Source organism: Streptomyces sp. JH002 (genome assembly GCF_050916115.1).
Taxonomy (GTDB): domain Bacteria; phylum Actinomycetota; class Actinomycetes; order Streptomycetales; family Streptomycetaceae; genus Streptomyces; species Streptomyces xiamenensis.
In genome coordinates, this window is record NZ_CP087989.1 from 631,424 (window position 1) to 687,583 (window position 56,160).

The 56,160-nt window shown below is 72.2% G+C and carries 53 protein-coding genes, 1 pseudogene and 1 riboswitch (2 of these 55 only partly in view); of the genes and pseudogenes, 21 read left to right on the top strand and 33 right to left on the bottom strand.

Features of this window, described 5'->3' with window-relative positions; translation table 11 throughout:
* The 3 genes in view from H7827_RS02540 to H7827_RS02550 are tightly spaced (at most 28 nt apart) and all read right to left on the bottom strand, a layout consistent with a single transcriptional unit that may run on beyond the window.
* On the bottom strand, positions 1–544 hold the 5' portion of the coding sequence (locus H7827_RS02540) for a DUF1707 SHOCT-like domain-containing protein (protein WP_386538112.1). 101 nt of this gene lie to the left of the window's left edge; the window shows 544 of its 645 coding nt (coding positions 1–544); the start codon lies at positions 542–544; its stop codon lies off the left edge, out of view.
* 9 nt (positions 545–553) lie between these two features.
* Positions 554–2,683, bottom strand: a complete 2,130-nt coding sequence (locus H7827_RS02545) for an ABC transporter substrate-binding protein (RefSeq protein ID WP_432742298.1) — start codon at positions 2,681–2,683, stop codon at positions 554–556.
* 28 nt (positions 2,684–2,711) lie between these two features.
* Positions 2,712–3,482: a hypothetical protein gene (locus H7827_RS02550; protein ID WP_432742300.1), complete on the bottom strand. Its 771-nt coding sequence runs from the start codon at positions 3,480–3,482 to the stop codon at positions 2,712–2,714.
* 151 nt (positions 3,483–3,633) lie between these two features.
* On the opposite strand from H7827_RS02550, the gene H7827_RS02555 reads away from it, so the two are divergent.
* Positions 3,634–4,692 (top strand): aminotransferase class V-fold PLP-dependent enzyme, encoded by a 1,059-nt coding sequence (locus tag H7827_RS02555; RefSeq protein ID WP_432742302.1) that lies wholly within the window; start codon positions 3,634–3,636, stop codon positions 4,690–4,692.
* A 294-nt stretch (positions 4,693–4,986) separates the two neighbouring features.
* Here H7827_RS02555 and H7827_RS02560 read toward each other — a convergent pair whose 3' ends face one another.
* On the bottom strand, positions 4,987–5,757 hold the full coding sequence (locus H7827_RS02560) for an endonuclease V (protein ID WP_432742304.1): 771 nt from the start codon (positions 5,755–5,757) through the stop codon (positions 4,987–4,989).
* An 18-nt stretch (positions 5,758–5,775) separates the two neighbouring features.
* Complete coding sequence (locus H7827_RS02565) at positions 5,776–7,245, bottom strand: glycine hydroxymethyltransferase (RefSeq protein WP_432742306.1); 1,470 nt, start codon at positions 7,243–7,245, stop codon at positions 5,776–5,778.
* A 22-nt stretch (positions 7,246–7,267) separates the two neighbouring features.
* Positions 7,268–7,366: riboswitch (ZMP/ZTP riboswitch) on the bottom strand.
* Between the two features lie 82 nt (positions 7,367–7,448).
* On the opposite strand from H7827_RS02565, the gene H7827_RS02570 reads away from it, so the two are divergent.
* Positions 7,449–7,679 (top strand): dodecin, encoded by a 231-nt coding sequence (locus tag H7827_RS02570; protein ID WP_432742308.1) that lies wholly within the window; start codon positions 7,449–7,451, stop codon positions 7,677–7,679.
* 19 nt (positions 7,680–7,698) lie between these two features.
* Here the strand turns inward: H7827_RS02570 and H7827_RS02575 are convergent, their stop codons facing one another.
* From H7827_RS02575 to H7827_RS02610, 8 genes are all read right to left on the bottom strand, one after another.
* Entirely contained in the window at positions 7,699–8,484 is a 786-nt protein-coding gene (locus H7827_RS02575) for an enoyl-CoA hydratase/isomerase family protein (RefSeq protein WP_432742310.1), read from the bottom strand.
* A 20-nt stretch (positions 8,485–8,504) separates the two neighbouring features.
* Positions 8,505–9,770 carry a cytochrome P450 gene (locus H7827_RS02580; protein ID WP_432742312.1) on the bottom strand — a complete coding sequence of 422 codons (1,266 nt, stop codon included), beginning with the start codon at positions 9,768–9,770 and terminating at the stop codon, positions 8,505–8,507.
* 145 nt (positions 9,771–9,915) lie between these two features.
* Positions 9,916–11,292, bottom strand: a complete 1,377-nt coding sequence (locus H7827_RS02585; protein WP_432742314.1) for a cytochrome P450 — start codon at positions 11,290–11,292, stop codon at positions 9,916–9,918.
* An 8-nt stretch (positions 11,293–11,300) separates the two neighbouring features.
* Complete coding sequence (locus tag H7827_RS02590; RefSeq protein WP_432742316.1) at positions 11,301–11,891, bottom strand: GTP-binding protein; 591 nt, start codon at positions 11,889–11,891, stop codon at positions 11,301–11,303.
* On the bottom strand, positions 11,866–12,243 hold the full coding sequence (locus H7827_RS02595; RefSeq protein WP_432742318.1) for a DUF742 domain-containing protein: 378 nt from the start codon (positions 12,241–12,243) through the stop codon (positions 11,866–11,868). The genes H7827_RS02590 and H7827_RS02595 overlap by 26 nt, the downstream gene beginning before the upstream one ends.
* Positions 12,240–12,641, bottom strand: coding sequence for a roadblock/LC7 domain-containing protein (locus H7827_RS02600; RefSeq protein ID WP_030731459.1), 402 nt, complete (start codon positions 12,639–12,641; stop codon positions 12,240–12,242). Before H7827_RS02600 ends, H7827_RS02595 begins: the two co-directional genes overlap by 4 nt.
* Positions 12,638–13,756, bottom strand: coding sequence for an ATP-binding protein (locus tag H7827_RS02605; RefSeq protein WP_386538133.1), 1,119 nt, complete (start codon positions 13,754–13,756; stop codon positions 12,638–12,640). The genes H7827_RS02600 and H7827_RS02605 overlap by 4 nt, the downstream gene beginning before the upstream one ends.
* 452 nt (positions 13,757–14,208) lie before the next feature.
* Positions 14,209–15,126, bottom strand: a complete 918-nt coding sequence (locus tag H7827_RS02610) for a carbohydrate kinase family protein (RefSeq protein WP_432742321.1) — start codon at positions 15,124–15,126, stop codon at positions 14,209–14,211.
* A gap of 204 nt (positions 15,127–15,330) precedes the next feature.
* Here H7827_RS02610 and H7827_RS02615 point away from each other — a divergent pair, with 204 nt between their 5' ends.
* Both H7827_RS02615 and H7827_RS02620 read left to right on the top strand, forming a co-directional pair.
* Positions 15,331–16,131 carry a hypothetical protein gene (locus tag H7827_RS02615; protein ID WP_432742323.1) on the top strand — a complete coding sequence of 267 codons (801 nt, stop codon included), beginning with the start codon at positions 15,331–15,333 and terminating at the stop codon, positions 16,129–16,131.
* Between the two features lie 128 nt (positions 16,132–16,259).
* Positions 16,260–17,192: an alpha/beta fold hydrolase gene (locus H7827_RS02620; RefSeq protein WP_432742325.1), complete on the top strand. Its 933-nt coding sequence runs from the start codon at positions 16,260–16,262 to the stop codon at positions 17,190–17,192.
* An 85-nt stretch (positions 17,193–17,277) separates the two neighbouring features.
* Here H7827_RS02620 and H7827_RS02625 read toward each other — a convergent pair whose 3' ends face one another.
* The 3 genes from H7827_RS02625 to H7827_RS02635 form a co-directional block, all read right to left on the bottom strand.
* Positions 17,278–17,985: a lytic polysaccharide monooxygenase auxiliary activity family 9 protein gene (locus H7827_RS02625; protein ID WP_386538140.1), complete on the bottom strand. Its 708-nt coding sequence runs from the start codon at positions 17,983–17,985 to the stop codon at positions 17,278–17,280.
* Positions 17,986–18,075: 90 nt separating this feature from the next.
* A complete protein-coding gene (locus H7827_RS02630) occupies positions 18,076–19,008 on the bottom strand; it encodes a helix-turn-helix domain-containing protein (protein ID WP_432742327.1) in 933 nt (310 codons plus the stop codon).
* A gap of 113 nt (positions 19,009–19,121) precedes the next feature.
* A complete protein-coding gene (locus H7827_RS02635) occupies positions 19,122–19,367 on the bottom strand; it encodes a DUF397 domain-containing protein (protein ID WP_200362930.1) in 246 nt (81 codons plus the stop codon).
* A 270-nt stretch (positions 19,368–19,637) separates the two neighbouring features.
* Between H7827_RS02635 and H7827_RS02640 the strand changes: the two genes are divergently transcribed.
* The 4 genes from H7827_RS02640 to H7827_RS02655 all read left to right on the top strand — a co-directional run bounded on the left by H7827_RS02640 (position 19,638) and on the right by H7827_RS02655 (position 23,737).
* Positions 19,638–20,360, top strand: coding sequence for an ATP-binding protein (locus H7827_RS02640; RefSeq protein WP_432742329.1), 723 nt, complete (start codon positions 19,638–19,640; stop codon positions 20,358–20,360).
* A 454-nt stretch (positions 20,361–20,814) separates the two neighbouring features.
* Positions 20,815–21,972 (top strand): sensor histidine kinase, encoded by a 1,158-nt coding sequence (locus H7827_RS02645; RefSeq protein WP_432742331.1) that lies wholly within the window; start codon positions 20,815–20,817, stop codon positions 21,970–21,972.
* A complete protein-coding gene (locus H7827_RS02650; RefSeq protein WP_432742333.1) occupies positions 21,960–23,081 on the top strand; it encodes a hypothetical protein in 1,122 nt (373 codons plus the stop codon). Before H7827_RS02645 ends, H7827_RS02650 begins: the two co-directional genes overlap by 13 nt.
* On the top strand, positions 23,042–23,737 hold the full coding sequence (locus H7827_RS02655; protein WP_432742335.1) for a response regulator: 696 nt from the start codon (positions 23,042–23,044) through the stop codon (positions 23,735–23,737). The genes H7827_RS02650 and H7827_RS02655 overlap by 40 nt, the downstream gene beginning before the upstream one ends.
* Before the next feature lie 58 nt (positions 23,738–23,795).
* Here the strand turns inward: H7827_RS02655 and H7827_RS02660 are convergent, their stop codons facing one another.
* The 7 genes from H7827_RS02660 to H7827_RS02690 form a co-directional block, all read right to left on the bottom strand.
* Entirely contained in the window at positions 23,796–24,677 is an 882-nt protein-coding gene (locus H7827_RS02660; RefSeq protein ID WP_432742337.1) for an ABC transporter permease, read from the bottom strand.
* Positions 24,674–25,642, bottom strand: a complete 969-nt coding sequence (locus H7827_RS02665) for an ATP-binding cassette domain-containing protein (RefSeq protein ID WP_386538154.1) — start codon at positions 25,640–25,642, stop codon at positions 24,674–24,676. Before H7827_RS02665 ends, H7827_RS02660 begins: the two co-directional genes overlap by 4 nt.
* Complete coding sequence (locus H7827_RS02670) at positions 25,639–26,058, bottom strand: lasso peptide biosynthesis B2 protein (protein WP_432742340.1); 420 nt, start codon at positions 26,056–26,058, stop codon at positions 25,639–25,641. Before H7827_RS02670 ends, H7827_RS02665 begins: the two co-directional genes overlap by 4 nt.
* Positions 26,055–26,318 (bottom strand): lasso peptide biosynthesis PqqD family chaperone, encoded by a 264-nt coding sequence (locus tag H7827_RS02675; protein WP_386538156.1) that lies wholly within the window; start codon positions 26,316–26,318, stop codon positions 26,055–26,057. Before H7827_RS02675 ends, H7827_RS02670 begins: the two co-directional genes overlap by 4 nt.
* Complete coding sequence (locus tag H7827_RS02680) at positions 26,315–28,153, bottom strand: asparagine synthase-related protein (protein ID WP_432742342.1); 1,839 nt, start codon at positions 28,151–28,153, stop codon at positions 26,315–26,317. The genes H7827_RS02675 and H7827_RS02680 overlap by 4 nt, the downstream gene beginning before the upstream one ends.
* 106 nt (positions 28,154–28,259) lie before the next feature.
* On the bottom strand, positions 28,260–28,370 hold the full coding sequence (locus tag H7827_RS02685) for a lasso RiPP family leader peptide-containing protein (protein WP_234389593.1): 111 nt from the start codon (positions 28,368–28,370) through the stop codon (positions 28,260–28,262).
* Positions 28,371–28,670: 300 nt separating this feature from the next.
* Complete coding sequence (locus tag H7827_RS02690) at positions 28,671–29,201, bottom strand: DUF1203 domain-containing protein (RefSeq protein WP_386538161.1); 531 nt, start codon at positions 29,199–29,201, stop codon at positions 28,671–28,673.
* A gap of 99 nt (positions 29,202–29,300) precedes the next feature.
* Between H7827_RS02690 and H7827_RS02695 the strand changes: the two genes are divergently transcribed.
* Positions 29,301–30,014: a S1 family peptidase gene (locus H7827_RS02695; RefSeq protein WP_432742345.1), complete on the top strand. Its 714-nt coding sequence runs from the start codon at positions 29,301–29,303 to the stop codon at positions 30,012–30,014.
* Between the two features lie 118 nt (positions 30,015–30,132).
* Here the strand turns inward: H7827_RS02695 and H7827_RS02700 are convergent, their stop codons facing one another.
* Entirely contained in the window at positions 30,133–31,011 is an 879-nt protein-coding gene (locus H7827_RS02700; protein ID WP_386538167.1) for a glycoside hydrolase family 19 protein, read from the bottom strand.
* Positions 31,012–31,297: 286 nt separating this feature from the next.
* Here H7827_RS02700 and H7827_RS02705 point away from each other — a divergent pair, with 286 nt between their 5' ends.
* The gene (locus H7827_RS02705; RefSeq protein WP_432742347.1) at positions 31,298–32,095 is read left to right on the top strand and encodes an SGNH/GDSL hydrolase family protein; all 798 of its coding nucleotides are present in this window, start codon (positions 31,298–31,300) and stop codon (positions 32,093–32,095) included.
* A 66-nt stretch (positions 32,096–32,161) separates the two neighbouring features.
* Here the strand turns inward: H7827_RS02705 and H7827_RS02710 are convergent, their stop codons facing one another.
* Positions 32,162–33,895, bottom strand: a complete 1,734-nt coding sequence (locus H7827_RS02710; protein WP_432742349.1) for a cellulase family glycosylhydrolase — start codon at positions 33,893–33,895, stop codon at positions 32,162–32,164.
* Positions 33,896–34,209: 314 nt separating this feature from the next.
* On the opposite strand from H7827_RS02710, the gene H7827_RS02715 reads away from it, so the two are divergent.
* Positions 34,210–35,325, top strand: a complete 1,116-nt coding sequence (locus H7827_RS02715) for a winged helix DNA-binding domain-containing protein (RefSeq protein ID WP_432742351.1) — start codon at positions 34,210–34,212, stop codon at positions 35,323–35,325.
* 120 nt (positions 35,326–35,445) lie between these two features.
* Here the strand turns inward: H7827_RS02715 and H7827_RS02720 are convergent, their stop codons facing one another.
* Positions 35,446–36,387 (bottom strand): ribokinase, encoded by a 942-nt coding sequence (locus H7827_RS02720; RefSeq protein ID WP_432742353.1) that lies wholly within the window; start codon positions 36,385–36,387, stop codon positions 35,446–35,448.
* Positions 36,388–36,694: 307 nt separating this feature from the next.
* Here H7827_RS02720 and H7827_RS02725 point away from each other — a divergent pair, with 307 nt between their 5' ends.
* Entirely contained in the window at positions 36,695–38,032 is a 1,338-nt protein-coding gene (locus tag H7827_RS02725; RefSeq protein ID WP_432747924.1) for an SGNH/GDSL hydrolase family protein, read from the top strand.
* Between the two features lie 71 nt (positions 38,033–38,103).
* On the top strand, positions 38,104–39,291 hold the full coding sequence (locus H7827_RS02730; RefSeq protein WP_432742355.1) for a S8 family peptidase: 1,188 nt from the start codon (positions 38,104–38,106) through the stop codon (positions 39,289–39,291).
* A 62-nt stretch (positions 39,292–39,353) separates the two neighbouring features.
* Here the strand turns inward: H7827_RS02730 and H7827_RS02735 are convergent, their stop codons facing one another.
* From H7827_RS02735 to H7827_RS02755, 5 genes are read right to left on the bottom strand one after another with little or no spacing between them, the layout of a single operon-like run.
* Positions 39,354–40,511 (bottom strand): adenosine deaminase family protein, encoded by a 1,158-nt coding sequence (locus H7827_RS02735; RefSeq protein ID WP_432742357.1) that lies wholly within the window; start codon positions 40,509–40,511, stop codon positions 39,354–39,356.
* Between the two features lie 3 nt (positions 40,512–40,514).
* A complete protein-coding gene (locus H7827_RS02740) occupies positions 40,515–41,600 on the bottom strand; it encodes an ABC transporter substrate-binding protein (protein ID WP_200362964.1) in 1,086 nt (361 codons plus the stop codon).
* Between the two features lie 54 nt (positions 41,601–41,654).
* Positions 41,655–42,683: an ABC transporter ATP-binding protein gene (locus tag H7827_RS02745; RefSeq protein WP_432742359.1), complete on the bottom strand. Its 1,029-nt coding sequence runs from the start codon at positions 42,681–42,683 to the stop codon at positions 41,655–41,657.
* Entirely contained in the window at positions 42,680–43,477 is a 798-nt protein-coding gene (locus H7827_RS02750) for an ABC transporter permease (RefSeq protein WP_030731406.1), read from the bottom strand. Before H7827_RS02750 ends, H7827_RS02745 begins: the two co-directional genes overlap by 4 nt.
* Positions 43,474–44,304 (bottom strand): ABC transporter permease, encoded by an 831-nt coding sequence (locus H7827_RS02755; RefSeq protein ID WP_386541932.1) that lies wholly within the window; start codon positions 44,302–44,304, stop codon positions 43,474–43,476. The genes H7827_RS02750 and H7827_RS02755 overlap by 4 nt, the downstream gene beginning before the upstream one ends.
* 255 nt (positions 44,305–44,559) lie before the next feature.
* Here H7827_RS02755 and H7827_RS02760 point away from each other — a divergent pair, with 255 nt between their 5' ends.
* From H7827_RS02760 to H7827_RS02775, 4 genes are all read left to right on the top strand, one after another.
* A complete protein-coding gene (locus H7827_RS02760; RefSeq protein ID WP_432742362.1) occupies positions 44,560–45,525 on the top strand; it encodes a LacI family DNA-binding transcriptional regulator in 966 nt (321 codons plus the stop codon).
* Positions 45,526–45,623: 98 nt separating this feature from the next.
* On the top strand, positions 45,624–46,127 hold the full coding sequence (locus H7827_RS02765; RefSeq protein ID WP_386541936.1) for a SigE family RNA polymerase sigma factor: 504 nt from the start codon (positions 45,624–45,626) through the stop codon (positions 46,125–46,127).
* 7 nt (positions 46,128–46,134) lie between these two features.
* A complete protein-coding gene (locus H7827_RS02770) occupies positions 46,135–46,533 on the top strand; it encodes a hypothetical protein (protein WP_432742364.1) in 399 nt (132 codons plus the stop codon).
* Positions 46,534–46,800: 267 nt separating this feature from the next.
* Positions 46,801–50,016: a S8 family peptidase gene (locus H7827_RS02775; protein ID WP_432742366.1), complete on the top strand. Its 3,216-nt coding sequence runs from the start codon at positions 46,801–46,803 to the stop codon at positions 50,014–50,016.
* A 111-nt stretch (positions 50,017–50,127) separates the two neighbouring features.
* On the opposite strand, the pseudogene H7827_RS02780 reads toward H7827_RS02775, so the two are convergent.
* Positions 50,128–50,430, bottom strand: a pseudogene (locus H7827_RS02780) (helix-turn-helix transcriptional regulator); the annotation flags it as partial.
* Positions 50,431–50,683: 253 nt separating this feature from the next.
* Between H7827_RS02780 and H7827_RS02785 the strand changes: the two are divergent.
* On the top strand, positions 50,684–51,634 hold the full coding sequence (locus H7827_RS02785; RefSeq protein ID WP_432742368.1) for a TIGR01777 family oxidoreductase: 951 nt from the start codon (positions 50,684–50,686) through the stop codon (positions 51,632–51,634).
* Between the two features lie 49 nt (positions 51,635–51,683).
* On the opposite strand, the gene H7827_RS02790 is transcribed toward H7827_RS02785, so the two are convergent.
* Positions 51,684–53,138 carry a short-chain fatty acyl-CoA regulator family protein gene (locus H7827_RS02790; protein WP_432742370.1) on the bottom strand — a complete coding sequence of 485 codons (1,455 nt, stop codon included), beginning with the start codon at positions 53,136–53,138 and terminating at the stop codon, positions 51,684–51,686.
* Between the two features lie 195 nt (positions 53,139–53,333).
* Between H7827_RS02790 and H7827_RS02795 the strand changes: the two genes are divergently transcribed.
* The 3 genes in view from H7827_RS02795 to H7827_RS02805 are tightly spaced (at most 20 nt apart) and all read left to right on the top strand, a layout consistent with a single transcriptional unit that may run on beyond the window.
* On the top strand, positions 53,334–54,842 hold the full coding sequence (locus H7827_RS02795) for an MmgE/PrpD family protein (RefSeq protein ID WP_432742372.1): 1,509 nt from the start codon (positions 53,334–53,336) through the stop codon (positions 54,840–54,842).
* Positions 54,842–55,747 (top strand): methylisocitrate lyase, encoded by a 906-nt coding sequence (gene prpB, locus H7827_RS02800; protein WP_030731377.1) that lies wholly within the window; start codon positions 54,842–54,844, stop codon positions 55,745–55,747. Before H7827_RS02795 ends, prpB begins: the two co-directional genes overlap by 1 nt.
* 20 nt (positions 55,748–55,767) lie before the next feature.
* On the top strand, positions 55,768–56,160 hold the 5' end (the start) of the coding sequence (locus H7827_RS02805) for a bifunctional 2-methylcitrate synthase/citrate synthase (protein WP_432742374.1). The gene runs 747 nt beyond the window's last position; only the first 393 of its 1,140 coding nucleotides appear in the window; its start codon is at positions 55,768–55,770; its stop codon lies beyond the right edge, outside the window.

Consider the following 56,160-nt stretch of genomic DNA (forward strand, 5'->3'; position numbering starts at 1 on the left):
CGCGCGGTGCGCCCGGGGCGCCGGCCCGGCTGGCGTTGTGGTCGAAGCCGCCCATCAGGCCGAAGCCGCGCACCTCCACCTCGATCTCGGGCGGGACGGTCACCGAGACGCCGCCCATGACGGCGATGGCCCGGACGGTGACCTCGCGCTGCTCGAAGTTCGCCTCGCGCAGGTCGAGGTTGCCGCCGCCCATGAAGGCCAGCGCGCGGAAGCGGCGCGGCATCGTCCAGGCACCGCGCCGGACGAACCCGCCGAGGACGGCGAAGGCGCCCCGGGTGGTGGCGCGGTGGCCGATCCGGGCGGCCCAGCCGGTGGCCGGTGCGGGGACGGAGGTGCCCGCGGACGCCGGGGGGTTCACGCGCTCGGGCAGATCGCGGATCAGCGGCTCCAGCTCCGCGCGGGTCCTGGCCTCGTACACGGCGGTGAGCCGCTCGTCGAACTCCTCCATGACGAGCCGGCCCTCGGCCAGCCCCCGGCGCAGGATCTCGGCGTACTGCTCCCGCTCGGCATCGGAGGCGCGGACCTCGGGCAACTCGCTCGTCATGGCGGAAGCTTACTCATCGGAACCGGTGGTTGGGGCGGCCGCGGGACCCAGGAAACGGAATCGTCCGGCCTCCACCTCGTACTGGTACGCGGCCGGTCCGGTGCCCGCGTAGTCACCCGCCCGGTCGAAGGCCAGCGGGCGGGCGACCCCGTTGTAGGTGAGGATGCGCAGCCGGCGCAGCACATTGGCCCGGTTCAGGCTCTCGCCCTCCTCCAGGGTGCGCTGCATGGCGATGACCACCATGCGGGCCGCGTCGTAGCCCTCGGCGGCGTACGGTTCGGGGTCCTCGCCGAACCGGCGGCGGTGGACGGGGGCGAAGCCGCCGGCCCTGGTGTCGGACGCGGGGTCGGTGTGGCCGGCCACGAACCGCCAGCCCTCCGCCGCCTCCCCCGCGTCGGAGAGGAAGAGGGGGTCCATGGCGGCCTCGCCGGCGATCGCGGTGCCGCTCCAGCCGGCGGCGCGCAGCGCGCGGGCGAGCCGGGCGGCGCCGTCCGGCAGACCGCCGTAGACGACGGCGTCCACGCCCTCGGCGAGCAGTTCGGCCGTGACGGGGGCGAAGTCCTCGGTGCCGGCGGGCAGGACGCGGGGCACCAGCGCGACGCGGGTGCGGTCCACGGCGCCGCTGACGGCCCGGGTGATGAGCCAGCTGTGGGTGTCGGCGGTGCGGTCGTCGACGAGGCCGATGCGGGCGGGCGGGTGCTCCCCGGCGGCCAGACAGCCGGGGATGGCGAGCCCCGTGGTGCCGGTGCCGGGGCGGCCGTGCAGGAGGACGGGGTAGTCGGCGCGGTGGGCGAGGTTGCCGACGGAGAGGCTGAGGACCGGCAGAGCGGCGTCCTGGTAGACGCGGGCGGCGCTGTCGGCCACGGCGTCGCCGGTGGGCCCGATGACCATCAGCACGGCGGGATCGGCGGCCAGTTCGGCCGCGGCGCGGGCGGCGCTCGGCGGGTCGCCGACATCGTCGTGGACGGCGAGTTCCAGCTGGAAGGGCAGGTTGCCGTGCTCGTTCAGCTCTTCCAGGGCCATGGTGATGCCCCGGTACTGGCCCCGGCCGTAGCGGGCCTGCGGGCCGGAGAGATCGACGTGCAGGCCGATGGTCCACCGCGCTCCGGCGGCTCCCGGTGCGCCGGCCCGGCCCTTGGCCCGGCGCACCAGCCACGCCCCGAAGGCGGTGCCCCCGGCGACCACCAGTCCGCCCGCGGCGAGCGCGATCAGCCCCCGCCGGGTGGGCGTTCCGGTGGCCGGCTCCGCCGTGGGCTCGCCACCGGCCGCAGCCGTCCCGGGTTCTGCCGGACCGGCGCCCGGGCGGGGCGCGGGCGGTCCCACGAGCCCGGACCCCACGGCGTCGTACCCCCGGGAGTGCCGCCCCCGCCGCTGGTGCGGTGCCTGCCCGGCCGGGCCTCCGTGCGGGCCGGCGGTGTGCTCCTCCCCCGCCGGCGCATGCTGCGCGCGGGCGGCGATCTCCGCGGTCAGCGCGGGCGGCAGCCAGCCCTCCCCCTGGTTCCCGCCCAGTTCCTCGCTCAGTTCCCGTGCCACCGGACGCAGCGCCGGGTCCGGATCGAGGCATGCCTGGAGGACCTCCAGCAGGCTGCGGGGGACGTCGGCCAGCTCGGCGGGGTCGTCGTACGGGGTCCGGCCGGTCGCCGCGTACACCAGGACCTGGCCCAGGGCGAAGATGTCGGACGCCTCGTCACCCCGCACCACGGGGCCGGCCGTCTCTGTCAGCCGGGGGCCGTCCGCCGCCAGCAGGACCTTGCCCGGGTGCAGCCCGCCGTGCGTCAGTCCGGCCGCGTGCAGGGCGCCGAGCGCGCCCGCCAGCATGCCGCCGAGCCCCCGGACGGACCGGCCGGGCAGCGGCCCGTGGGCCGCCACCGCCAGTGGCAGTGCGGGCCCCGGCTCGTAGGGGTACGCCATCCAGGTGCCGTTCTCGTCCGTGCCGCCGCCCACCACCGGTACCAGGAACGGGTGGTGGACGGCCGGGCCCCGGTAGGGGCGGCGCGGGCGGTGCAGCACCTTGAGGGCCAGCGTCGTACCGCCGACCGAGCGGGCCAGGTAGACCAGGCCCGTGCTGCCCTCCCCCAGCCGTCCCAGCAGACGGCAGCCGCCGATGCGCGGCGGGTCGGACGGTCGAAGCGGCTCCATCGGGCGCGGCCCCTTTCCTGTGTGCGGCTCAGCGCAGCGCGCTTTCCACCCTGGCCAGCATCAGTTCCTGGGCGTCGGTCACGATCCGTTCGACGGCGGCCTCGTCGTACCCCTCGGTGCCCTTGACCGCGAGGGCCACGGTGACCGGGCCGCGCCGGGTGACGACCCACAGGTAGGGGTACGGGCCGCCGTACAGGTCGCTGGTGAACTCGCCGCCCTCGCGGATGAGATCGTCGGCGCGCAGCGGGCTGTCCGTGCCACCCGGGTCGCCCATGGACAGCAGCCCGGTGACGCGTTCGTCGGCGCGCAGCTGCTGTCCCGGGCAGCGCAGTACCTCTTCGAGGATTCCGGCCATCCGCAGGTCCGCGGCGGCCACCGAGTCGTGGACGGTCACCGAGGACATCACCCGCAGCGGGCCCGATTCCGTGGAGCCGGCGGGCAGTTCGCTGTTGCGGGTGAGGTTGGCGAGCACCTCGCCGGGCAGCGGCTCGCGGGTCCAGACGCAGTCCTGGCCGAGCACCGCCATGGTGGCGGGGTCCGCCTCATAGGGGTCCTGGGGCAGATAGCCGGGCCCGTAGTCGTGCGGCTGTGCGGAGACCGCGCGGGCCAGGGCGAGGGCGTCGTCGTGGCCGGTGGGCAGGCGGGCGGGGTCGGGTTCCCAGTCGGAGGGCTCCTCGGTGACCGTGGTGGGGTCGGTGTGCGGTGCGGTGGCCGGGGCCGTGCCGTCGCCGGTGTCCGGGGTGCCGTGGCCGGAGCCGCAGCCGCCCAGCAGGGGGACGATGACCGCCGCCAGTGTCACGGCGCACGGTGCCGTCCTGCGATGCCGCAATCCCTCGCCCTCCCCAGCTCGGCCGATCGGAGCGGCATCACCTTAGCGTTTCCGGGCGGCGACCGGGAGTGGCCGGATCAATGGAGTGGCCCGGGCGGGCCGGCGGCGGGAAACTGTGGCCATGGAGACGACTCTGCGTGCCGAGTACGCGTTGCGGAAGGTCTATCTGGATACGGCGAGCCACGGGGTGCTGCCGGCCCGTACGGTACGCGCGCTGGAGGCGGCGGTCGCGGACATGGCGGACGGCGGGGTCGATCAGATGGCCGGGTTCGCGACGGTGGACGGGGCCCGGGAGGCGTACGCGCGGATCGCGGGCGTCGGGCCGGGGCGGGTGGCGGTCGGCGCGAGCGTGGCGGGGCATGTGGGCACGGTGGCCAGGTCGTTGCCGGCCGGTGCCGAGGTGCTGTGCGCCGAGGACGAGTTCTCCTCGGTGGTCAACCCCTTTGCCGCCCGGGGGGATCTGGTGGTGCGTGAGGTGCCGCTGGAGAAGCTCGCGGAGGCGGTGACGGCGGGGACGGCGCTGGTGGCGGTGAGCGCGGCGCAGTCGATCGACGGACGGCTGGCGGATCTGCGCGCGGTGCGGGAGGCGGCGCGCGGGTACGGGGCGCGGGTCATGGTGGACGTCACGCAGGCGATGGGCTGGATGCCGCTGTCGGCGGCGGATTTCGACTACACGGTGTGCGACACGTACAAGTGGCTGCTCGGTCCGCGCGGGGTGTCCTTCCTGACGATGCCGGCGGACGGCGGCGCTCTCGTGCCGGCCGGGGCCGGCTGGGTGTCGGCGCGCGACCCGTGGGCCACGTGCTACGGGGTGGTGCGGGATCCGGCGCCGGGCGCCCGGCGGTTCGACGACAGTTACGCCCTGCTGCCGGGGATCGGGACGGCCGCCTCGCTGTCCCTGGTGGAGGAGGTGGGGACGGCGGCGATCGCGGCGCACGACGTGGCGCTGGCGCGGCGGTTCCGGGCGGGCCTGGCCACGTTGGGGTACGAGCCGGTGCCGGGTGACGCGCCGATCGTGTCGGTGCCCGGGATCGGGGCGGCGGCCGGGGCCCTGGCGGAGCGGGGCATCCGGGTCTCCGCCCGGGGTGGCCGGCTGCGGGCGTCGTTCCATCTGTACAACACGGACGCGGACGTGGACCGGCTGCTGGAGGCGCTGCCGGCCCCGGGGCGGGCCGGGTGAGCTCCCCCGGCTAGGTCCTGTCCGGGCGATCTTCGAGGATCAGCCCGCGGCGTCAGACGCGGTGCATCGCAAGGCACCGGATCGCAGCTCATACTTGGCCGTATTCGCGCGATGCGGTAACGCAGCGAGGTGCCGTGTATGGCGTCGCGGGCCCGAAGAAGATCGCCCGGACAGGGCCTAGGGCCTGTCTGACACATGGCGCCGGTCAGGCCCGCGTTGTCCGGTGCTGGGGGCACCTCCCGGCCAAAGGCTGGGGGAGCGACGCGGGCCAGGGCGGGATGTGTCGGACAGGACCTAACGCTGGGCGGTGCCCCCGGGGTGCGCGGTGGCGGCCTTCAGCGCCGCCCGGCACAACTGGTCGGCGGCGCGGGTGGTTTCGGGGAGGCGGTAGCGGCGGGCGAGGTTCAGCACGTGCGCGCAGGCGGTGGGCAGGGAGACACGGTGGCCGGTGGAGACGTAGACCGGTTTGACGCCGGGCTGGGTGCGCAGGGCGCGGCCGACCTCCTCGCCGTGGAACGCCCGTTCCGTGCCGCGGGCGCCGGCCGGCCCGTCCGCTTCCTGCGGGCCCTCCGCGTCGTCCACCAGCGGTGACCAGGCGCCGCGTTCGGGGCCCGGCGGCCGGTGGCGGAAGGTGAAGGGGTTCTTGGCGACGCCGATGGTGGGCAGTCCGGTGAGCACCCCGAGGTGGGCGGCGAGGCCGAAGCGGCGGGGGTGGGCGGTGCCGTAGCCGTCGCACACGACCAGGTCGGGCGGGGTGGCCAGGCGGCCCAGGGCGTCCAGCACGGCGGGCAGTTCGCGGTAGGCGAGCAGGCCGGGCCGGTAGGGGAAGGCGACCGGCCCGGTGGCGGTCGCCCGCTCCCGTACCTCCAGCGTCCGCGCGTCCAGGGTGACGGCGGCCGCGGCGACGATGCCGCGCTCGTCGTCGTACGCCACGTCCACCCCGGCGACCGTGGCGGGGGCACCGGGCGCGGGCCCGCTGTCCTCGTGGCTGACGCGCTCGCGCAGCGTCAGCTGACGGGCGATCGCCTCGTCCTCGGTGGCCGGGGTGGTGTGGTGGAGTTGCATCGTCGCTGGTGCCGCGGCTCAGCCGAGGTCGACGTTCGGGTACAGCGGGTGCTTGGCCAGCAGGTCCGCGGAGCGCTCGCGCACCTGCTCGGCGACGCCGTCGGCCAGGGTGTAGGCGGCTTTGGAGGGCTTGCCGTTCTTGGCGGTGCCGGGGGTGGTGGCGGAGAGCACGGTGTGGATCAGTTCGGCGACCTCGTCCATGCCGTCGGTGTCCACGCCGCGGGTGGTGAGGGCGGGGGTGCCGACGCGGATGCCGGAGGTGTACCAGGCGCCGTTGGGGTCGCGCGGGATGGCGTTGCGGTTGGTGACGATGCCGGCGTCCAGCAGCGCGGCCTCGGCCTGACGGCCGGTCAGCCCGTAGCCGGAGACGTCGATGAGCGCCAGGTGATTGTCGGTGCCCCCGGTGACCAGGGCGCCGCCGCGCCGCAGCAGGCCCTCGGCCAGCGCGTCGGCGTTGTCGACGACGCGCTGGGCGTAGTCGCGGAAGGAGGGCTGCCGGGCCTCGGCGAGGGCGACGGCCTTGGCGGCCATGACGTGCGGCAGCGGGCCGCCCAGGACCATGGGGCAGCCGCGGTCGACCTGGTCGGCCAGCGAGTCGTCGCACAGCACCATGCCGCCGCGCGGGCCGCGCAGGGACTTGTGGGTGGTGGTGGTGACGATCTGGGCGTGCGGGACCGGGTCGTAGTCGCCGGTGAGGACCTTGCCGGCGACCAGGCCCGCGAAGTGCGCCATGTCGACCATGAGGGTGGCGCCGACCTCGTCGGCGATCTCGCGCATGGTGGCGAAGTTGACGCGCCGCGGGTAGGCGGAGTAGCCGGCGATGAGAATCAGCGGGCGGAATTCTCGGGCGGCCTCGCGGACGGCGGCGTAGTCCAGCAGGCCGGTGTCCGGGTCGGTGCCGTAGCTGCGCTGCTCGAACATCTTGCCGGAGATATTGGGGCGGAAGCCGTGGGTGAGGTGGCCGCCGGCGTCCAGGGACATGCCGAGCATGCGCTGGTTGCCCAGGTCGCGGCGGAGTTCGGCCCAGTCGGCCTCGGTGAGGTCGTTGACCTGGCGGGCCTGGGCGCGCTCCAGGGCGGGGGCCTCGACGCGGGCGGCGAGGACGGACCAGAAGGCGACGAGGTTGGCGTCGATGCCGGAGTGCGGCTGGACGTAGGCGTGGCGGGCGCCGAAGAGTTCGCGGGCGTGCTCGGCGGCGATCGACTCGACGGTGTCGACGTTCTTGCAGCCGGCGTAGAAGCGGCGGCCGATGGTGCCCTCGGCGTACTTGTCGCTGAACCAGTTGCCCATGGCCAGCAGGGTGGCCGGGGAGGCGTAGTTCTCCGAGGCGATGAGCTTGAGCGAGGAGCGCTGGTCGGCCAGCTCTGCGCCGATGGCGTCCGCGATGCGGGGCTCGACGCCGCGTACCGCGTCGATGGCGGCGCGGAAGGCGGTGGACTCGGTGCTGAGCTCGCCGGTGGGGTCGTTCGGGGTGGGCTGAGCGGTCATACGGGGCCTCCTGGACGGATGTCGCGATGGCCCAGGCGCACGGCTCTCCAGCATCGCGCGACGGCGAAGGCCGCTCCCCGATGGTTGGTCCCATCCCGACGCGCCAGTCACGGCCCGCAGCGAGCCTAGCACTCGCGGATCGGCGTCCGCCGGGGCACGGTGGTAGGGGTGAGAGTGCCCGTCCGTGTTCCAGGGAGGCGGTTATGTCCGGTCACATCTACCGGGTGACGGAGATCGTCGGTTCGTCGCCCGAGGGCCTGGACGCGGCGATCCGCAACGGGATCGGTCGCGCGTCCAGGACCTTGCGCCATCTCGACTGGTTCGAGGTGACCGAGGTACGCGGTCACATCGTCGACGGCGCGATCGAGCACTATCAGGTGGGCCTGAAGGTGGGCTTCCGGATCGACGAGGCCGATACGGACGGGGCGGGATGAGCGCGCCGCACGGCTCCCCTCACAGGTGGTCCGTCTCGCCGCCGTCCGCCTGGGCCCGGCCGGCCGCCAGGGCCCCGGCCAGCAGATCACCGTCCAGCAGGTTGCCGTCGGTGAGTCTGGCCACCGAGGAGTAGGCGCTCAGGATGGCCTTGGTGGTGCGCAGGGCGGCGCCGGGGCGGCGCAGCAGCGGGCGGATCCAGGCGTCGACGACGGCGTCAAGTCCGGCTTCGGGGACGACCTTGTGCAGGACGGACAGTTCGCGGGCGGTGGCGGCGTCGAAGCTCTCACCGGTGAGGATGAGTTCGCGGGTCCTGGCGGCGCCGGACTCGTGGAGCATCCGGGGCAGTGCGCCGCCCCAGGCCACGGGGAGTCCCACGGCGAGTTCGGGCAGGCGGAAGCGGGTGGTGTCGGCGCCGGCGCGCAGATCGCAGAAGACGGTGAGGGCCAGGCCCGCTCCGATGGCCCGGCCGTGTACACGGGCGATGGTGACGGCGCTGGTGGAGGCGAGGGAGTCGCACACCCGACGCGCCTTGCTGCTGAGGGCGCGCATCCCGGCGCCGGTGGGGTCCTGGGCCATGAGCCGGTCGAACTCGGTGCGGTCGGCGCCGACGCAGAAGTCCGGCCCGGCGGCGGAGAGGGTCAGCACCCGTATCTCGGGGTGGTCGTGCGTGAACTCCAGAACGGACAGCAGTTCGTCGAGGACCTCTTCGGTGATGAGGTTCCCGTTGTGGGGGGTGTTGAGGACGACGCTCACCACCGGCCCTTCGCGCTTGACGAGCAGACTGGTGAAATCACTGGACGACATCGGTAAGGGGTTCCTGTTCATCAGCCGGTGGTCACGGGCAGGGCGGTGTAGTGCCGGAAGGCCACGCGGGACTCCCACTGGGGCGGGGAGCTGACGCGCAGCGTGGGGAAGCGGCGGACGACGGCGCTCAGCAGGATCTGCGCCTCCATTCTGGCCAGGCCGGCCCCGATGCAATAGTGGATGCCGCCGCCGAACGCCAGGTGCGACAGGTGGCCGCCCTCGCGGCGGATGTCGAAGGTGTCGGGGTCGTTGGTGCGTGCCGGGTCGTGGTTGGCGGCGGCGATCACCGTGTGGATCAGCTGGTCCTTGGCGATCGGGACGCCCGCCAGGACGGTGTCCTGGGCCGCGTAGCGGGTGGTCACGTGGACCGGGGGGTCGTAGCGGAGGACCTCTTCGACGGCCCGGGGGACCTCGTGCGGGTTCGCCAGCAGCCAGCGGCGCTGATCGGGGTGCTGGTCGAGGGTCCACACGAGGTTGGACAGCAGGGTGGAGGTGGTCTCCAGGGCCGCCCCGACGATGAACATGACCAGCAGATAGACGGCGTGGTCGGCGGCCTCCCGGTCCGGCTCCAGGGTGTCCCAGGTCCTGATCCAGCTGGATATGACGTCGTCTCCCGGATGGTTCCGGCGTTCCTTCACCAAATTGGTGAAATACCTGCGCATTCCCAGCATTCCGACATTTGCCGTCGCCAGCTGACTCGGCGTGGGAAGCAGTTCTTGCGCGTAGATATGTGCGTGGCTCAGGGAGCGCACAAGGTCGTAGTCGGCGCGCGGAATACCGAGCCAGTGGCCCATGGCCGCGATGGTGAATTCCTCACTGACTAGGACGGAGAAGTCGGCTTCCCCTTCCTCCTGTATTCGCGCGGAAAGGTTGTCGAGAAGCTCCTCGGCGGTGCTCTCCAGCCGGCCCCGCAGCTTTTCCAGGGTGTGCCGGTCGAAAATGTTGCCGATGGACCGGCGATTCTTGGTGTGGTCGGGGGGATTGAGCCCTTGGAGAACGCTGCCCAGCTCCGTGGCGGAGGGCGCCCCCCAGCGCCCGTCCGCCCGCCGGGTCCGCCACGCGTCGTCGAGGGCCCGCCAGGACTTGTTGTCACGGAGAATGCGGTCGCACAGCTCATAGGAGGTGATCAACTGCGCACCCCAGGGCGCGGGGACGACCTCTCCCATTTCCCGGATTTCCTTGAATATGGGGTAGGGGTCGGCCTGTCCACGCGCGTTGCGCAGACGGGACAGCAGTGAGACAACAGAGCGTGGATTGATGACCGTGTTGCGCTCGGAAAGTGCCACGAACACTCCAATGAGGTGCACTAATGGGCCGCGTCATTCATGTCGGCCATCTCATCGAGAGATGGCCGACATGATCGCTGACACCATTACCCCCACCCGTGACTATCTACGCATATGTCAGAAGAATAGTCTTCTGTTGCCTGAGTCACACCCGCCACCAGGACAGGAAGGAACTCCACAGACCTCCCTTTGCGCCTGCCTGCTCCGACTGTTTGCGGACGGCGGCGGCCTCCTGCTCGGCGGTGACGCTCTGCCGCTGCCGGCGCACCGGGGTGAAGCGGGTGGGCAGCGTGGCCAGTGCCCGGTGGATGGCGCCCTGACGCCACTGCAGGCTGTCCACGGGGACGGCCAGTTCGATGTCGGGAAGCTGGTTGAGCAGCTTCTCGATGGCACCGACCGCGATCAGCGAGGCGGAGTCCTTGGCCGGGCAGGCGTGCGGCCCGGCGCCCCAGGCGAGGTGCGCCCTGCGGCTGACCACCTGGGAGGTGGACACGGTGGGGTCGGCGTTGGCTCCCGCGAAGCTGATCAGCACCGGGTCGTTCGCGCGCAGTTGCACGCCGCCCAGATCAACGTCGCGCACGGGGAAGTGCGTGGCGTAGTTGGCGATGGGCGGTTCGTTCCACAGCACTTCGGTCAGGGCGTCCTCGACCAACAGACCGCCGCCGCCGATGTCGCCGAAGTAGCGCTCGTCGGAGAGCATGAGCATGAGGCCGGTGGCTATCAGATTCCGCTCGGCCTCGATGCCCGCGCCGAGGGTGACCGCCAGCTGGTGGGCGACCTCCTCGTCGGAGAGCTGCGAGGGGTGCTCGATCATCCAGGAGGTGACGTCGTCGCCCGGGTTCTTGCGCTTCTCAACGGACAGCGCGTAGAGCGTCCGGGACAACACCTCGTTCGCCTCGACGGCGTCCCCGGTGCCGTCGAACATGGTGGTGAAGCCGTGGATCAGGTTGTCACCGATGTCGGGCGGGCAGCCGAAGAACTCGTTGAACACCAGGAAGGTGAGTTCCTTGGCGTACTCGTTGAGCAGGTCGACGCTTCCCCGGTGGCTGAACTGGCTCACCAGGTAGGTGGAGACCTTCTCCACGGTGCGGTTGACCCGGAAGGCGTCCAGTCGCGCGAGGCTGTCGGCCACCGGCGGCCGCAGCCGTACGTGCTGGGCGCCGTCGGCGAACAGTGTGTTGGGCCGGTAGCCCATCAGCGCCATGATCGGGTGATCGGGACTGAGGGTGCCCTCGTTCAGAGCCCGCCAGCGGCGGGAGTCCCGGACGAAGCTGTCGGGGTTCTGCAGGACGTGCAGGGCCGCCGAGTAGTCCGTGACCAAGGTGGCGTCCACACCGGGCGCCACCTCGACGGGACCGGCCGGGCCGTGCTGGCGCAGGTAGTCGTAGAAAGCGTGCGGGTTCTCCGCGAACTCGGGCCCGTACAGGGGCACCCGCTCGGCGCCCTGCTGCTCGCCGCCACCGCCCCCCTGGTGGGCGGGGCAGCCGGGCGGCGGGCTGTCGTATCTGGGCTGGGGTTCCATCGATGCTCCTAGCTGGAACGATTCTGTAGATAACGCACCAGGGCCACCAGCGCGTTGGCCGATGACCTCTCATCACGTGCGTCACAGGTGACGATCGGGGTGTCGGGCAACAGGTCGAGCGCTTCGCGCAGTTCGTCGTCGGCCCGGTCCGGCTGACCGTCGAACCGGTTGATCGCGATGGCGAACGGGATCCCGTACTTCTCGACCAGGTCCATGATCGCGAAGGACTCCTCCAGGCGCTCGGGGTCCACAAGGACCAGCGCGCCCAGGGCACCCCGGCTCATGTCCTCCCACACCTGGACGAAGCGCTGCTGACCGGGCGTACCGAACAAGTACAGGACCAAACGGTCGCTGAGGGTGAGCCGGCCGAAGTCCATGGCCACTGTGGTGGTGGTCTTGCCGTGCACCCCCTTCAGATCGTCGATCTCCGCGCCCGCCTGCGTCATCGTCTCCTCGGTGCGCAGCGGGGGGATTTCGGACAGCGTTCCGATGAATGTCGTCTTGCCTACGGCGAAATGGCCGACCACCAGGATTTTTGCGGCGATCTGCACACTTTCCTGGAGGTGGACGCTGTTACCCGAAGCGTGCCTGGAGTCCATTCAGCACCTCCTGCAGAACCTGGACGTCGGTCAGATGGGCGCGCGGGATCGGGGCACGCATCATGATGCGTCCCTCTTCCGCGAGATCGGACAGCAGAACCTTGATAATGCCGACCGGCAGATCCAGATGACCGGCGATCTCGGCGACCGAAAGATAACCGCCTTCGCACAGCTCCATCACGCTGCGCTTCTCCGGGTCCAGAGGACCCTGCTGCTGGCTTCCCTCGGAGGCCGTAACCAAAGTGATCAACTCAAAGCGATCGCCTTGTGGCAGACCGCGACCATTGGTGATCACATACGGACGCACTAAATCAGCAGCCTCGGCGGGCAGCTCGTCTGGGACATCACTCATGTGGGGATACCGGAATTCTCACGGGGAGGAGTCGACAGCGCCTTGCCGAGCTGATTGACCAGCTGCTGCATCCGGAAGGTGATGTCGGCCATGTCCACCTGGGGAGACGCGGAGACCGCGAGGTAGGCGCCCTCACCGGCCGAGATCAGGAACACGAAGCCGCTGTCGAACTCCACCAGGGTCTGCCGCCAGCGCATCGCGCCGTCACCGCCGAAGCCCGCCACCGTACGGCTGAGCGACTGCATGCCGCTCATCGCCGCCGCGATGGTGTCCGCGTCGTCCTTGGGGACGTCCTTGGAGCGGGCCATCAGCAGACCGTCGGCCGACACCAGCAGGGCGTGACGGGCCTCGGGCACCTCAAGGGCGCTCTCCAGCATCCAAGAGAGATCGTGGTTCACTGCTGCTCGGGTCCTTCCGTGCTGGGAGCGGTGTTACGGCCGGCCTGAGTGCCTCGCTGGAAGGCGCCCATGATCGATGCGGTCTCTTCGCTGGAACGCGCCGGCGTACCGGCGCCGCGCGACTCGGGCGGCACGATGGACATCCCGCGGCGCCTGCGCTTGGGCAGCCCGCCGGCGGTGGTCCCGGTGACCGGGGCCGGCACCTGACCGGGTGCCGGCGCTTCGGTCGCGGGCGTCGTCTCCGGCTCGGGCTCGGGCATGGTGGTAAGCAGCTCCTGGGGCAGAAGGACTACCGCACGCACACCGCCGTAGGGGGACGAGGAGTCCACGGAGACGTTGAACCCGTACCGCGCGGCGAGCACGCCGATGACCGCGAAGCCGAACTGCGGCGGGTTGCCCAGCTCGGTCACCCCGGGCGGGGTGTCCCCGGACAGCAGCCGCGCCGCCCGGTTCTTCTCCTCCTCGTTCATGCCGACGCCCGCGTCATCGATCATCACGATGACGCCCTTGGGCACGGTACGGATGTTGATCTCGATCGTGGTCTCGGGGGACGAGTAGCTCGTCGCGTTGTCCAGCAGCTCGGCCAGGGCCAGGGCCACCGGCTCCACCGCACGGCTGACCACCGCGAAGTTGCTCTGCGAGCGCACCTCCACCCGGGTGTAGTGCCGGATACGGCCCTTGGCGCTGCGCACCACGTCGTAGACGGAGGCAACCGCTCGGGACCGGCCCAGCCACCCGTCGCACAGCACGGCGATGGACTGCGCACGCCGGCCGAACTGCGAGTTCATGTGGTCGATCTCCAGGAGGTCCTGGAGAATGTGCAGGTCTCCGTACTTGTCCTGCACCTTGGAGATGGACAGCTGCTGCTCGTTGGCCAGACCCTGAAGGGTCCGCATGGCGGCCTTCAGAGCGGTCTTGGTGCCCTCCTCGGCACGGCTCTCGGCCTCGGCCACGGCCTCGGCGAAGGAGCCCTCCAGCTCCGCGTGCCGGGTGGCCAGCTCGTCCCTCTCTTCACGTAGCTTTGCTCTCGCTTTTCGGCCGCGATAAATCACGGTGGCGGCGAGAGGGGTTCCGGCAACCAAACCCCAGACCGCTGGATCCTGTAGTGACGTCATGAGATTCTCTTTAAGCTAGACCGCATCTATTCGCTTCCTGGCACAGTTCTTTCACAAAGGAAGAACTGGCTTCACATGTAATCCCCAATTGACCGTAACGCGGGCAGCATCGTCGATGCGGTGCGAGTCGGCCTGCCTGCGGCAGTCTTGGGGATTACCGGCGCTCGGCCGGGCGCACACCGCATAACGGCTGGTCAGGAGGCCGGTTGGAGTCCACCCCTGACGGCAGGAGATGCCCTGCTGACGGCATAACGCTCCTCAGGGATGGCCCGCTCGGCTGATGTGCCTGATTGCCGTTCGCCATACGTGCCCACAGCTCGTTTGGCAAGCGCGGTGATCGTATCATCAGCAACACGGCCGTTGCTTCTCACCAGGCCATCGCACAAGTTTCCCTGACGGTCTTTCAGAAGCCCAATGGTCTCTGCCAATTGGACAACCTTGCCACGCCCCGACTAACGGACGTTGTCCCCGATGGCGGCGGCGAGTTCCGCGGTGGTCGGCGGATTCGCCCCGGTCCTGGTGCAGTTGATCGCAGCCGCCAGCGCACACCGCGTCAGCACCTCGGCGAGCAGGGCGGGTTGACGCGGCACCGCGCCATGGCCGGCGATGGCGTCGAGCAGCGCCGCCTGGAACGTGTCCCCCGCCCCGATGGTGTCCACCACGGAGATCGACGGGGCCTGCGCGTGCACCTCGTTATCGGCGGTCAGCGCCAGCGCACCCTCGGGGCCCAGCGTCACCACCACCAGCTCCGGGCCGAGCGCCAGCAGTTCACGGGCGGCGTCGCGCGCGGAGAGCCCCGGGTACAGCCAGCCGAGATCCTCGTCACTGGCCTTCAGCACGTCCGCCGCCGCGGCCAGTCGCACGCAGGCCGCCCGATAGGCGTCCCGGTCGGGCTGCACGGCGGGCCGCACATTGAGGTCGGCCACCACCGTGGCGCCGGCGGCGCGCTGCTCCCGGCACAGTTCCAGCACCCGGGAGGCACCCGGCTCGAGGACCACCGCCAGCGAACCGGTGTGCAGCACGGCGGTGTCCGCCGGCACCTCGATGCGCCGCGGATCCCAGTCGGCGAGGAAGTCGTAACGGGCACCACCGTGCGCGTCCAGGTAGGCCAGCGCCACCATCGTCCGCTCGGAGTCGGCCGGCGCGCGGCGCACCTCCACGCCTATGCCGTCCAGATGCTCGCGCACCAGCGCCCCGGGAACGTCGTCGCCCCAGGCGGTGATCAGGGTGACCGGGCGGTCCAGCCGGTGCAGGCCGACCGCCACGTTCGCCGGGCTGCCGCCGGGAACCGCCTTCAGCTCCCGTTCGCCGGCCCGCCACAGCAGATCGACCAGTACCTCACCGACGACGGTCACCCGGCCCGCGTTCATGCGCTCGCTCCCTCCGCACCGGACAGCCGGTACATCACACCCACAACCGCACCATCATCTGTCGCGCGGCCCCCGAACAGCAAGATCAGGACCCTGTGAGCTTGGTGCCGCCGGGCGCCCGCCGCACGCCCGGGTGGTGGCGGTGGCTGTGATCCCCGACACGGCCGCGTTTCGGCCCGCCGTCCGGCTGGGAGGATCGCGACCATGACGGCTGGCTTCACCGTGGACATCACGGGCACCCAGGGCATGCGGACCGGAGAATGGGCGCAGGGCGAGGAGTTCGCTATCCTCCCCGATCGCCGGCTTCAGCAGCGACAGGAGGAGGACGGGGGACAGCGGGTACGCCTGTACGCGCCCGACGACCCGGCGGTGGCCGGGAGCGGGAGCGGGGGCGGCACCGCCACGCTGGTCAAGGTGGCGGCCGGCCGGCCGCAGGCGTCGGGACCGGTCACCGTGGCCGAGGTGGAGGAGCGGACCCGCGGCGGGTACGGCACACCGCACCCCGTTCTCGTTCTGCACGATCCCGCCGGCCGGCCGACGGCCACCGTGCGGCCCGAAGAGCCCGGGGTCACCGCGCCCCGGCACTTCACGGTGACCGACGCCGAGGGACTCCCCCTGTGCCGGATCACCCACGGCCCCTCCCGCATCGGCCGGCGCGGCTACTGGCGGATCGACTTCCCCGACGGGCGTCCGCCGCTGACCGGCCGCCGGGGCACCTGGGCGGGCTGGCTCGGCTTCGTCCTGCTGCTGCCGCTGTGGGTGACCTTCTTCATCGGCTCGGTGCTGGTCACCCTGCTGACCCTGGGCCATGTCGGCGAGATGCTGGTGTGGGGCTGCCCCAAGAACGTGGTGTGGCGCCGGGACCGCACCCTGCCCGGACGCGGGCGGGCCATGACGTTCAGTTATATGCGCACCGGCTATCGCTTCGACGCCGCGCTGCTGGAGGAGCGAATCGCCCACAGTCAGGCGGCCCTGCACTACTTCACCAAGATGCACACCGACTGAGCCGCCGCGCTCGCGCCACCGGAGGGCTTGCGGTTAGGTGGTCAGCGGGAGCCGGCCGGACGACGCACGCCGGGAGCGCGCGCCCCATACAGCGGCAGCGGCCGTACGGGAGAACAGGGGAACCAGTGGTGGAGACCGAGACCCGCACCGAGGAGATCACCGCGCCCGACGGCGTCACCGTGGTGGCGCACAGCTGGCTCCCGCCCGGCGGCACCGGCGCCGTCCGCGGCTGGGTGCAGCTGGTGCACGGGGCCGCCGAGCACGGGCTGCGCTACGACCGCTTCGCCCGCCGGCTGACCGCGCGCGGCCTGGGGGTGATCGCCTCCGACCACCGCGGGCACGGCGCGACCGCCGCGCACACCGGCGGCCTGGGAGTGGTCGGCGCCTCCGGATGGCGGGCGGTCGTCGATGACCTGCGGCTGGTCGGCGAGCGGGCGCGCTCGCGGGTGCCCGCAGTGCCACTGGTGCTGCTCGGGCACTCCATGGGCTCCCAGCTCGCCAGGGACTACGCGCAGGAGTACGGGGACGGGCTCGCCGGTCTGCTGCTGACCGGGACCTTCCGCTCGCTGCCCGGATGCGATCCGCAGACGGCGCTGGATGAACTGCACCGGCAGATCGAGCGGGAGGGGCGGGCGGCGGCGTCAACCTTCGTACCGCGGCTGTTCGGGTCGTTCAACGATCCCTATCCGTTCCGCACCGGATTCGAATGGCTGTCCCGGGACACGGCGGAGGTGGACACCTACGTCGCCGACGAACGCTGCGGATTCCCCTTCAGCGCCGGGCTCGCGCTCGACTGGGTGGCGGGGAACCGCAAGATCAACGATCCCGCGCAACAGGCCCGGATCCCGCGCGACCTGCCCGTCCATCTCGCCGTCGGGGACCAGGACCCCTGCCACGCCCGGATGTCGCTGGTGTACGGACTGCTGGAGGACTTCCGCTACGCCGGCACCCGCGAACTCAGCTGGCGGGCCTACCCGGGGGCACGGCACGAGATCCTCAACGAGACCAACCGGGAAGAGGTCATCCGCGACCTGGTGACCGTGGTCGAGCGCTGGATCTGAGACCTTCCCGGGCCGGTGGCGCGCCGGACCTGCCACCCCCTCCGTGGGGGGCGAGGAGGTGGCAAGCCCGTGCGTCACTCCCGTGTCAGCCGAAGATCACATCGCTGCACAGGTAGTACGTCTGGTCCGTGTGCGCGGCCCGCCAGATCGTGTAGACCATGTGCCGGCCGGTACGTCCCGGAGCGCCGGCGTCGATCGAGACCGTGACACCGCCGAGCTGCGGTTCGGTGGACGGGGTGCCCTCGCCCGGCGCGTACGAGCCGGTGGTGCGCACCAGTTCCAGATCGCTCCACTTCAGGGCCTGGGTCGCCGGGTTGAAACCCTGTTTGGTGACGTAGATCTGGAAGTACGTGGCGCCGTGCAGGGCGGCGTCGTGCACCCGCACCGTGAAGTTCGCGCTGTTGGCGATGTTGGTCGCCTGCCAGGCGCCCACGGTGTCCATGGAGCGGTAGCGGCCGCCCTCGGCCTGGCCGCCGCTGCACAGCTGGCCGTCCGGGATGGCTGCCTGGTGGTTGTTGTTGACGCCGTCGCGGTACAGGCCGTTCCAGTTCCACATGGCGTTGGGGTTGTCCTGCCACGCCTGCCAGCACATGGGGTCCTGGTTGGCCATGTCCGGGTTCTGGAAGTCGTTGCCCCAGCGCTTCCAGCAGCTGTAGTTGCGGGACATCGGATCGATGGTGGAGCCGTGTGCGGCGGCGGTGTCCGCCCACGGGATGAGACACAGCAGCGCGGCGGTCGCCACCGCCAGGGCCCGTAACAGCCCGGAACGCCGTGAGTGTGCAAGGGAATACATGCCGACCCTCCATTGATGCGGCTCATGAATGGGAGCGCTCCCAGAGTAGGGCCGCAGCCGGTACCCGAACAGACGCCCGACCTGATCGACTCAGACCGGTCCCGCGCCGGGCACGGGCGGGTCGGGAAAGGAGAGACGGGAGAGGAACTCCGGGGTGCGGCTGTCCGGTTCGGCGCTCGCGCACAGGCTGTCCATCACGGCCATGTAGTCCTCGACATCGTCCCGCTTGTCGAGGTACAGCGCGCTGTTGAGCTGCTCCAGATAGACGATGTCCGGCAGATCGGGCTCCATGAAGCGCAGGATGGTGACCGGAGCCCCGGCGGTGGCCAGACCGCCGAGGTGGAACGGCGCGATCTGGATGGTCACATTGGGCAGTTCGGCCAGCTCGCGCAGATGCTCGATCTGGGCGCGCATCGCCGCCGCACCGCCCAGCGGACGGTGCAGGGCCGCCTCGTCGACGACCGCCCACAGCTTGGGGCCGCACCTGCGGCGCAGCAGCTGCTGGCGTTCCAGGCGCAGTTCGACCCGCCGGTTGATCTGCCGCGGCGTCTCACGGGGGTGGCCGAGCGCGATGCAGGCGCGCGCGTAGTCGGGGGTCTGCAGCAGCCCGGGGATGAACTGCACCTCGTAGGTGCGGATCACCGAGGCGGCCTCCTCCAGGCCGATGAGGGTCTCGAACCAGTTGGGCAGCACATCGCTGTACTTCTGCCACCACCCCGGGCTGCCGGCCTGCCGGGTGAGTTCCAGCAGTTCGGCACGGCGCGGGGCGTCGACCACGCCGTACAGGGTGAGCAGATCGGCGACGTCCCGCTCCTTGGCGGCCACCCGGCCCAGTTCCAGCCGGCTGATCTTGGCGTGCGAGGCGCGGATCGCCCGGCCTGCCTCCTCGGGACGGATGCCGCGGTCCTCCCGCAGCCGGCGCAGCTGGGTGCCGAGCACGATGCGCAGTGCGGTGGGGCCGCCCCGCGCGTGGGAGAGCAGGTTTGTCACGGAGGAGGCGCGGCCGGGTTCTGCTGAGGCCATCTGAGTTCCCCTGAGTGGTTGAAATGTGCACCCAGTGTCGCACTGCGGGGACGCCTGGTACAGCAACGCCCGCTCCACTCAGGGGAAATTCAGCTCCGTCCGGGCCGGACGGGTCAGCCCGTGACGTCGGCCAGATCGTCGAAATCGCCGTCCTTGGCGCCGTTGATGAAGGCGCTCATCTCGGCCCTGGTGTAGATGAGCGCCGGGCCCAGCGGGTCACGGGAGTTGCGTACGGCCACCGCGCCGTCGGCCAACGTGGCCACCTCGACACAGTTTCCGCTCGGGTTGCTGCGGGCGCTCTTGCGCCAGACGGCTCCCTCAAGACGCTCGGCTGACATCCCGTTGGCGAACTGCGGCATAACTCCTCCTCGGTCACCGTGCCGGCCCCTGCGGGCCGGTGGTGGGCGGTCGTTCGGATCCAGACCGATTACTTCCCCTGTCGGCGCGTGTTCTTGCATCTGTTCTTGCATTCGTTCTTTCAGATGTACTTGCAGCGATACGCTCGGTTCAGTGAGGATAGACCCAGCGGAGTCGTCGCTCAGAGTCAGCTCTTGGAAACACAGTGCAGCGGAGGACCTATGCCAGCTCACTCGCCGTGGTGGACGCCCGGGGAAACACCGGGGCAGCGAGTGAGGGGGGCGCGTGGTGCGGCGGCGCTCAGCCCCGCGGCCCAGCCGGGGCTGCCCGCGCTGCCGGCGCTCGGCGGACTGCCCGCGCTGCCGCCCCCGGACGGCCGTGGCCCGGTGCGTGGTTCGGACGGCGCCGAGCCGGACTCCGCCGGTTTCGCGACCTTTCCGCTTTCCGACTCGCCCACCTCCCCGGCCGCCGCGCGGGAGCTCACGCGCACGACCCTGGCCGGCTGGGGGCTGACGGAGCTGGCGGACGACGCCACGGTGATCGTCTCGGAGCTGGTCACCAACGCCCTGCGGTACGGTGCGCCGCCGACCGGTTCCGCCGGTCGTCCGCTGCCGCCGGCCACCCGTGACCAACCGTTTCTGCTGAGCCTGGTGCACTGCGGCGGTTCGGTGCTGTGCGCGGTCTTCGACCCGGGCAGCGAGGTTCCGGTGGTACGGGAGCCGGACTTCTTCCAGGAGTCGGGCCGGGGACTGCACGTCCTGGAGTCACTGGCGCAGACCTGGGGCTGGACCGCGCCGAACACCCACGGCAAGGCGGTCTGGGCGCTGCTGCCCCCCGCCCGTACGGCCACCGCGGGCGTGTCGGGGGCCACCGGCCGGGCGACGGGTCGTGAGGAGGCCGAGTGGAACCCGCTGACACGGCTGTTGCTGCTGCTGGAGTTGCTGAGCGGCCCCTCCTGGCTGAAGGAGCTCAGCGCGCGGGGAGTCGAGAACTAGGGGCAGTGACCACGAGCGTTGTTGACGCTGCTCGGGGCTTGATCACAGGCGAAGACCTCCGGTGTGCGGAGTTGACCGGGACCGCACCACACGGAGGTCTTCGTGACCCGCGGTAACGCCCGGCTGAGAGAAGTGGGCTCCGGAGCACAGACGCGGACGGGGCCCCCGTTTTCCGGACACCGGGTGTGTGCCCGTGCGGTCGCCCCCCGGTTCTCGCCCCGGGCCCCCGGACACCTCTCCTGAGCAGGGGCGGTCGCCGCGCGACGGATCTCCGGCGGGCCCCCGGGACGGGGCCGGGCGGACGGTCGACCGGTGGGGGGTGGATGGCTCGTTCTTGACGTAGTGCTACACCGCGGCTGACGTACTGTGAGCGGGACGGAACGTGCACTTCACAGGGGGAGCTGAAGTGACTGGGGAATCACGTCACCGTGGTCCGTTATGCAAGCGACCGTTATTGGCCACAGCAGAGTCGGGGGGACCGGCGCTCGAAGGAGTCGAGCGGCGCGCGCTCACCATGGCCGTCGCCATTCGCCTCTCCAGCGCCGTGGTCGGCGGGCTGGCGGCACTCATCGGCCTGTCGCCGCCCGCGGAGCGGGGGTGGGTGCTGGTGGCCGTGTCCGCCCTGTTCGCCTGGAGTGTGCTGTTCGCCGTCCGGGCCTCGCGCGGCGGGCTGCTGCCCTGGATGGTTCTGACGGATCTGGCGGTGGCGACCGTGCTGTGCCTGGTCCATCAGCGGCTGGTGCCGGACGCCGTGCAGGCCGCCAGCGCCGGGACCGGCTGGGTGGACGTGGTGGTGAGCACGGCGGTGTTCCTGGCGCAGTTCCTCATGGCCCAGCCGCACGGCCTGCTGGCGGCGCTGTGGCTCGCCGTCGTCTACGCGGTGGGAACCGCCGAGATCGGTGAGGCCACCGCCGTGATCGTGGCCCAGGGCCTTCTGGCGGCGGCGTTGATGACCCTGCTGCGACGGGCGGCACGGAACGCGGACGGTCTGCTGGCCGCCGAGGGCAGGGAGTGGGCGCGGACCAGGGCACGGGCCGCGGCACGTACCGATCAGCTCGATCAGCAGCGGGCCCTGCACGACACCGTACTGGCCACCCTCACCATGGTCGGCACGGGCGACATAGGCAGGAAGTCCCCGGCTCTGCGCGGCCGGATCGCCGCCGACCTGGAGGTGCTCGGGCGGCTGGGGGCGTCCCCCGGGGCGGAGCGCACGGATGCGGAGGGCCCGGCCCGGCTGGACCTCGCGCTGCGGTCCGTCGCCCGCACCCGGCGCCCGGTGCTGCGGGAAACCCGCGTCGACGTGGAGGTGACGCCGCTGCAACTGCCGCGTGAGGTGGTCGTCGCGATCTCCGCGAGCGTGGCCGAGGCCCTGTCCAATGTGGCGCGGCACGCCCGGGCCCGCAGGGCCGTCGTGACGGCCGGCTCCGAGCGGGGTCGGGTCATCGTCGAAGTGGCGGATGACGGGCGGGGGTTCGACCGGGGCGCGGTGCCGCCGCACCGCAGGGGGCTGCGGGAGTCCATCGTCGGCCGGATGGAGTCGGTGGGCGGCGACGCCGAGGTCCTGTCGCACCCCGGTGAAGGCACCCGGGTGCTGCTGCGGTGGCAGCCGTGACCGGCAACCCGGTCGAGGTCCGGTACGCCCAGGCGGTACGCATCGCGGTGGTGGTCATCGTGGCGGTGTGGCACCTGGGCTACGACGTCCTGCTGCTGACGCGTGACCAGGAGATCTACCAGCCCCGGTGGGCCGCCTTCGCGGCCTGGCTGGTGCTCGCCGTGGTTCAGGTGGTCGGCTCGGTGCTGCTGTTGCGCTCAAGGCTCTCGGCGGCCACGGCCAGGACGCTGGCCGTCATCGCCGTGGCCGCCGGCGCGATGGCCGTGGCCGCCTATCCCTCGCAGCAGTCCATCGGTGACTTCAGCTGGGCGTGGAACACGGTCGGCTGGTTCGGGGTCCTGCTGCTCCTGGAACGGCCGATCGGCGAGTTCGTGATCCTGCTGACCGTCAACACGGGTGTCACCGTGGTCGCCATGACGCTCGACGGAAGCCTCGGGGAGCCGGTCATGTGGGCCCGGCTGATCGCCGTCACCTACGCCACGGCCGGTATCCAGCTGGCTTTCGCGCTGCTGGGACGGCAACTCCACCAGGAGGCGCGCCGGGCCACCCGTACGGCCTCCGAACAGGCACGGAGTCTGGCGCGGGACGCGGCGGACGAGGCGATCCACGCGGAACGGCAGCGTCGTTACGGGGATCTCCAGCACCGGGTCCGGCCGTTGCTGCGCGGCCTTGCCGGGGGCGAGCTCGATCCCGCCGCACCCGCCGTGCGCCGCGCCGCCGCGATCGAGGCGGGCCGACTGCGCCGGCTGTTCGCCGAGACCGACGAGACACCCCACCCGCTCCTGCACGAACTCCGTGCCTGCGCCGATGTGGCGGAACGGCGCGCGGTCCAGGTCACGCTGGCCAGCTACGGCGACCTCCCGCCGATCCCGGCCGAGATGCGGCAGGCGCTGGTCGAGGCGTCCCTGCGGGTGCTGGCGGAGGCCAGGGACCAGGCCCGGCTGACCGTGCTGGCCGACCCGGACGAGGTCGTGGTGAGCGTGGTGGCCGGCGTCGGTCCGGACGCCGGTTTCGAGGCTCCGGACCTGCTGCCCACATCGGTCCAGTTCGACGAGGAGGAACGTGAGCTATGGGTGGAGACGACGTGGGCGGTGCCGGGGGGCGGCTGAGCGTGGGGATCATCGACGATCACCCGGTGGTGATCGAGGGGGTCCGGACGTGGCTGGCCGAGGAGCCGAGCGTGGACGTGGTCCTCGTGGGGGAGACGGCGTCCGGCCTGACCCCGGGGGTCGCGGATGTGCTGGTGATGGATCTCAATCTGAACGGGCGGATGGTCCTGGACGACATCGGCGCACTGACCGGCGCCGGGCAGCGGGTCATCGCCTTCTCCCAGTTCACCGAAGTCTCCGTCGTCATGGGGGCGCTGAACGTGGGGGCGTCGGACTTCGTCGCGAAGAACGAGGGGCGCGCCCACTTGCTCAACGCGGTACGGGCGACCGCGGCCGACCGCCCGTACGTCACCCCCACCGCGGCCGGGGTCCTGGTCGGTGACCGCAGCGCGCAGCGGCCCGCTCTGTCGGCGCAGGAACGGGTCGCGCTGCTGTGGTGGTTCCAGTCGATGTCGAAGGCGTCGGTGGCACGGCGGATGGGCGTGTCCGTGCACACGGTGGACATGTACATCAAACGGGCCCGGGTGAAGTACGCCAACATCGGCCGGGCCGCGCCGACGAAGGCCGACATGCTCGCCCGGGCGATCGAGGACGGGCTCATCGGCGCCGACGAGATCACCGGCTACCGGTCGGTGGCGGCCGGTGAAGGGACGTGATCCGCTGATCGCCGGCCCCACCAACCGCCCCGTGCGCCCGGCGCGTGGCCCGTCCGGCTCACTCGGCGCGTGCGAAGCGGTGGGCGGCCAGGGTGAGGGCAACGGCCCCCAGCCCGGACATCACCGCCAGTTCGAGCCCCAGCGGCGGCACCCAGCCGCCCCAGTCGAGCCCCGGCTCGAAGGTGCCCGCGGGCAGTCCGTGGGCGACCGTCTGACGCAGCGCGTCCACCGCGTAGGTCAACGGGTTGAGCAACGTCAGCACCCGCAGCCACAGCGGCAATCCGTCCAGCGAGAACAGCGCCCCCGACAGGAAGAACAGGGGGAGCATCGCCAGGCTCGACGCCGACTGGAACGTGGTGATCCGGGTGATCCATACCGAGGCCAGGGTGATGAACGCCGTCATGGTGAGCGCGATGAGCGTCAGTTCGGCCAGCAGCGCCAGCAGGAGCAGCGGATGGTAGGACAGGCCGGCGAAACCCGCGAAGGCCAGCAGCAGTCCGCCCTGCAGGGCGGCCGCCGTGGCACTGCCCAGGCACTTGCCGATCAGCAGCGTGCCGCGCCGCACGGGGGCCACCAGGACGCCGCGCAGCAGCCCGACCTCGCGGTCGCGCACGATCGACAGTCCGGCGGCGAGCGCCGGAGCCTGGACGGCCATCAGGAGGATGCCCGGGAACAGGTAGCTGACGTAGTCGCCGTCCCCCGTGCCCGAATCCAGCATGCTGCCCAGGCCGGTGCCCAGCACCAGCAGGAACAGCAGAGGGTTGAGCAGCATCAGCACCATGTGCACGCGGTTGTTGGCCAGCCGCAGCAGTTCGCGCCACCACAGGGCGCGGAGCGCCCGCACCTCGCGTCGCCATCCCCTGCGGGGGGATCCGGCCTCCCCGTCCCCGCCCGCGGTCCCGGCGGACCTCACGGGATCCCGTACGGCGGAACGCGTCATGTCGGCCCCTCTCCCACCGGCACCCCCGCGGCGTCCCGGATGGAACGGCCGGTGTGGTGCAGAAACACGTCGTCCAGGCTCGGCCGCGTCACCGAGACCGACCGGATTCTGGCCGGGAGCCCGGCGCACAGCACTGGCACCATGGCGGCCCCGTCCGCCGCCGACACGCGCACCCCGTCGGGGCCGGTCGTCGCCTCCAGGGCGAACCGGGCGCGAACCGCCGCCGCGGAGGCCTCGTCGTCCTCCGTGCGCAGTTGGACGATGTCCGATCCCACGGCGGACTTCAGCTCCCCCGGGGTTCCCTCCGCCACCACCCGCCCGTGGTCCACGACCGCGATGCGGTCGCAGTGTTCGGCCTCCTCCAGATAGTGCGTGGTGAGGAAGACGCAGATGGACTCCCGCCGGCGCAGATCGTTGAGGCTCTCCCAGACCCGGGCGCGGCTTTGCGGATCGAGCCCGGTGGTGGGCTCGTCGAGGAAGAGCACCCGTGGCCGGTGCATCAGCACCCGGGCGATCTCCAGCCTGCGCCGCATACCCCCCGAGTAGGTGGCGACCGGAGCCTTCGCCCGGTCGGTCAGTTCCATGAGATCCAGTACGGAGCGGGCCGCGGCCCGGCCCCGCTCCCTGGGCATGCCGTACAGCTCGGCGTGGAAACGGAGGTTCTGCTCGCCGGTCAGGTCACGGTCGCTGGTCGACTCCTGGAACACCGCGCCGATCCTGCGCCGTACGGTCTCCGGCTGACGTGCCACATCGGCGCCGGCCACCTCGGCGCTGCCGGTGGTCGGGCGCAGCAGCGTGCAGAGCATCGAGATGGTCGTGGACTTGCCCGCGCCGTTGGGGCCCAGGAAGCCGAAGGTCTCGCCCGCTGCCACGGTCAGGTCCAGGCCCGCCACCGCCTCGACGTCGCCGTAGCTGCGGCCCAGGCCGCGGGTGTACACGGCCGGTGCGTCGTCAGCCGTGTTCATCGGCGCGCCCGCACGGACATGATGGGCAGGAACAGCCGCAGAGACGCGTCGTGTTCGCCGACCGGCCGGCCCTCGGCCGCCACCCACGCGTGGGCGCGGAAGGGCTGTGTGCGGACCCCTGTGTACCAGTCGGGCCAGCGGCCCCGGGCCCGGCACAGCAACGCGGTGGCGATGGAGCGCTGCAGACACCACGGGCCCGCGCACCGCACGCTGACCGCCACCACCGCGTCGCGGGCGCGCAGCGCCCCCGCGTGGTCGGCGGGGCGGGCGCCCCGGCTCAGGAACTCCATCGCGCGCCGCATCCGGCGCGGCGAGAGCCGCGCGAGCAGCAGGGCGACGCCGATGGCGCAGCGGGCCGCGATCCGGTGGCGGAAGGGCGGGGCGGGGGACGTCTCGGTGACGACGGAGCCGCTCATGAGACCAGCTCCGCGGCGCGCAGCGCGGCGACCAGCCGGTGGACGTCCTCCGCGACCCGCTCCCGGTCGGCGGGGGTGTCGGGAAGACGTTCGCACAGCAGCGCCACCGCCGACTGCGGTGTACCGCCGTCGCGCAGGCAGCGCAGCACGGTCGCGCCCGTCTCGTTCATCTGCCAGTAGCGGCCCTGCCTCTCGTCGAGCAGCACCACGCCGTGCTCGGTCTCCGTCACGGCCACGTGGGCGGCCAGGGTGAGCTTCATCGTTCTCCTCCTTCGGAGCGGCCCGGCGCCGCGGGCACCCGCGTGCCGCCCACCGCGACCGCGCGCAGCCAGGACTCGCAGGCCAGCGTCATGTCGAAGGCCGCGAAAGGGCTGGTGTTCACGTGCAGACCCGTGATCAGGCCGCGCAGCGCCGCCCCGTCGATCAGTCCGAGTCGTGCGAGGCGGGAGTCCTCGCACAGGGCGAGCAGTTCGGAGCGGTGCTCGCGCAGGCCCGTGTACAGCTCCTCGCTGTAATCGCCCTTGGTGCGGCGGCCCAGCACTCCGTCGGGGACGATCCCCCGCATCGCGGTGGTGAGCACGGGCTTGTAGCGGCCGGCCGCGATGCGGTCCTCCAGCCGGATCGCCATGGTCGCCTCGATGACCCGGTCGTCGAGGAAGGGCGCCTCGTAGCTCACTCCGTACCGCTGGGTGACCCGCGTGGCCCTGCGGGTCATCGTGCCGCAGACCTGTACGGCCCTGAGCATCTCGTGGTGCACGGGAGTCGGGGCCAGGGGCTGCGGCTGCCGAGCCGCCGCGGTGGCCAGCCGTTCTTCCACCAGGTCGAACGCGTCGCGGGTGACCCAGGGCGGAAGAGAGGGGGCCACCTCCCAGTCCGGGCCCTCCATGGGGCTCCCCGTGCCGGAGGCGAGGGAGCGGGCGGCGGCGGCCATCCAGTCCGGGTACGCCGTGCCGTTCCGCAGATAGTTCAGGGCCCGCGGCGTGCTCCAGCGGTTCATGCTCTTCACGATCCGCGCGGAGCGCAGCGCGCGCAGCGGATGGCTGCGGACGAGAGCGTGGACGCACGAGGCGCGGGCGTGGAACAGCTCGTCCCCGCCGATGCCCTGAAGATGCCGGCCGGAGCCGTGCGCGGAGACCGTGCCGGCCAGGTGCTCCAGCTTGCCGCGCGTGCGGATCAGCGGGTACGGGCCCTCGATGTCGCTGCCGTGCTCCAGTGCCCCCGCGTACCAGGTGGGCACCGCGTCCGGAGTATCGGTGAGCGCGGTGACCCCCGGGAGTTCGGACTCGCACAGGGCGGCCCACGTCCGGTCGTCATTGGACGGGTCGAGCGGCAGGTGGTGGTAGGTGATCAGTGGGCTCGGGCCACGGGCGGCGAGGAAGCACAGGCTGGTGGAGTCCATGCCGCCGGACAGGTCCGCGCTCACCGTCCGTCCGGGAGCGGTCCTGGCGGCAACGGCGTCCGTGAGTGCCTGGCGCAGCACGCCGGCCCCCTCGGACAACGGGACCTCGGGCTCCGGTGGCGTCCACCAGCGCACGGCGGACGATGGGCCCTCGCCGCTGACCCGTAACCAGTGGCCCCCCGGCAGGGCCTCGACACCACGCCAGGGACACAGGGTGGACAGCGGCCAGGGCACGCCGGGGAACAGCAACGCCAGCGCGATGTCCTCCTCCGCGATGCCCGCGCCGGTGAGGGCCGCGATGCTCTGGGGCCGGTCGGCCGCCACCGTGACGCCCCCGGCCACCCCGTGGAACACCTGGTGCACCCCGGCCAGGTCGCCCTGGACCCGGAGCCGGCCGCCGAGCGAGGCCAGGAGAAAGCAACTGCCGGACAGCCGCCGGGTGAGGGAGTCGAGTCCGGCCATGGACAGTCCCGCCCGCAGAGGCGCCGTCAGGTCCGCTTCCGAGGCCCCGGTACGACCGAGCAGAACCACACGGTCGGGCCCCGCCGCGGCCGAGGTCAGGTCGGCCTCCGCCCAGCGGCCGACAATCCACGGGCGTCCCGAGGGGTGCCGGATCACCTTGCGCGATCCGTCCCTCAGCAGGTCCTCCCCGAGGGACACCGCCGCCGGGTGATCGGGAAAGGCCAGGAATTCCACGGCAAACCTTCCTTGGATGGGGTGAGGTGTTTCCGGGTGGCCGGCACGGAAGCCCGTGCCGGCCACCCGGTCTTCAGCGCATCAGGCTGATGCGCGCCGGTTCAGCTCAGAACCACCAGGCGCCGAAGAAGTCGATCCAGTAGCCGTCGCGGACGGCCCGGGTCAGCTCGGCGTAGTCGCCCACCTCGACCAGCATGGGGGTCTCGTAGTTCTCCATGACGAACCTCCTCATTTCCCGTGAACGCCGGAACACCGGAGTGCGCATGAGCCGAGGCCCATTTCCGGAATTCCCACCCGGAGTTGGGTGCCTTGCGGGAAAGACGCTACGGACGGCCCGTGCTCCGCGCATGACCCCTGTACAGGGGACACGGCGCCCGGAACCGTTCCGCGCGGGGCGCTCCGGGACCCCCCGTACGCAGCAGGCCGCGCCCCGGACCTCCGGGTGCGCGGCCCTGCGGACATGACGCGGGCCCGGCGGCGGGCGGTGGCGCGCGCCGGTCACCGGGGCCCCGGTGCATCAGTGCCGGAACACGCCGGGGGTCGAGGGAACCTCGTACAGGAAGCAGCCGTACTCCACCGCCCGTATGTGCACGCGTGCGACCTGCGGGTCGGCGAAGGCCGTGTGCAGCGCCCGGTCCACGGTGGCTCGCGCGCGCCCCGGGTCCTGGGGCAGCCGCACGAGTTCGCCTCCCGTGATCCACCCTTCGCCGCTGTACCGGCGCAGCACGCGCAGGGCTCCGGTCTCGGCGAACGGATGAGCGATCGCCGGGTCCGGGCCCTCGCACCGGTCGGTGTGGACGAAGACCGGCCCCACCTCGTCGTACGCTCCCGGGTCGACGCCCTTCTCCGCCGCCCACCGGCGCAGCGGGGCGTAGGAGAGAAGCGAGACGCGTTCCCCGGTGCGGGCACGGCGCAGACAGCAGCGCAGCGGCGATCCGTTCGCGTCGTGCGGGTGCGGACGGGGAACCGCCCCGGCGTCGTCGCGTGTGCGCAGGGCGTCCAGAACGTGCGCGGGGATGGCGGACGCCTGATACCTCACTGTCGTCATGCGCCCAGGCTGCCCGGCCGCGGCGGCCGGCACCGGCGGGATCACGACACCGCGCTCGGCGGCCTGAGGTCGGGGCGCGGCGGGCAGAATGACGGGGGCATGTCATACGTGCGACTGCCCCTCTTCCTCACTCCCCAGGAGGCCGCCATGCGTCTGCTCCGGTACGGAACCGCCCTGTTGGCCCTGCTGACCGCGGTGTCGCTGCTCATCGCGACGCCCGCCGTCGCGGCAGGCCCGACGGTACGCGGCGGCGACCGCGTGTACAGCTCGTCCGGCGGCTCCTGCGCCATCGGCTTCAACGCCCACGGCGGCGGGACCCAGCGCTACGGCCTGCTCCCGGGCGGCTGCGGCGGCACCGGCACGACCTGGTACGCGGATTCCGCCCTCACCGTGCCGATCGGCACCACGGCGGCGAGCTCCTTCCCCGGCGGTGGATGGGCACTGATCCAGTACAACGCGACGGTGAACGCGCCGGGTGAGATCAGCATCGGCGGCGCCGGGTACCCGATCACCGGGGCCGCCTCGCCCGTCGTGGGCGGGCGGGTGTGCCTGGCGACGCCCACCTCGGGGACGAGATGCGGCACGGTCACCGCCGTCAATCTGACGATCAATGCCGGGAGTGGGGCCTACACCGGGGTCTTCGCCGCGAACCTCTGCGTGGAGGCCGGCACCGCGCCCGGCACGCCGTCCTTCTCCGGCAGCGCCGGGGTGGGCGTGCTGATCGGGAGCAGCGGCAACTGCGCGACGGGCGGCACCTCGTACCACCTGCCCGTCGTCCAGGCCCTGAACTCCTTCGGCCTGTCCCTGGCCTGAGGCGCGCTGCCGCCACGTGGTGCAACCCTTCATGGCCGGTCAGCCCCCGCCCGGCGGGCCGTGGTGGCTCGCCGGGCGGAGGCGCGGGGCGCGCGGGGCGCGCCGTACGTGCCCCGGATCAGCAGTAGAGGTTGCCGCCGGTGGTGGTGCCCAGCAGCTGGCTGAAGTGGGTGAAGGTGTTGACCCGGCTCTGGACCTGGCCGGGGTTGCCGCCGTTGCACTCGATGCTGCCGTTGATGCTGCGGATCGACTCACCGAAGCCGGCGCCGCTGACGATGGCCTGGTGGCCGCTCATGTTCCCGGCACCCGACTGGGTGTTCCAGAACCACAGGGCGGTGCGCCAGGCGACGGCCGCGTCGTTCTGCACCAGCCAGGGGTTGCCGAGCAGGTCGATGCCGAGGGCGTCACCCGCGGCCTTGTAGTTGAAGTTCCAGCTCAGCTGGATGGGACCGCGGCCGTAGTAGGCGGCCTGGCCGGCCGGGCAGCCGTAGGACTGGCTCCAGTCGCAGTAGTGGGGGTAGTTGGCGGTGTTCTGCTCCACGATGTGGACCAGGCCGCCGGTCTCGTGGCTGACGTTGGCGAGGAAGGCCGCGGCCTCGCGGCGCTTGACCTCGTCGCTGCCGGTGTTGGCGAAGCCGGGGTAGGAGCTGAGCGCCGCGACCAGGCCGCTGTAGGTGTAGAAGGAGTTCCGGTTCGGGAACATCTGGTTGAACTGGGCCTCGCTCACCACGAACCCGCTCGGGTTGCCCGGGTTCCCGCCGCCGTTACAGCTGTGCGGATGCCAGTACCAGTAGCTGATGACCGGGTCGTAGCCCGGGTTCTCGTGTTCCGCGCGGTAGTAGCTGCCGTTGTACCGGACGATGCTGCCGGCCGGGTACCAGGTGCCGGCGACCCAGTCCGTGGCCGTCTCGCAGGTGGTGCCGGCGGCCCGGACGGGAGCCGCGTTCACCGCGGGCACCAGGGTGGCCCCGAGTCCGACGGCGAGGAGGACGGTCATCAGTAACGTGACGAAGCGTTGTCTCAGCACGCGGTTTCTCCTTGGAGGAGCGACGGCGTGGCCGCGGCCACGCCGTGCCGTGGGGGTAACGGCCACACTGAAGCGCGACCGGCCCACCTCCGTCAAGGTCTAGACCAGACCGATACGCGGAGCCGTACCTTTCCGCAACGAAGCGCCCTCCCCCCATCGTTCGCCGGGACTTCATCCGCGATTTTGGCATGAACACTTCCTTCAACGCGCGTAGCTTGCTACAAGTGCGGCAGCAGACCCGCTCGTTGGAGGCTCAGTGAGATTGACCCGATCCCTGTCGGCCGCATCCGTCATCGTCTTCGCCCTGCTGCTCGCGCTGCTGGGCATCAGCCCGGCCCAGGCAGCCGGCCCGGCCTATGTGGCCCTGGGGGATTCCTATTCCTCGGGCAACGGCGCCGGAAATTACATCGATTCGAGCGGTGACTGTCACCGCAGCAACAACGCGTACCCCGCCCGCTGGGCGGCGGCCAACGCACCGTCCTCCTTCACCTTCGCGGCCTGCTCGGGAGCGGTGACCACGGATGTGATCAACAATCAGCTGGGCGCCCTCAACGCGTCCACCGGCCTGGTGAGCATCACCATCGGCGGCAATGACGCGGGCTTCGCGGACGCGATGACCACCTGCGTCACCAGCTCGGACAGCACCTGCCTCAACCGGCTGGCCACCGCCACCAACTACATCAACACCACCCTGCTCGCCCGGCTCGACGCGGTCTACAGCCAGATCAAGGCCCGTGCCCCCAACGCCCGCGTGGTCGTCCTCGGCTACCCGCGCATGTACCTGGCCTCGAACCCCTGGTACTGCCTGGGCCTGAGCAACACCAAGCGCGCGGCCATCAACACCACCGCCGACACCCTCAACTCGGTGATCTCCTCCCGGGCCACCGCCCACGGATTCCGCTTCGGCGATGTCCGCCCGACCTTCAACAACCACGAACTGTGCTCCGGGAACGACTGGCTGCACTCACTCACCCTGCCGGTGTGGGAGTCGTACCACCCCACCAGCACGGGCCATCAGAGCGGCTATCTGCCGGTCCTCAACGCCAACGCCTGACCGGCCCCGCGAACGGCGGCGCCCGCCCCGCGCGTCACGCGCGGGGCGGGCGCCGCAGCGCGTTGATCAGCCCACAGTGCCGGTGACGGTCCCACCGTCACGGTCGAGGGTGTACGTCACGGTGGCGCCGCTCCAGAAGTGGAACGTCAGCAGGACCGTGGAGCCGTCCCTGACCTCGTCGAAGAACTCCGGGGTCAGCGTGATCACCCCTCCCCCGTAGCCGGGGGCGAAGGCGGCGCCGAACTCCTTGTAGGACGTCCAGTCGTGCGGCCCGGCGTTGCCACCGTCCGCGTAGACCGCTTCCATGGTCGCCAGCCGGTCCCCGCGGAACTCGGTGGGGATGTCCGTGCCCAAGGTGGTCCCGGTGGTGTCCGAGAGCACCGGCGGCTCGTACCGGATGATGTGCAGATCCCAGGGAACGCCACGGGCGAACGCGACCGAGAGCACCGCGCCGACCCCGTGCGGGCGGTCCGCCGTGAGGCGGGCCAGGGTGTCCGCGGCGAGGGTGAGCCGGTCGCCCTCCACGGTGTAGTCGGTGCCCGCGACCAGTACGTCCGTGCCGTGCCGCACCGCCGTCACCGTCGTGCCGGCCAGGGAGAGCCCGACGGTCGCCGCCTGCGGGGTCCCGGTCGCCGGGACGAAGATCTGGTCGGTGGACCCGGTGGCCGAGTCGACCGTCCAGCTGGAGCTGATCTGCCGGTACAGCGCCGGGTCGCGCCAGGTGAGCGCGGTGCGGTCGAAGTGCTGGCCGTTGTCCCACCACATGGTGGTCAGCTGCTTCTGCCGGGCGTAACCGCCCAGGAACTCGAAGAACTTGAGCTTCTCGCCCTGCTGGATGGTGTCGGTGCTCCGGTCGAAGCCGAGCAGTCCGTACTCCCCCACGATCACGGGGACGCCGCGTGCGGTGAAGGCGTCGTGCACCCGGTCGAAGGTGTCGGTCAGATCCTGCCGCGCGACCGCGTCGAAGCGGGTGCCGCCGGCGACGTTCACACTGAACGGCCAGTAGCCGTAGAAGTGCACCGTGGCCACCAGCTGCGGATCGTCGATGGCCTCGATGGTTTCGGCCAGTTCGTCCACCCGCTCTTGCTCGGGTGAGGCGTGCAGGGTCGTCAGGACGAGGGGGCGGGAGGCGTTGGTGCCGCCCGTGTCGCGCACCCGCTCGACGAAGACGCTGTTGAGCTCGTGCAGCAGCTCCGCGTTCTGGGCGTCACCCGAACTTCCCTCGAAGAACGGTTCGTTGATGCTCTCCAGCAGCAACCGCGGCGGGGCGTCCCGCACCGCCGCGGCGATCTGGTCCCAGGTCGCGGTGAACCGCGCCAGCACGGCATCGCGCTGGGCGGGCATCTCCATCACCCACTGCCAGGAGTCGTGATGCACGTTGAGCAGGACGTACAGATCCTCCTCCAGTGCCCAGTCGACGACCTCGGTGACCCGGGCGAGATGGTCGGGGTCGATGGCGTACGCGGGGGCTGGGCCCTGGTGCTGGCTCCAGGTCACCGGGATCCGGACGCTGTTGAAGCCCTGCGCGCGGATGGCCCGCAACTGCTCACGGGTCACCCGGGGGTTGCCCCAGGAGGTTTCGTCGGGTCCGGTGGCATCCAGGGTGTTCCCCAGATTCCAGCCCGGCTGCATCGCGGCGACCGCGTCCGCCGCCGATTCCCGGGTCCCGGGGTCGGCCCCGGTCCCGGGCCACGCCGGCGACGCTCGCTCCGTCGCCGCGGAGACCGGGCCCGCCGGCCCCAGGATCAGTATCGCCAGCGCCGCCAGTGCGGCGTACCACCATGATGAACGGCTCTTCACCCTCGCACCTTCCGTTCGTTCGCTGCCTGTCCAGGACAGCGGCGGCTCGTACGGGAGAGGTCATGGGAGCGCTCCCAATCGGGACTGTAACGGCTTGTCCCCCAGACGTCACCGGTGCGCGCGGCAGTGACAAGGCGGCGGGCCGGGGGCGGGGCGGCAGTCCGGCGAATGGGGCCACGCGGCCCCGCTGTCCGCCCGGAAGGGGACATCCACTGGCCGCTACCCCTGCGAGGGTGGACGCAGTGCCGGAACGGCCCGCCACCACGCCGCCGCTCACCCCGGCCCCACGCGATCGAAAGGAACAGTTCCCGCCCATGACCGTTCTGGACACCCGCTCCCTCAACCGCGCGACCCTCGCCCGGCAGTTGCTGCTCGACCGCGCCGGCCTGCCGGTCCTCGACGCCGTCGCGCGACTGGGCGGACTGCAGGCGCAGGAGCCCCAGGAACCGTTCACCGGACTGTGGTCCCGGCTGCGGGACTTCCAGCCGAAGACGCTCTCGGACCTGTTGCTGGAACGGCGCGTCGTGCGCACCCATCTGATGCGCCGCACCGTCCATCTCGTCACCGCGGACGATGTGCTGGCCTGGCGCTCCCGGCACGACGCCATGCTGCGTCAGCGGGGGATCGGCGCCTACCGTGCCGAGCTGGCGGATGTCGACCTCGATGAACTGGCCGCGGCCGGACGGGCGGTGCTCGCGGACGGCGAGCCCCGTTCGATGGCCGAGATGGCACGGGCGGTGGCGGACCGCTGGCCGCGGCCGGCCCCGCGCGCGCTGGGCGAGGTGCTGGTGGCGGCGCTCATCCCGATGGTTCAGCTGCCGCCGCGCGGGCTGTGGCGGACCCGGGCGGGGGTGCGCAATCTGCCGCTGTCGGCCTGGCTGGGCCGGGCGATCGACCCGCTGCCCGAGGACCCGTCCGATCCGGTCGGCCAGGCACTGGTGCGGCGCTACCTGGCCGCGTTCGGTCCGGCCGCCACCGCCGACCTGCGCGCCTGGAGCGGGCTGGCCGGGTTGCCGGCGGCGGTCTCGGCGATCCGTGCGGAACTGGTCTCCTTCCGGGACGAGCGGGGCCGCGAGTTGCTGGACCTGCCCGACGCGCCGCGCCCCGACCCGGACACCGTGGCCCCGGTCCGGTTCCTGCCGGCGTTCGACAACGCGCTGCTGGGCTACGCCGACCGGGGCCGGATCGTGGACGACGCCCATCGCGGCCTGTCGGTCAGCGGTGCCCGCGTGGTGCTGATCGACGGCCGGGTCTCCGCGACCTGGACGGCCCAGGACGGCACGGTACGGGTCGTACCGCTGCGCCGGTTCTCGGCGGCCGAGCGGGAGGAGGTGGCGCGGGAGGGCGCGGCACTGGCGTCGTTCCTGTCCGACGGAGACAGCGACCGGGTACGGATCGGGGCGGAGCCGGTCACCGGCATGGCGCGGTGAGGCGCCGGGAGCGTCATCGCGTCCGCGTCACGGCCGCCCGACGATCGGGCGCGAGGACGGGGACGGGTCTTCCGCGCCGGGCCGCGCACGACGACGCGTGGGCCCGTCGCACCGTCGTGCTCAGCGACCGAGCGCCGGCCCGGGCCGGCCCGCCGCCGTGTCGATGTCGGCGCGGGCCGGCATGGAAGAGCTGGCGCCGGTGCGCTGGACGGAGAGCGCCGCGGCGGCCGTCGCCCAGGCCAGCGCCGCCGCCATCGGCCGGCCCTCGCCGCGGGCCACGGCGAGGGCGCCGGCGAAGGTGTCCCCGGCCGCCGTGGTGTCCACCGCCCGCACCGGGGCCGCCGGTACGGTGACCGGCTCGGCGCCCCGGGCGAAGTAGAGGCTGCCGGCGGCGCCGAGGGTGATCACGACCTCCGGCACGGCGTCCAGCAGGGCACGGCCCGCCCGGTGCGGATCGCGGTGGCCGGTCAGCGCCGCCGCCTCGTGCTCGTTGGGCAGCAGCACGTCCGTGCGGGCCAGCAGTCCGTCCGGCAGCGGGACCGCCGGGGCCGGGGTGAGCATGGTGGGCACCCCGTGTGCCCCGGCCGCCTCCGCACCGGCCAGCACGCCGGCCATGGGCAGTTCGAGCTGGAGCAGCAGGGCTCCGGCGGCGGCGATGCGGCGTTCGTCATCCGGTGTCAGCGCGGTCACCGTCGCGTTGGCGCCCGGTACGACGACGATGGAGTTGCCGCCCTCGTCGTCGACCACGATGTGCGCGGTGCCGCTGGGCCCCGGCACGGTCCGCAGGCCGGCGGTGTCCACGGAACGCCCGGCGAGCGCGTCGCGCAGCCGTGGCCCGAACGTGTCGTCCCCGACCGCCCCGATCATGGCGACCCGGCCTCCGGCCAGTGCGGCGGCGATCGCCTGGTTGGTGCCCTTGCCGCCCGGCACGGTGCGGAAGTCACGCCCCGTCACGGTCTCCCCCCGGCGCGGGGCCACGGGTACGTACGCGACGAGGTCCATGTTGGCCGAGCCGAGCACCGCGATCGCCGGCCCGCCCGGTGCCGGTCCGCCGTTCGCCATCGCGTCCGTCCCCTCGTGCGTCTGTCTCCTGGGGAGAGGCCGTGTCCGTGGCTGTCCACGATGCCAGAAGCGCCGTGGTGGTGGCGATGGTGTGCGCCGGACGGCGGGTCAGGGACCGCCTCTCCCCCCTCACCTGGGCCGCTGCCCCGTCCGCTGCCGCCCGCCTGACACGCGCCGCGGAACTTTCGGTGCGTCATCCTCGCGCCACGCGCCGGAGCGCACTTCCAAATTCATCGTGCTCATGTCACGATCGAGCCCGCGGATCCGCTTCGAGGATGCCGAGGCCGCCGAGGAGGGCGCCGTGTCCATGCCGCAGCAGGGAAGCAACCCCGGGACCGGACGGTTCGGCGCACTGATCACCGCGGCGCTGCTGGCTCTCGCCGTGGTGCTGGCCTCCGCCGCGGTCGCCACCGCAGGCCGGACCGGGCCGGCCGTCGCGGACGCTCCCCCGGGGCCCGACGGCCGCTGGGTGCACAGCTGGACGGCGATGCCGCAGCTCACCGAACCGGGCAACATGCCGCCCCCACCGTTCACCGGCCCGAGCTCCGTCCTGGTGGACACCACCGTGCGGCAGACCGCCCGCGTCACCACCGGCGGCACGGACCTTCGGCTGCGGTTCTCGAACGCCTTCGGCGACACCCCGCTGCCACTCACCGCCGTGACCGTGGCCCTGCCCCGGGACGGCCGGGCCGGGGTCGCCGAGATCCAGCCGGAGACCCTGCGCCGGGTGACCTTCGGCGGACGGGCGTCCGTGACCGTACCGACCGGTGCCCAGATCGTCTCCGACCCGCTGGAGATGCCACTGCCGGCCGGCACCAATGTCACCGTCACCACCTATCTCGCCCTCGGTCAGCCCTCCCTCGCCCTCACCTCGCACCCCGGCTCGCGCACCACCTCCCATCTGCTGAACGGAGATCACACGCGGGCGGCCGAGCTGCCCGGGGCGGTCCCCGTCAACCGCTGGTACCTGCTGAGCGGCATCGAGGTGTACGCGCCGGACGGTACGGCCGCGGTGGCCGTGCTCGGCGACTCGCTGAGCGACGGCCGCGGCTCCACCACCAACGGCAACAACCGCTGGCCCGACCAGCTGTTCGACCGCCTTCAGGGGAACGCCGACACCCGGCAGGTCGCCGTCCTCAACCAGGCGGCCGGTGGCAACCGCATCCTCCAGGACGGTCTCGGCCCCAACGCGATGGCCCGTTTCGACCGGGACGTCCTGGCGCACACCGGCGTCTCCTGGCTGATCGTCTTCGAAGGCATCAACGACATCGGCAACGCGCCCGCCACCGCCGCCGACCAGCAGGCACTGGCCAACGAACTCATCGCCGCCTACCAGCAGTTCATCGTCCGGGCGCACGCCAAGGACATCCGTGTGTACGGCGCGACGCTGCTGCCGTTCGCCGGGAACAGCACGTACGACGACCCGGCCGGGCACCGCGAGGCCGCCCGGCAGACCGTCAACCAGTGGATCCGCACCGGCAGCGGATTCGACGCCGTTCTCGACTTCGACCGCGTGGTGCGCGACCCCGAGCGGCCCGACCGGCTGCACCCCGCACTGCACGACGGGGACTGGCTGCACCTCAACCCGGAGGGCTACCGGCTGCTCGCCGAGGCGGTTCCCGACGACCTGTTCACCGGACCGTGACGTCCCGGCCCGCGGCACCGCCCCGTACCGCCTTCCCCCGCAGCAGCACCTCTTCGAGGAGGACCCCTCCGATGGCAGTGATGCGCAGGACCGTTCTTGCCACCGCCGCAGTTCTCGCCCTGGCCACCGCCGCGGCACTGCCCGCGCAGGCCACCGCGGGCGACCGCCCGCTGGGGGTCATCGCCAACGCCGACGCGCCCGGCACCATCGAGGACAGCTACCTCGTCCTGTTCGAGGACGCGACGTTCTCGGCGGCCTCGGCCTCCGCCGAACGGCTGGCGGACGCGTACGACGCGGACATCGTCACGACCTACGAACACGCCCTGAACGGGTACGAGATCGCGGCGAGCGAGGCCGACGCCCTGGCCCTGGCCGCCGACCCGGCGGTGCGGGAGGTCGTGCAGAACCGGGTCCTCACCAGCGACGCGACCCAGACCGATCCGCCCTCGTGGGGCCTGGACCGGATCGACCAGCCCTCGCTGCCGCTGGACCGGACCTACCGGTACCCCGACTCGGCGGGGGCGGGCACCACCGTCTACATCATCGACACCGGTGTCCGTACCACCCACGCCGACTTCGGCGGGCGTGCCTCGTTCGGCTACGACTACTGGGGCGGCACCGCCGCCGACGGCAACGGCCACGGCACCCATGTCGCCTCCATCGCCGCCGGCTCCGTCCACGGTGTGGCCAAGGCGGCCGACGTCGTCGCCGTCAAGGTCCTCAACGACTCCGGCAGCGGCACCACCGCCTCCGTCGTCGGCGGGATCGACTGGGTCACCGGCAACCGCTCCGGACCCTCCGTCGCCAACATCTCCCTGGGCGGCGGCGCCGACGCCACCCTCGATCAGGCCGTCCGCGCCTCCATCGCCTCCGGCATCACCTACACCGTCTCCGCCGGAGGCAGCAACACCTCGGCGGGGAACTTCTCCCCCGCCCGCGTCGCCGAGGCCATCACCGTCGCCGCCACCCAGAGCAACGACGCCCGCGCGAGCTCCTCCAACTGGGGCCCGGCCGTGGACATCTTCGCCCCCGGCACCAGCATCACCGCCGCGTGGAACACCAGCGACACCGCGACCAACACCATCTCCGGCACCTCCATGGCGGCCCCCCACGTCGCCGGTGCCGCCGTCCTCCACCTCGCGGACCACCCCGGCGCCACCCCAGCCCAGGTCTGGGCCGCTCTCGACGCGGCGTCCGCGACCGGCGAGGTCACCCTCCCCGGCACCGGCTCCCCCAACAAGCTGCTCCAGGTCCCGTAACGCCGCGAACGCCGACGGCGGCCCCGGCCTCGGGCCGGGACCGCCGTGGGGAGCACAGGCGCTCAGAAGGGGCGCAGCTCGGCCTCCAGGTCGGCCAGTTCGCGCTCGAACCGGGCCCGGGCCGCCGCCTTCTCGGCGGCCGGCAGCCAGGACGCGTCGATGCCGGCCAGCGACATCTCCCGCAGCCGCTCCGCCGGCAGACCGATGTCCTCGGACGCGATCCGGTACTCCTCGGCCAGCGTGGTCGGGAACATCCCCGGGTCGTCGGAGGCCAGGATGATGTTGAGCCCGGCCTCCGCCATCGCGCCGATGGAGGCACGGCGCCACGGCCGCCACGAGCGCCGTGAGGTCGTGGAGATCACCGTGAACGGCACCCGCTCCTCGCGGCACCGCTCGATGACGGCCTCGTCCTCCAGCACGTAGTAGCCGTGGTCGATGCGGTCGCAGCCGAGCAGGTCCAGGCAGGTGATGGTGTTGACCGCCACCGGCGCGTGCTCCGAGGAGTGCGCCGTGCGGTGCAGCCCCGCCGCGCCCGCCAGCCGGTAGGCGTCGGCGAACCGCTCGGGCGGGCCCGCCAGTTCCAGGTTGACCAGGCCGATCCCGGCCAGGTACTCGTTCGGCCGGTCCACCACGCGGCGCACGAACTCCAGCGCCTGCTCGCCGCTGTGGCTGCGGTCGATCGAGGCGATGAGCCGCCCGGTCATGCCGAGGTCGCGCTCCGCCAGCTTGATCCCGTCCACGCAGGCGTCCACGAGTCCGTGGAAGCCGAGCGCGGCGAGGTGCGGCGGCACGTCGTCGATCTGGAGCTCCAGATGACGGGTGCCGCCGGTGTGGGCGGCGGCGAACGCCTCGTAGGTGATGCGGGTGATGTCGTCGGGCCCGCGCAGTGCGGCGCCGACCCACTCGCTCGCCTGGAAGAGGGAGTACGGGTGCTCCGGCTCGTCCGGGCCCTGCCCCTGCGGCACCGGGATCCGGGTGTCGCGGTAGAGGGCGGGGTCCGGCGGCAGCGAGTTGATGTCGCGCCAGATGGTCTGCGGCTCGTCCGGCAGCTCGATCCCGGACTGCCGGGCGAGATCGGCGAAGGTCGCCGCGGAGACGGTGCCGATCAGGTGGCAGTGCAGATCGGCCTTGGGCATCCGGGCGACGTACTGGGCGACGCGGTCGCGGTGACCGTCATCGCCGTCCGCCGGGCGGCCGTTGTCGGGAGAGATGTCGCTCATGGCTTACTTCCCCGAGACTTCCCGCGCGAAGCGGTCGACCCAGTCGGTGCGGTTCTTGGTGATCTCCTCCGGGGACAGCGTCTCGTAGCCCATGGCCACCGGGTCACCGGCGTTCTCGCCCATCAGGCCGGTGAAGGACGGGGCCGGGGTGACGTCGGGACGCACCGGGAGGTCGGTGGCCAGGGACGCCTCCTGGGCCTCCTGGGAGAGCATGTAGTCGATGAAGGCGTACGCGCCCTCGGTGTTCTCGGCGCCCTCGGGGATCATCAGCCGGTTGGTCGCCATGTAGCGGCCCTCGGTCGGCGGGATCCAGCCGATCGGCTGGCCCGAGGCCACCAGCGGCGGCACGAAGCCGATGATCGTGGGGACGGCGAGGATCTCGCCCTGGGCGATCAGGTTCGAGACCTCGGTGGTCGAGGTGTAGAACTGCAGCACGTCCGGGGCCCACTCACCCATGGTGGTGAAGGCGGTCTCCACGTCGTAGGGGCCGCTGCCGTACGCCGCGCCGATGCCGGAGACGGTCAGCTGGCCGGCGGTCGCGGAGATGTCGGGGAGCGCCACCTTGCCGGCGAGGGCGGGGTCCTCGAAGATCGACCACTCGGCGGCCTCTTCGGCGCTCAGTTCGTCCGAGCGGTAGAGGATGCCGTTGAGCTGGTACGTGTAGGCGGGGCCGGCGTAGGCCTCGTCCACGGCGAACTCGTGGAGTTCGTTGAGGTTGGGCACGTCCTCGGCGTCGAAGCTCTGGAACAGGTCCTGGTCCTGGCCGAGCGCGGCGAAGGTGTCCGAGATCAGCATCACGTCGATGCCGGGGTTGCCGCCGGCCAGCTGGAGCTGGGTGAGGCGGTCGGCGTTGCTGCCGCTGTCGATCTCGACCTTGGCGCCGGTGGCCCGCTCGAAGGGCTCGACGACGTTGGTCTGGAAGTCCTCCACACCGAACGGGAAGGTGCTGACCACGATGGTGGTGCCGGCCAGCTCGCCCGAGCCGTCGCCGCCCGATCCGGAGTCGGATGAGCCGCACGCGCTGAGCGTGAGGACGGCCGATATCGTCCCGGCGGCGAGCGCGCTGCCGCGCAGCTTGGGTGTTGCCATGTCCGTGAGCCTCGCTTGTCTGCTGTACGGGGGTGGGTACGGGGTGAAGGACTGTCAGGATGCGAGCGCTACGAGATGCCCCGGGGCGGCGGAGACGGTGACCCGCCCGCCGGGCAGCAGCGCCGGCAGATCCTCGGACGCGACCGTGTCGCGGCGGACCGAGGCGATGAGGGGCACCGTGGCGCCGGTGGCGTCCACCGCGTCCAGGGAAACCCGCAGTTCCACGCCACGGTAGGCGATGGAGGTGACGGTGGCGGACACCGCGGTGCCCGCACCGCTTTCGGTGTTCCCGTTCGCGGAGGCGCCGTGCACCCGCAGGAGTTCGGGGCGGACGGTGACCAGGCCGCGGCCGGGCAGTTCGAGGAAGTTCTCGTAGCCCAGGAACTCGGCCACGAACCGGTTGGCGGGGGCCGGGAAGAGGTCGTCCGGCGGGCCTTCCTGCATCACCCGGCCGCCGTTCATCACCACCATCCGGTCCGACATCTCCAGCGCCTCTTCCTGGTCGTGGGTGACCAGGACGACGGTCAGTCCGGCCTCGGCCTGGATGCGGCGGATCTCCTCGCGCATCTGCACCCGCAGCCGGGCGTCGAGGTTGGACAGCGGCTCGTCGAGCAGCAGCAGCCGGGGGCGGATGACGATGGCCCGGGCGAGCGCGACGCGCTGCTGCTGGCCTCCGGAGAGCGCCTTGGGGCGGCGGTCGGCGAGATGGCCCAGGCCCACCAGTTCCAGTGCCTCGGCGACCCGCTTGGCCCGCTCGGCGCGCGGCACCTTGCGCAGCTTGAGCCCGTAGCCGACGTTGTCGGCGACGCTCATGTGCGGGAAGAGGGCGTAGGACTGGAAGACCATGCCCAGGTCACGCTTCTCGGGCGGGGTGTTGGTGACGTCCTTGCCGCCGATGCGTATCGAGCCCTCGGTCGGGGCCAGGTAGCCGGCCAGCATCCGCAGCGAGGTGGTCTTGCCGCAGCCGCTGGGTCCGAGCAGGGTGGTCAGTTCCCCCTCCCGGATGGACAGGTCCAGTGCGTCAACGGCGGTGAAATCCCCGAAGCGGCGGCTGACCGCGAGGAACTCGGCAGCGGTGGTCATCGGTTGATCCCTCCGAAGATGCGGGCGAAGCCGAGGGTGCGCTCGGCGGCGAAGGCGAGCGCCACGGTGCCCGCCAGCAGGAGCGTGGACATGGCGGCGACGATCGGCGTGTAGTTCTGCTGGACGTAGTCGAGCATCGTGACCGGCAGGGTGCGGAAGTCGCGGGACTGGAGCAGCAGCGAGATCGGCACGTTGTTGAAGGAGGTGACGAAGCTCAGCAGCGCCGCGGAGATGATGCCCGGCCGCAGCACGGGCAGCGTCACGCTCCAGAAGGTGCGCAGCGGTGAGGCGCCCAGGCCCCGGGAGGCGTCCTCCAGGGCGGGGTCGGCGAGCGCGAGCGAGGCGCCGGTGACGCGGACCGTGTAGGGCAGCAGGATCGCGGTGTGGCCGATGAGCAGCGCGTTGAAGTTGTCCATGTCCAGGTGGAGCATGAACTGCTGGTAGAGGGCGAGGCCGACGACGAGTTCGGGCAGGATCAGCGGGGAGAGGAACAGGCCCTCCACCAAGGACTTGCCGGGCACCTTGCCGCGCATGACGGCCAGGGTCGCCGGGATGCCGACAGCCAGCGCGAGCACGGTGGAGATCAGCGCGAGCTGGAGGCTGGACAGGAGTGCCTGGGTGAACGGCTCGTAGGCCAGGGCCGCCTCGAACCAGCGCAGGGACAGTCCCTCGGGCGGGAAGGTCAGCGACGATCCGCCGGTGAAGGCGGTGGCGACGACGAACAGGATGGGCACGATCATCACCACGTAGCCCAGGAAGGCCAGGACCGCGGCGATGGGGCTGGAACGCTTCATCGGGTGACCGCCTTCGCCCGGGTGAGAACGGTGGACACGCCGTAGACCACGAGGACCAGCACCGTCATGATGATCGCGGTCGCGGAGGCCGCGGCCCAGTCGAGGCTGACCCCGGAGTACCGGAAGAGCTGGGTGGCCAGCATCGTCTGGCGCGAACCGCCCAGCAGGTACGGGGTGGTGTACGCGGTGACGGCGCCGGCGAAGACGAGGGTGGCGGCCATGGCGATGCCGGGCATCGACAGCGGGATGGTCACGCTCCACAGGGTCCGGATGCGCCCGGCCCCCAGGCCGCGGGCCGCCTCGTCCAGGTTCGCGTCGACCTGGGCGACGGCCGAGTAGCAGGTGATGATCGCCAGCGGCAGGAACAGCTGGGTGAGGCCGAGCACCACGGCGAGTTCGGTGTAGAGGAGTTGGGGCGCCGGGTCGGCGAGTCCCAGTCCTTCGATGGTCTGTCCGACGACTCCGTTGCGGCCGAGGACGACCAGCCAGCCGTAGGTGCGCACGACGTTGCTCAGCAGCAGCGGGAAGATCGCCAGCGCGAGCAGGATTCCGGCCCAGCGGGAGCGGGAGCGGGCGAGCAGGTAGGCGGTGGGGAAGCCCAGGGTCAGGCACAGGCCGGTGACGGTGAGGCCGATCCGCAGGGTGCGCCAGATGATGGCCAAGTCGTACGGGTCGCTGAGCATCCGGCCGAGCCGGTCGAAGACTTCGCCGGTGGGAACCCTCGGTGGTGAGAGCAGCATGGTCAGGGCGGGTATCACCACGCCCCCGAGAAGCAGGACGAGCCCGGGGAGCAGCAGCACCAGCGCTATGCGGCGCGAACGGATCATGTGGTTTCTCGGTGGATTTCTCTCGGTGGTACGGGTTGGTTCTCGGCTGGCTCGGGAACAGGGGCGGGGTTCGGTCGCCTCAGTGAAGACCCAACGCAACCGGTTGTGCAACCGGTTGTGGTGACAGTAATGTCCAGCAACGGGACATCACCAGGGGCAGCCGTTAACGATACGTAAATGTTGCAGACGCCAGTGTGACTCTGTGTAATATTCATTCAGGCCACCGTGACGGTGGCGGACGCCGTAGGGGGTCGTGTGCCAACGCTGGACGATGTCGCCCGTCTGGCGGGGGTTTCGAAGTCCACCGCCTCCCGGGCCCTGGGGCGCCCCGCCCTGGTCGCCCCCGAGACGGCGGTACGGGTGCGCCAGGTCGCCGAGCAACTCGGCTTCGTACCCAATCGCGCGGCATCCGCATTGGCGCGCGGCCGTACCGGAGTTGTCGCCGTCGTCGTCCCGACGCTGGAGAACGCCTTCTTCCCCCCGATCGTCGGCGGCGCCCAGCAGCGCGCCGCCGAGTGCGGACTCCAGCTGACCGTGGTGGTCAACGGCCTGGAGTCCGACGCGGACGTGGCGGCACTGGCCCGGCTGTCGGCCCAGGTGGACGGCTTCCTGCTGACCGCACCGCGCGGCTCGGACGCGCAGGTGGCGGCCTCCTGCGGGTACAAACCCGCCGTGCTGATCGACCGCGAACTCGACGGCGTACCCTCGGTGGTGGCCGACACCGCCACCGCCTTCGCCACCGTGGCCCGGCACTTCATCGACCACGGACACCGGCACATCGCCCTGGTCGGCGGCACCGACCGGTCCTGGCAGAACGGGCAGCGCATCGCGGCGGTGCGGGCCGTCACCGAGCCGACGTCCGCCGTGCTGACCACGTTCGGGCCACTGCCGCCGACCTTCGCCGCCGGCACCCGCGTCGCCCCCTCGGTCGCGGCCAGCGGCGCGACCGCCGTCATCCCCTACGCCACCGCCCTGGGTCTGGGCATCGTCTTCACCCTCGGCGCCCGCGGAATCCGGATCCCCGACGAGGTCGCGGTGACGATCGAGCGCCCGGTGGCCGAGGCCCTGGGTTTCTCCGCCATTCCCTCCATCGACGTCGACGGCGCCGAACTGGGCGGCACCGCCATGGAGGTGCTGCGCGCCCACATGACGACCGACCGCGCCGTACCTCCCCCGCCGCCCGCCCAGCTGCGGCTGCCGGTGCCGGTGGTCCTCCCGTAACGGCGGGCGGGATTTTTTTCTTCTCCCTCCCGTGCAACCTCCCGGCGCCGCCTCCCGTATGACCGGGGAGGAGTGTCGGAGCGGAGGAAGGTCGGCGGGTGAGGGAAGCAGCCCGGGAACGCGAGTTCCTGGAGTTCGCCGAGGCGCGGCAGCGCCAGCTTCGGCGCAGCGCCTATCTGTTGTGCGGGGACTGGCACGAGGCGCAGGATCTGACCCAGACCACGCTGATGAAGCTGTACGCGGCCTGGGGGCGGGTGCGGCGCGATGAGAACGTGGACGCGTACGCGCGGACGATCCTGACCCGTACCTTCATCGACCTCTACCGGCGGCGGGGCCGCCGGGAGGATCCGGTGGCGGAGCTGCCGGAGTACGGCGCGGGGCAGACCCCGGGGCCCGCCCCTGAGTTGCGCCTGCTGATGCAGGAGGCGCTGATGAGCCTGCCGCCGCGCTACCGGGCGGTCCTGGTGCTGCGGTACTGGGAGGACTGGAGCGTGGAGCAGACGGCGAAGGCGCTGCGGGTGTCCACGGGTACCGTCAAGAGCCAGAGCGCGCGAGGTCTGGGCCGGTTGCGCCGGATCATCGAGCAGGAACCGGCGAGGTGAGCGCGGAATGACAGGGAACGTGAGCCGGCCGGACGGCGGCGGTGGCGCGGACGCCGGGGCCGAACTGAGCGGCGTCTTCGACATGATCATCGCGCGGGAGCCCGAACCCCCGCTCGGTGACCTGGCGTCGGCGGCACTGGCCGGCGGCCGCCGGCTGCGCAGACGCCGCAGGGCCGTGCAGGCGGTGGGGGTGTCCGCGGCGCTGGTCCTGGCGGTGCTCGGGGTGTCCGCGCTGAGCGGTTCCGCGCCGGCTCCCGCCCAGCCGGTGCTCCCCGCGCGGAGCCCCAGCCCCGAACCCACCCCCGACTCCGGTGTCGGGCCGCGGCCCGAGCCCTCGGATGAGCTGGCTCCGTATCCGGAGGTGCCGGTGGACGAGGGGCCCCTGGAGCTGCCGGGGCCGTCGTGATCGCGCCAACTCCGTCTCCCGCGCCGCTCCGCCGTCCGGCGGGGCGGCGCACGTCATGATCAGGGAACCGCGGGGCGCCCGGGCCGCCGCCGCACCTCCCGCCCCGTCCGCGACCGCCCGCCGATTGTGGCCGGGGAGAAGCCAACCGAAACATACCCGGTATGTCACCCGCTACCTTCCTGGGCGACGGCGCGCCTCCCGGTGCGTCGGGCACGCCAACGGCACTGCTGTGGAGGTTCGTTGAAAGCGCGGAAGAAGAGAACGGGCGTGGTGGTCACCGCCGCGGGGACGGTCCTGGCGCTGACCGCAGGGCTCGGTGGCGCCGCCGCCACACCCCTCGCACCGCTCGGCGGTGCCACCGGCGGCACCTCGGTGACCCTGATCACCGGTGACCGGGTGCTGCTCGACGCGGCGGGGGACATCCTGACGGTGCTGCGCGGCGAGGGACGCGAGCACATACCGGTACGCGTGACCGAGCGGGACGGCGCGACGCTGGTGATCCCCTGGGACGCGCAGGCGCTCATCGCCGAGGGAACGGTGGACGAGGCCCTGTTCGACCTCACCGAGCTGACCCGGGAGGCGTACCGCTCCTTCGAGGGCACCCCGGTCATCGTCAGCTACACCGACGGATCACGCCAGGTGGCGCGCGACGTGCGCGCGGAGGACGACGTCGAGGTACGGGCCCGCTTCACCACCCTGGACGCGGACGCGCTCACGGTGGCGGACGAGAGCGGCCCGTCGCTGTGGGAGACGCTGACCGATGACGGCGAGGGCATGTCCCTGGCCGCCGCCGAGGGCATCGAGACGGTCTCGCTGGACCGGGTCCGGCAGGCGAGCCTGGACCACAGCGCCGGGCAGATCGGCGCGGACCGGGCCTGGGAGGCCGGGTACGACGGCAGCGGGGTGACGATCGCCGTTCTGGACACCGGGATCGACGCGGATCACGGCGACTTCGAGGACAAGATCCTGGGCGCCGCGAACTTCACCGACGGGGACGCCGAGGACACCGTGGGGCACGGCACCCATGTCGCCTCGACGGCCGCCGGGAGCGGCGAGCGCTCCGGTGGCACCTACCGCGGCATCGCTCCCGGCGCCGACCTGCTGGTCGGCAAGGTGCTCGGCGAGTACGGCGGTCTGGACTCCTGGATCCTGCAGGGCATGGAGTGGGCCGTCGAAGAGGGCGCCGACATCGTCAACATGAGCCTGGGCGGCCCGGTCTTTCCGGACGACGACCCGCTGGTGGAGGCGATCGAGCGGCTGTCGGACGAGCACGGCACGCTGTTCGTCGTCGCGGCCGGCAACAGCGGCCCGAACGAGGGGACGGTGGACTCCCCCGGGGTGGCACCCGCCGCGCTGACGGTGGGCGCCGTCGACCGTCAGGACGCGATCGCCGATTTCTCCTCCGTGGGACCGGCCCCCTTCGACGCGGCCCTCAAGCCCGATCTCTCGGCGCCCGGCGTGGAGATCGCCGCCGCCTCCGCGGCCGGCAGCGAGATCGAGCTGGTCGGCACTCCGGTCACGGACGGCTACACCGCCATCTCCGGCACCTCGATGGCGACCCCGCACGTGGCGGGCGCCGCGGCGCTGCTGCTCCAGAAGAACCCGGAGTGGACCGGCGAGCAGCTCAAGGCCGCGCTGATCGCCTCGGCCGTCGACATCGACGCCGCACCGGTCCACACCGGAGCGGGGCGGCTGGATGTGAGCCGTGCGCTGGAGCAGACGCTGACCGCCGACAGCAACAGCCTCAACTTCGGCTCGGTGGCGTTCCCGTACGGCGGCGCGGACCGCGTCGTCCGGGAGATCACCTACCGCAACAGCGGCACGGAGGACGTCACTCTGGAGCTGGCTGTCTCCGGCGCCGCGCCCGAGAAGCTGTTCGCGCCGGCCAAGGACTCGGTGACCGTTCCGGCCGGTGGCACCGCCACCGTCGAGGTGACCGCCGACCCCGCCGCCGTCCCGGACTCCGCGACCGGCAACCACGGCCTGGTCGTCACCGCGAGCGCCGGCGGAGAGCAGGTCCTGCGTACGGCGGGCAGTATCACGCTGGAGCCCGAGATGCTGGACGTCACGGTCGAGATCACCGGCCGGGACGGAGAACCGGCGGAGGGCGCGCGGCTGTTCGTCGAGGGGGCGTGGGACGGCTTCAACGTGCTGAGCGAGAACGGTGTCGCCCACGGCCGGGTGCCCGCCGGTGAGTACCTGATCGAGGTCCTGTCCCCGAGCCCCTGGGACGCGGAACCGGACGACCTCAGCGTCGACTGGGCCATGGCTCCCTCGGTGACGGTGGCCGAATCCACCACGTTGCAGGTGGACCTGCGGGAGGCGGAGCGGCTGGACTTCACCGCGCCCGACCCCGATGCCGAGCTGAACGAACTGGCCGGCACCTACGAACTCCCCGGGATCTCCTGGTGGATGTGGTACTTCGGCGCCCCTGCGGAGGGGGTCAGCAGCCTGTCGATCGGCGACGGGGGCAGCGACGCCTTCACCATGGCCCTGGTGTCCCAGCACACGGGTCCCGGCGGGGAGCAGTACCACGGATACCGGTCCCTGACCGGGCAGTTCCCGACGGGGCTGGCCAACCACCCCGAGCCGTCCGACATGGCGCACGTCGCCGCGACGGCCGGCACCCGCACCGAGGGCTACGAGGGCTGGGTCGGCGCGGCGTCGCCGGAGTTCGGCCTGGGCCTCGGCGCCGACACCCCGCTGCCGGCCACGGTCGATCTCCATCTCCAGTCCGGCACCCCGTGGAGCCTGTCCAGCACCGTGTTCGACGCGGAGGGCACGCCCGTCCAGAACTCCTCGTACCCGGAGCGGACCTTTCCGGCCGGCGAGACCTCCGAAGCGTCCCTCAACACGGGTGTGTTCGGGCCGGCCTACCCCATGGGGCACGCCTTCCTGCGGGAGGGCAACCTGCTCATGGCCGACCTGTCCCTGTTCGCGGTGGGCAGCGCGTGGAGCGGCTGGGCCGACGCCGACGAGGGCCGTACCCGGGTCTACCGCGACGGCGAACTCCTGCGCGACATACCCGCCCCGCTCGCCAACTTCCTCTTCGGGGTACCGGCCGGTGAGTCGGAGTACCGGATCGTGTCCACGGCCTCGCGCGGGTACACGGACCTGTCCACCGAGGTGACGGTCGACCACACCTTCACCTCGGCGACCACCACGGCCATGGAACCGGTCGCGGGGCCGCTGGCCGTGCGCTACACCCCCGCCCTCGCCGCGGACAACACCGCGCCGGCCGGCGAACACGGCTTCTCCGTACCGCTGTCGGTGGAGGGCGGCACGGCCGTCACCCTCACTGTGGAGACCTCGGTGGACGGCGGGCAGAACTGGACCACCGTCCATGACGGGGCCGGCGACATCTCCGCGGTCGAGGTGGACAACCCGGCGGCCGGCGGAAGCGTCTCGCTGCGCGCCACCGCGGTGGACGCGGCCGGCAACCGCACCGTCCAGACCATCACGGACGCCTATCCCACCCGCTGAACCGCACGCACGACAAAGGGCCTTCTCCCCGCGGGAGAAGGCCCGTCGTGCTCCGGTGCTCAGGGCGGCGGCCACCGGTCCGGCCGCCGCCGGCCCGGTGGGCTGCCGCGATCACGCGCGCAGCCGCGAGCGGTACTCGCCGGGGGGCATGCCCCGGGCACGCCGGAAAGCACGGCTGAAAGCGTGCAGGGAGGCGTAGCCGACCGCACCGGAGATCGACTCGACCGGTTCGTCGGTGTCGCGGAGCCGGACGGACGCCAGGTCCATGCGCCACTGCGTCACGTACGCGCCCGGCGTCTGTCCGAGGGCGGACCGGAAGTGCCGGGACAGCGTCGTCCGGGAGACCGCCGTCGCGGCCGCCAGGGACGCCGTCGTCCAGGGGTGTTCCGGTCGGGCGTGGACCCGCTTCAGGGCGCGCATGGGTGGGGTTCCTCTCTCGTGGATGCGCCGGAACACGCGGCGCGGCAACGGACGGAGTACGTGCGGGCCGCACTGCCGCCTCCCTGAAACCCTACGCAGCACCGGCAGGGCCACCAGCCCCGTGAGAGCCGATCGGTTGACGATCTGTAGCAGGGCGGCCCGCCCCCGTCCCGGTGAGGGGCGACCGGGTACGGGCCCGTCATCCAGGCTTCGCTAGGCTGGAGTTCCACCGCTGAGGGGGGATCCGATGCGCTGTGTGATAGCCGGGGGAACCGGGCAGGTCGGCAGGATTCTGGACCGGGCGCTGACCGCCGCGGGACACGAAGTCACCGTCCTCACCAGGAGCCCGGCCCGCGACCGCGAGGTGTACTGGGACGCGGTCACGACAGGCCCGTGGACCCGCGTCCTCCACGGCAGCGATGTCGTGATCAACCTGGCCGGGCGCAGCGTCAGCTGCCGCTACACCGACGCCAATCTGCGCACGATGATGGACTCGCGGGCGCGCTCGGCCGAGGTCATCGGGGAGGCGGTCGCGGCGTGCGCGCGGCCCCCCGCCGTCTGGCTCCAGATGAGCACCGCCACGGTCTACGCCCACCGGTACGACGCCCCGCACGACGAGGCCACCGGGGTGATCGGCGGGCGCGAGGACGGAGTCCCGGGGTACTGGGCGTACAGCGTGCTGATCGCCAGGAACTGGGAGCGCGCTCAGGAGGCGGCCGACACCCCGCACACCCGCAAGGTCGCGCTGCGTTCGGCGATGGTGATGAGCCCGGACCGGGGCGGGGTGTTCGACTGGCTGCTGTGGATGGCGCGGCTTGGCGTGGGTGGTCCGGTGGCGGGCGGCGCCCAGTACGTCTCCTGGATCCACGACCGGGACTTCGTACGCGCGGTGGAGTTTCTTGCCGCCCGGGAGGATCTGTCGGGGCCGGTCAATCTGGCGGCGCCCGAGCCGCTTCCGCAGCGCGAGTTCATGCGGGAGCTGCGCGGGGCCTGGGGCCGGCGGCCGGGGCTGCCGGCCACCGCGTGGATGGCGGAGCTGGGCGCGTTCGCGCTGCGCACGGACACCGAACTGCTGCTCAAGAGCCGCCGCGTGGTGCCGGGCCGGCTGTGCGAGGCCGGCTTCGACTTCCGCCATCCGCGGTGGCCCCAGGCGGCCGCGGACCTGGTGCGGCGGGTCCGGGCCGCGCGTACCGCCTGAACCCGGGCGCCCGGCGCGCCACTCGCTCACCGCCGGTCCGCCGCCCGTGTCAGGGGCCGGCGCTCTCCACCTGGTAGGGCGCGTACGGCCGGCGGTCGGGGTCGATGGCCAGCCGTCCGGCGGCCGGCGGGCGGGCACGCTGGGCGCAGTCGCGGCGTTCGCAGATCCGGCAGCCCAGGCCGATGGGGGTGGCCGCCTGCGGGTCGTTCACGGCGATGCCCCCGGCGTACACGAGCCGGTGGGCGTGGCGCAGTTCGCAGCCGAGCGCCACGGCGAACTCCGCGCGCGGCGCGTGGTGGCCGAAGCCGCCCCGGGTGATGGTCCTGGCGACCCAGAAGTACCGCTTGCCGTCGGGCATCTCGGCGACCTGGGTGAGGGTGCGTCCGGGCGCGGAGAACGCCTCGTACACCGTCCACAGCGGGCAGGTGCCGCCGAGGCGGGAGAAGTGGAAGTCGGTGGCGGACTGCCGTTTGGAGATGTTGCCGGCCCGGTCCACGCGCAGGAACGAGAAGGGCACGCCGCGCCGTCCCGGGCGCTGGAGGGTGCTCAGCCGGTGGCAGACGGTCTCGAAGCCGACGCCGAAGCGGGCGCAGAGCAGTTCGATGTCGTAGCGCACTTCCTCGGCTGCGGTGTGGAAGGCGGTGTAGGGCATCAGGAGGGCGCCGGCGAAGTAGTTGGCCAGGCCGATGCGCGCCAGCGCCGTGGACTCCGGCGAGGTGAGGTCGGCGGCGCTGTCGGCCAGCAGGCTCAGCAGCGGGCCGTGTTCGAGCAGGGCCAGCTGGGTGGCGAGCTGGAAGGCGCGCCGCCCTTCGCTCAGCCAGGGCGACAGGAACAGCAGACCGGAGTCCGGGTCGAAGCGGCGGGCGTCGGCGGCCCGCCCGGTCGCGGCCCGCAGCACCCGTACGCCGTGCCGCTGCGCCAGCCGTTCCGTGAGCGGGTCGGCGGCGCCGCCGGGGCGCAGTCCCAGGGCCTCGGCGGTCCGTTCGGCCTCGGCGTCCAGCGGCTCGAAGTGGTTGTGGTGGGCGTAGAAGAAGTCGCGGACCTCGTCGTGCGGCTCGGCCCCCGGGCGCAGGGTGCCGCCGCCGGTGCCCGGGGCGGCGACGGCGGCCAGCGCGGCGGCCTGTTCCGCCGTGTCGCGGTAGCGGCGGTGCAGGGCGACCAGGGCGCGGGCCACCTCGGGGTGGTCGCGGGCGGCCTCGGCGATGTCCTCGGGGGCGGGCGGCGGGCCTCCGCACGCCTCGTCCGCGAGCGCGGCCCGCAGTTCGGTGGCCAGCCGGTCCTCCCCGGCCGCCGAGAAGTAGGCGGCGTCCACGCCGAAGACCTCGGCGATCCGCAGGAGGACGGGGGCGGTGAGCGGTCGCTGGCTCTGTTCGAGCTGGTTGGCGTAGCTGGTGGAGATGCCCAGCGCGCGGGCCATGTCGACCTGGTTCATGCCGTGCTCGCGCCGCAGCCGGCGCAGCTTGGCGTGGGCGTAGATCTTGTGGGGGTCGGGTCGGCGGGGCATGGCGGTGCCTCCTCGGCGCGCGGCAGCGGTGGCGAACATAGCATCCGCACCCTTCGCAGAATTCGCGGATTCACCCCTTCGCGCGGGACGGATTCCGCACCCGGGAGCGGTGGCACGGCGCACCCGCGGCGGGCAGGGTGCTGCGTACCGGCCCCTTGTCACGGCCGGCCCGCCCGCCCCCGCCCGAGGAGTGCCGTGATCGAGCACCGCGTCCGTGTCCACCCCAGCGCCGACCTGCTGGCGCGCGAGGACCAGCTCGCCTGGAAGCTCGCCGCCGTGGCCACCGCCACCGAGGAACCGGACGCCGACAGCGCCGCCATGGCCGTCAACCGGGTGATCGACAACGCCTCGGTCGCCGTCGCCTCACTGCTGCGCCGCCCGGTCGCCGTCGCCCGCGCCCAGGCCACCGCACACGGCGCGGCAGCCACCGGTGCCTCGGTGTTCGGCACCGGCGCCCGGGTCTCCCCCGAGTGGGCCGCCTGGGCGAACGGCACCGCCGTGCGCGAACTCGACTTCCACGACACCTACCTCGCCGCCGACTACTCCCATCCCGGCGACAACATCCCGCCGCTGCTCGCCGTCGCCCAGCACACCGGGCGCACCGGCGCCGATCTGCTGCGCGGCGTCATCGCCGCCTACGAGATCCATGTCGCCCTGGTCAAGGGCATCTGCCTGCACGAGCACCGCATCGACCACGTGGCGCACCTGAGCGCCGCCACCGCCTGCGGTCTGGGCGCGCTGCTGCGGCTGCCGACCGCGACCGTGTACCAGGCGGTGCAGCAGGCGGTGCACACCACGACCGCCACCCGACAGTCCCGCAAGGGCGAGATCTCCAGCTGGAAGGCGTACGCGCCGGCCTTCGCCGGCAAGGCGGCTATCGAGGCGGTGGACCGGGCGATGCGCGGCGAGCGTTCCCCCTCCCCCGTGTACGAGGGCGAGGACGGATTCCTCGCCTGGATGCTGGACGGCCCCGGCGCCGACTACACCGTCCGGCTCCCCGCGCCCGGCAAGCCGCGCCGCGCGATCCTGGAGACGTACACCAAGGAGCACTCCGCCGAGTACCAGGCGCAGGCCGTCATCGACCTGGCGCGGCGGCTGCGCGGGCGGACCGGGCCGCTGGAGCGGGTGCGCTCGGTGGTGCTGCACACCAGCCACCACACCCACCACGTGATCGGCTCCGGTGCGAACGATCCGCAGAAATACGACCCGGAGGCCAGCCGCGAGACCCTGGACCACTCGGTGCCCTACATCCTCGCCGTCGCGCTGGAGGACGGCGGCTGGCACCACGAGCGCTCCTACGCACCCGAACGCGCCCGCCGCCCCGGGACCGTCGCACTGTGGCGCAGGATCTCCACCGTGGAGGATCCGGAGTGGACCCGCCGGTACCACGACCCGGACCCGGAGCGCCGCGCCTTCGGCGGGCGCGCGGTGATCACCCTGGAGGACGGCTCGGTGATCGAGGACGAACTCGCCGTCGCCGACGCCCATCCGGCCGGGGCCCGCCCCTTCGACCGCGCCGCGTACGCCGGCAAGTTCCGCACCCTGGCCGAGGGGATCGTGACCCCGGCGGCCCAGGACGGTTTCCTGTCCACGGCGGAGCGGCTGGCCGAGCTGTCCCCCGGGGAGCTGGCCCGGCTGTTCCCCGCCGTCGACGAAGAATCCGTCGCCGCGTACGACGCGACGCTCCCGAAGGGCCTGTTCTGATGCTGCACACCCGCACCACCCCCGCCGGACGCCGCCGCGCGCTGCGCGAACGGCTGGCCGCACCCGACCTGCTGGTGATGCCCGGCGCCCTCAACCCGCTCTCCGCCCGCCTCATCCAGGACACCGGCTTCGAAGCCGCCTACCTCTCCGGCGCCGTCCTCGCCGCCGACCTGGGGCTGCCCGACATCGGACTGACCACCTCGGCGGAGGTCGCGGCCCGCGCCCAGCAGACCACCCGCGTCACCGATCTGCCGGTCCTCATCGACGCCGACACCGGCTTCGGCGAACCGATGAACGCCGCCCGTACCGTCCAGCTGATGGAGGACGCGGGGCTGGCCGGCCTCCATCTGGAGGACCAGGTCAACCCCAAGCGCTGCGGCCACCTCGACGGCAAGTCGGTGGTACCGCGCGAGGAGATGACCCGCCGGGTGCGGGCCGCGGTCGACGCCCGCCGCGATCCGGACTTCCTGCTGATGGCGCGCACCGACGCCCGCGCCGTGGAGGGCCTGGCCGCCGCGATCGACCGGGCGAAGGCGTACGTGGACGCCGGGGCGGACGCGGTCTTCCCCGAGGCCCTCGCCGACGAGGGCGAGTTCGAGGCGTTCCGCAGGGCCGTCCCGGTGCCGCTGCTCGCCAACATGACCGAGTTCGGCAAGGGCCGCCCGCTGAACGCCGCCACCCTCCAGGATCTCGGCTACGACATCGCCCTGTACCCCGTCACCCTGCTGCGGCTGGCCATGGGCGCGGCGGAGGAGGGGCTGCGCACCCTGGCCGCCGAGGGAACCGTTCAGTCCCTGCTGCCGCGCATGCAGACCCGCTCGCGCCTGTACGAGCTCCTGGGCTACCGGGAGTACACGGCCTTCGACTCCGCCGTCCACGACTTCACTCTCCCGCCCGGCACCTGACGCTCCGGAGGCACCCGCCCATGACCACCCTCGCGCCCGGCATCCACCGCGGCCTCGCCGGCGTCGTCGTCGACGCCACCGACATCTCCACGGTCATCCAGGAGTCCAACTCCCTCACCTACCGCGGCTACCCGGTCCAGGACCTGGCCGCGCGCCGCTCCTTCGAGGAGGTCGCGTACCTGCTGTGGCACGGGGAGCTGCCCGATCCGGCCCAGTTGGCGGACTTCCGCTCCCGCGAACGCGCTCTGCGCCCGCTGGACCGCACCACCGCCGAGGTGCTGGCCCGGCTGCCGGAAACCTGCCATCCCATGGACGTGCTGCGCACCGCCGTGAGCTTCTTCGGCGCCGAGGACCCGACGGAAGAGGACGGCAGCCCGGCCGCCCACCACGCCAAGTCGCTGAACCTGCTGGCG

Coding starts and splice junctions, on each gene's coding strand:
- H7827_RS02715 (WP_432742351.1), top strand. CDS start 34,210: ATGACCGTTCTGGACACCCGCTCCCTCAACCGCGCGACCCTCGCCCGG.
- H7827_RS02690 (WP_386538161.1), bottom strand. CDS start 29,201: ATGACGACAGTGAGGTATCAGGCGTCCGCCATCCCCGCGCACGTTCTG.
- H7827_RS02700 (WP_386538167.1), bottom strand. CDS start 31,011: ATGACCGTCCTCCTCGCCGTCGGACTCGGGGCCACCCTGGTGCCCGCG.
- H7827_RS02770 (WP_432742364.1), top strand. CDS start 46,135: ATGACAGGGAACGTGAGCCGGCCGGACGGCGGCGGTGGCGCGGACGCC.
- H7827_RS02720 (WP_432742353.1), bottom strand. CDS start 36,387: ATGGCGAACGGCGGACCGGCACCGGGCGGGCCGGCGATCGCGGTGCTC.
- H7827_RS02670 (WP_432742340.1), bottom strand. CDS start 26,058: ATGAGCGGCTCCGTCGTCACCGAGACGTCCCCCGCCCCGCCCTTCCGC.
- H7827_RS02545 (WP_432742298.1), bottom strand. CDS start 2,683: ATGGAGCCGCTTCGACCGTCCGACCCGCCGCGCATCGGCGGCTGCCGT.
- H7827_RS02590 (WP_432742316.1), bottom strand. CDS start 11,891: ATGGACTCCAGGCACGCTTCGGGTAACAGCGTCCACCTCCAGGAAAGT.
- H7827_RS02605 (WP_386538133.1), bottom strand. CDS start 13,756: ATGACGTCACTACAGGATCCAGCGGTCTGGGGTTTGGTTGCCGGAACC.
- H7827_RS02675 (WP_386538156.1), bottom strand. CDS start 26,318: ATGAAGCTCACCCTGGCCGCCCACGTGGCCGTGACGGAGACCGAGCAC.
- H7827_RS02790 (WP_432742370.1), bottom strand. CDS start 53,138: ATGCCCCGCCGACCCGACCCCCACAAGATCTACGCCCACGCCAAGCTG.
- H7827_RS02625 (WP_386538140.1), bottom strand. CDS start 17,985: ATGTATTCCCTTGCACACTCACGGCGTTCCGGGCTGTTACGGGCCCTG.
- H7827_RS02730 (WP_432742355.1), top strand. CDS start 38,104: ATGGCAGTGATGCGCAGGACCGTTCTTGCCACCGCCGCAGTTCTCGCC.
- H7827_RS02635 (WP_200362930.1), bottom strand. CDS start 19,367: ATGCCGCAGTTCGCCAACGGGATGTCAGCCGAGCGTCTTGAGGGAGCC.
- H7827_RS02555 (WP_432742302.1), top strand. CDS start 3,634: ATGGAGACGACTCTGCGTGCCGAGTACGCGTTGCGGAAGGTCTATCTG.
- H7827_RS02740 (WP_200362964.1), bottom strand. CDS start 41,600: ATGGCAACACCCAAGCTGCGCGGCAGCGCGCTCGCCGCCGGGACGATA.
- H7827_RS02755 (WP_386541932.1), bottom strand. CDS start 44,304: ATGATCCGTTCGCGCCGCATAGCGCTGGTGCTGCTGCTCCCCGGGCTC.
- H7827_RS02610 (WP_432742321.1), bottom strand. CDS start 15,126: ATGAACGCGGGCCGGGTGACCGTCGTCGGTGAGGTACTGGTCGATCTG.
- H7827_RS02655 (WP_432742335.1), top strand. CDS start 23,042: ATGGGTGGAGACGACGTGGGCGGTGCCGGGGGGCGGCTGAGCGTGGGG.
- H7827_RS02615 (WP_432742323.1), top strand. CDS start 15,331: ATGACGGCTGGCTTCACCGTGGACATCACGGGCACCCAGGGCATGCGG.
- H7827_RS02575 (WP_432742310.1), bottom strand. CDS start 8,484: ATGTCGTCCAGTGATTTCACCAGTCTGCTCGTCAAGCGCGAAGGGCCG.
- H7827_RS02665 (WP_386538154.1), bottom strand. CDS start 25,642: ATGAACACGGCTGACGACGCACCGGCCGTGTACACCCGCGGCCTGGGC.
- prpB (WP_030731377.1), top strand. CDS start 54,842: ATGCTGCACACCCGCACCACCCCCGCCGGACGCCGCCGCGCGCTGCGC.
- H7827_RS02660 (WP_432742337.1), bottom strand. CDS start 24,677: ATGACGCGTTCCGCCGTACGGGATCCCGTGAGGTCCGCCGGGACCGCG.
- H7827_RS02725 (WP_432747924.1), top strand. CDS start 36,695: ATGCCGCAGCAGGGAAGCAACCCCGGGACCGGACGGTTCGGCGCACTG.
- H7827_RS02595 (WP_432742318.1), bottom strand. CDS start 12,243: ATGAGTGATGTCCCAGACGAGCTGCCCGCCGAGGCTGCTGATTTAGTG.
- H7827_RS02735 (WP_432742357.1), bottom strand. CDS start 40,511: ATGAGCGACATCTCTCCCGACAACGGCCGCCCGGCGGACGGCGATGAC.
- H7827_RS02750 (WP_030731406.1), bottom strand. CDS start 43,477: ATGAAGCGTTCCAGCCCCATCGCCGCGGTCCTGGCCTTCCTGGGCTAC.
- H7827_RS02630 (WP_432742327.1), bottom strand. CDS start 19,008: ATGGCCTCAGCAGAACCCGGCCGCGCCTCCTCCGTGACAAACCTGCTC.
- H7827_RS02745 (WP_432742359.1), bottom strand. CDS start 42,683: ATGACCACCGCTGCCGAGTTCCTCGCGGTCAGCCGCCGCTTCGGGGAT.
- H7827_RS02695 (WP_432742345.1), top strand. CDS start 29,301: ATGTCATACGTGCGACTGCCCCTCTTCCTCACTCCCCAGGAGGCCGCC.
- H7827_RS02585 (WP_432742314.1), bottom strand. CDS start 11,292: ATGGAACCCCAGCCCAGATACGACAGCCCGCCGCCCGGCTGCCCCGCC.
- H7827_RS02785 (WP_432742368.1), top strand. CDS start 50,684: ATGCGCTGTGTGATAGCCGGGGGAACCGGGCAGGTCGGCAGGATTCTG.
- H7827_RS02685 (WP_234389593.1), bottom strand. CDS start 28,370: ATGGAGAACTACGAGACCCCCATGCTGGTCGAGGTGGGCGACTACGCC.
- H7827_RS02565 (WP_432742306.1), bottom strand. CDS start 7,245: ATGACCGCTCAGCCCACCCCGAACGACCCCACCGGCGAGCTCAGCACC.
- H7827_RS02570 (WP_432742308.1), top strand. CDS start 7,449: ATGTCCGGTCACATCTACCGGGTGACGGAGATCGTCGGTTCGTCGCCC.
- H7827_RS02560 (WP_432742304.1), bottom strand. CDS start 5,757: ATGCAACTCCACCACACCACCCCGGCCACCGAGGACGAGGCGATCGCC.